This is a genomic window from Citrobacter sp. Cpo071, assembly GCF_030332765.1.
In the GTDB taxonomy this organism is placed as follows: domain Bacteria; phylum Pseudomonadota; class Gammaproteobacteria; order Enterobacterales; family Enterobacteriaceae; genus Citrobacter; species Citrobacter portucalensis.
The window spans coordinates 1-57,671 of the sequence record NZ_JAOWHE010000028.1 but is presented as its reverse complement, the minus strand read 5'-3'; the positions used below and the strand labels follow the sequence as shown (position 1 = coordinate 57,671).

Genomic DNA, 57,671 nt, shown 5'->3' with positions numbered 1-57,671 from the left:
CGGCAGCTTCGTCCCAGTTCACGACGTTCCAGAACTCTTTGATGTAGTCCGGGCGACGGTTCTGGAATTTCAGGTAGTAAGCGTGTTCCCAAACGTCCAGGCCCACGATTGGGAAACCGGAAGCGCCAGAGATAGCTTCACCCATCAGCGGGGAATCCTGGTTGGCGGTGGAAACAACAGCCAGTTTGTCACCTTTCAGAACCAGCCACGCCCAGCCGGAGCCAAAGCGGGTTGCCGCTGCTTTTTCAAATTCAGCTTTGAAGTTGTCAACGGAGCCGAAGTCACGTTCGATAGCCGCTTTCAGGTCGCCCTGCAGCGTAGTACCGGTTTTCAGGCCTTTCCAGAACAGGCTGTGGTTAGCGTGACCGCCCGCGTTGTTACGCAGTACGGTTTTCTTGTCTGCTGGCAGTTGATCCAGTTTGGTGATCAGCTCTTCAACGGACAGGCTGGCGAATTCAGGCAGGCTTTCCAGCGCAGCGTTGGCGTTGTTTACGTAAGCCTGGTGGTGTTTGGTGTGGTGAATTTCCATCGTCTGCTTATCGAAGTGCGGTTCAAGGGCATCATAAGCGTACGGCAGGGATGGCAGTGTATAACTCATAATCATCTCCAGTATTGTCGGGCGGCCAGTGTTAACGCCGCGTAAGCAGTTGGGTCATTATAGTTAATTAAATGATATTGAAAATGATTATCAATGCCGTACTTTTTACAGGGTTTTAATGAATCAAACCCATTGTTAAAGATGTGAGCCGAATCACCCACTTAACGTGATAATTGCCAACATGCGCAAAAGGGCGGCAATCGTCAAAAGGTTAACCACCTGCGTAATTTTTAAACTCGTTAGGTCGGAGGGGTCATTACCGACGATAAAAAATAACGAGGATTAAGTCATGAGTAACGCGATTACGATGGGTATCTTTTGGCATTTGATAGGGGCAGCCAGTGCCGCCTGCTTCTATGCCCCGTTCAAGCAAGTCAAACATTGGTCATGGGAAACGATGTGGTCGGTTGGCGGGATCGTCTCCTGGATAATCCTGCCGTGGACCATCAGCGCCATGTTACTTCCCGATTTCTGGGCCTACTTCAGCTCCTTCAGCCTCTCCACGCTGGCGCCGGTATTTCTGTTTGGTGCAATGTGGGGGATTGGTAATATCAACTATGGCCTGACCATGCGCTATCTCGGTATGTCGATGGGTATCGGGATTGCGATAGGTATTACGCTGATTGTCGGCACGCTGATGACCCCGATTATCAACGGCAATTTTGATGTACTGATCAATACCTCTGGTGGCCGCATGACGCTGCTTGGCGTACTGGTCGCGCTGATTGGCGTGGGCATTGTTACCCGTGCCGGTCAGTTAAAAGAACGAAAAATGGGCATCAAAGCGGAAGATTTCAACCTGAAAAAAGGTCTGGTTCTGGCCGTCATGTGCGGTATTTTCTCCGCCGGGATGTCCTTTGCGATGAACGCGGCGAAACCGATGCACGATGCCGCCGCCGCGTTGGGCGTCGATCCGCTGTATGTCGCCCTGCCTAGCTATGTGGTCATTATGGGCGGTGGCGCGCTTGTTAACCTGGGCTTCTGCTTCATTCGTCTGGCAAAAGTGAAGAACTTGTCGATAAAAGCCGACTTCTCGTTAGCCAAACCGCTGATTATCACCAACGTGCTGCTCTCTGCGCTTGGTGGCTTGATGTGGTATCTACAATTCTTCTTCTACGCCTGGGGCCACGCACGTATTCCGGCGCAGTATGACTATGTAAGCTGGATGCTGCACATGAGCTTCTATGTTTTGTGCGGCGGGATTGTCGGTCTGGTATTGAAAGAGTGGAAAAACGCGGGTCGTCGTCCGGTCAGCGTGTTAAGCCTCGGCTGCGTAGTGATCATTGTCGCGGCAAACATTGTCGGTCTGGGAATGGCCAGCTAAGCATGCTGAGTACTGAGATGACGCCACTGGCTCGGCGTCATCCCGGTTTCCCGCGTAAATACCACCGAAAAGTAGTTACTGTCCTCAAAGCCGCAGCGCATGGAAATCTCGCTAATCATCAACCGACTATGTTTGAGCAGATACTGCGCATGGCAAACCCGCACCTGGCGGAGATACTGGTTGATGGTCATCCCGGTCTGGCTGCGAAACTGCTGGCGCAAAACGCGCTCGCTGCATTGTTCGCGCTCGCAAAACGTATCCAGTTCAAACGCATGCTCATGGCTACCGGCTAACGCGGTGATCAGTTTATCCAACAGCGTTTCACTGGAGGTCGCCGGGAGCGTATCCGTGGCATAACGATGCCGCTTAAGGTGTGTCACCAGTTGCCCGAACAGCAGCTCAGCCATGGTAAAAGCCTGTGCATCACGTTGATTACTTTCATGTTCAAGCTGGCTTATCACCTGTCGGACCTGGCTCATGCCAACGCTGCCGAGTCGCCAATGCGGCTGCCTCGGCGTACCGTTAAATCCGGGGATCACCCCTTGCCAGTCAACATTCAGCGTCAACCGCTCCGGGCAGTAGATGATATTTTGCAACACCAGGTCGTTCACGGAGGTGTAGGAGTGTTTATCTTCGGCGCGAATGTAAAACAGATCGCCACGGGTTATCCGGTACGGGCGATCGTTAAGGACATGCAGACCATTACCGCGCCAGACCATGACCAGCTCGCAAAACTCGTGGGTATGCTCAGCAAAGACATCCTGCGGATAACGGTCAGCCACGGCCACAGCCTGCTGCTCATGCGCAAAGAAGTCTGATTTCAGAAGGACCAGATGATTCGCCATCACAATATTCCCTGTCGGATGGCGGCTACGCCTTATCCGACCTACAGATTACGTGACACGTAGGCCGGATAAGGCGTAGCCACCATCCGGCGTTAAGGGACATGATTATCTGAGATTCGGCGGTAAAAAACGTTGATAGCTTTCGCGTTACTGGAGGCGGCTTGCCACAACGAGATCGCGCCCCTGACGAATATCGCGTGGTGACCACTTGAACTCACGACGAAAAAGCGTCGAAAAGTGGTTACTGTCGCCGAATCCGCAGAGATAAGCGATGTCTGTCACACTGTCATCACTGTGGCGAAGCAGATGCCGGGCCTTGATCAGCCGCAAGCGGTTAAGGTAGCGCTGCGGCGTCAATCCGGTTTGCTGTTTGAGCTGGCGATGCAGAGTGCGCAAAGAGAGGGAAAACTTCTCGGCCACCGCCTCCCAACACACCTCGTCGGCAAAGTTATCTTCCAGCCACGCCATCAGGAGGTTAAGCCGCGCGTCGTTATCGGTCGCTGCTTCCATCAGGCTGCTTTTACGCAGCAGCACCAGCAGTTGCATAAACAGGATCTCGCGATTTGCCGCCGTTGGTGTATCCATCCCCTCACCGAGCGCTTCCATCTGCCCCACCAGTTGTCGAACCTGCTGCAACACCCCCTGATTCACCCGCCAATGGGAGGGATACTGCCCGTTCTGTTCCTGAGGTAAAAGCTGATTCAGCCCAGCCAGAAATTGAAACGCATCCGGAGAGCGATACAACACATTGGTCAGGCACAGATTGTCAGTATGTTCATATAAATGCCGGTCATGATCGCGAACGAAACACACCGTACCGCCGCTGATGGTGTAAGGCTGCCCGTTGAACACATGGATCCCCGTTCCATGTTCGACCACCACAATTTCATGAAAATCATGATGATGCTCTGGAAACGCAGGTTGAGGAAGCCGCGGTTCAATAGCCACTGGCGCTTTACCTGTCGGAAAAAAATCCACGCAATGCAATACCGTCATGATGACATCCTTCCCGATCAAATGAACATGGCTGAATAGTAATTAAGGGTTATCACCCTCACCTTAAATTTTTGACGCCAAAGTGCGTAAACACGGTCAATTCTTCAAGAAATGGCGGGAAAGATCGGGAATTGCGGAAGGCGTCACATCCGCTAAAACAGGTCCTATTAATAGAAATTGTGAACAGCGTCACGTTCACCTTTGCCATGTTGCCAGCCGCTAATTGTGGCTGTCACTGTCAAGAAGGTACGCTTTATCTGGGGTTCTTAGACTGATTGCAATAAAACTCAGAAGGACCTCGCTATGACTTTTCGCCATTGTGTCGCAGTCGATCTCGGCGCATCCAGTGGGCGCGTAATGCTGGCGCGTTACGACAGTGAACACCGCTCCCTGACGCTACGTGAAATCCACCGCTTCATGAACTGCCTGCAAAAAACAGACGGTTTTGACACCTGGGACATCGACAGCCTGGAAAACGATATTCGTCTTGGCCTGAAAAAAGTCTGCGATGAAGGCATTCGGATAGACAGCATCGGCATTGATACCTGGGGCGTGGATTACGTTCTGATCGATAACGTTGGTCAACGTGTCGGTCTGCCGGTCTCTTACCGTGACAGCCGCACGACCGGCATTATGGCGCAGGCGATGGAGCAGCCGGGTAAAGGTGAAATTTACCGCCGTAGCGGCATTCAGTTTCTGCCCTTTAACACCCTGTATCAACTGCGTGCACTGGTTGAACAGCAGCCAGAACTGCTCCCGCAGGTGGCCCATGCCCTGCTGATCCCCGACTACTTCAGCTTTCGCCTGACCGGCAAAATGAACTGGGAATACACCAACGCCACCACCACCCAGCTAGTCAATATCAATACCGACGACTGGGATGACACACTGCTGGCGTGGACCGGGGCAGACAAAGCCTGGTTTGGTCGCCCGACGCATCCAGGGAACGTGATCGGCCACTGGATTTGCCCACAGAAAAACCAAATTCCGGTTGTCGCCGTCGCCAGTCACGACACGGCCAGCGCGGTCATTGCTTCTCCGCTGGCCGACAAAAACAGCGCCTATCTCTCTTCCGGGACCTGGTCGCTGATGGGCTTTGAGAGCAGAACACCTTATACCAACGATGTGGCGCTGGCGGCGAATATTACCAACGAAGGCGGCGCGGAAGGACGCTACCGTGTCCTGAAAAATATCATGGGGCTGTGGCTGCTCCAGCGCGTATTAAAAGAGCGCCAGATTACCGACCTGCCAACGCTTATCAGCCAAACGCAAGCGCTGCCGGCCTGCCAGTTCCTGATAAACCCGAACGACGATCGCTTTATCAACCCCGACGATATGAGTGCAGAAATTCAGGCAGCATGCCGTGAATCAGGCCAACCCGTTCCCCTGCAAAACGCCGAACTGGCGCGCTGTATCTTCGACAGCCTGGCGTTGCTGTACGCCGACATCCTGCAAGAACTGGCACAACTGCGTGGTGCAGCATTTAGCCAACTGCACATTGTCGGTGGCGGCTGCCAGAACACCTTACTGAACCAGCTGTGTGCGGACGCCTGCGGTATTCGCGTGATGTCCGGGCCGATTGAGGCCTCCACGCTCGGCAATATTGGCATCCAGCTGATGACGCTGGACGAGCTGAACAACGTCGATGATTTCCGTCAGGTGGTGCGCGCCAACTACGAACTGACCACCTTCATTCCCAATCCTGAAAGTGAAATTGCCCGCTACCAGGCGCAGTTTCAATCACTACGACAGACAAAGGAGCTTTGCGCATGACCACTCAACTTGAACAAGCCTGGGAACTGGCAAAACTGCGTTTCGCCGCGGTAGGTATTGATGTCGAGGCGGCCTTACGCCAGCTCGATCGTCTGCCGGTCTCCATGCACTGCTGGCAGGGCGATGATGTCGCCGGTTTCGAAAACCCGGAAGGCTCGCTCACTGGCGGTATTCAGGCTACCGGTAACTATCCGGGTAAAGCGCGTAACGCCACCGAACTGCGGGCCGATCTGGAGCAGGCGCTGAGCCTGATTCCTGGTCCAAAACGTCTGAATTTGCACGCGATCTATCTGGAATCTGATACGCCGGTTGCCCGCGACCAAATCAAACCTGAGCACTTTAAAAACTGGGTGGAGTGGGCGAAAGCGAACCAGTTAGGGCTGGATTTCAACCCATCCTGCTTCTCACACCCGCTGAGCGCCGACGGTTTCACGCTGGCGCACGCCGACGACACCATTCGCCAGTTCTGGATCGATCACTGCAAAGCCAGCCGTCGCGTCTCGGCGTATTTTGGCGAGCAGTTGGGTACACCATCGGTGATGAACATCTGGATCCCGGATGGCATGAAAGACATCACCGTTGACCGTTTAGCACCGCGCCAGCGTCTGCTGGACGCACTGGACGAAGTGATCAGCGAGAAACTCGACCCGGCGCACCATATCGATGCCGTCGAAAGCAAGCTGTTTGGCATCGGTGCGGAAAGCTACACCGTGGGCTCTAACGAGTTCTACATGGGTTACGCCACCAGCCGCCAGACCGCACTGTGTCTGGATGCGGGCCACTTCCATCCGACTGAAGTGATCTCCGACAAAATTTCCGCCGCCATGCTGTATGTACCACGCCTGCTGCTGCACGTCAGCCGTCCGGTGCGCTGGGACAGCGATCACGTGGTGCTGTTGGATGATGAAACTCAGGCGATTGCCAGCGAGATCGTTCGCCACAACCTGTTTGACCGCGTACACATTGGCCTCGACTTCTTCGACGCCTCCATTAACCGCATCGCCGCGTGGGTGATCGGCACCCGCAATATGAAAAAAGCCCTGCTGCGCGCGCTGTTAGAACCCACCGAGCAACTGCGTCAGCTCGAAGCCAGCGGCGACTACACCGCACGTCTGGCCCTGCTGGAAGAGCAAAAATCGCTGCCGTGGCAGGCCGTCTGGGAGATGTATTGCCAGCGCCACGACACGCCTGCGGGCAGCCAGTGGCTGGACAGCGTGCGCGCTTATGAAAAAGAGATTTTGAGCAAACGTAGCTAACCGTGACGCCAGGCTTGTAGGCCGGATAAGACGCCCCACGTCGCCATCCGGCAATAAATGAAACACGATTGCCGGATGGCGCTTCGCTTATCCGGCCTACGTAAGACCCGATAACGTTCGGGCAATAAACAGGAACACCGAACATGCAAAAAATTACGACTTCCTGGTTCGTCCAGGGGATGATCAAAGCCACTTCTGATGCGTGGCTGAAAGGCTGGGACGAGCGTAATGGCGGCAACCTGACGCTGCGTCTTGATGAAGCAGATATCGCGCCGTTTAGCGCCGATTTCCACGAAAAACCACGCTATATTGCGCTAAGTCAGCCGATGCCGCTGCTGGCAAACACACCGTTTATCGTCACCGGTTCCGGTAAGTTTTTCCGTAACGTCCAGCTCGATCCCGCGGCAAACTTGGGCGTGGTACAAATAGACAGCGACGGTGCGGGCTACCACATTCTCTGGGGCCTGACCCACGAGGCCGTGCCGACCTCTGAACTGCCGGCTCACTTCCTCTCTCACTGCGAACGCATTAAAGCGACGAACGGTAAAGACCGCGTGATCATGCACTGCCATGCCACCAACCTGATCGCTCTGACCTACGTACTGGAAAACAATACAGCGCTGATTACCCGCAAGCTGTGGGAAGGCAGCACCGAGTGCCTGGTGGTGTTCCCGGATGGCGTTGGCATTCTGCCGTGGATGGTGCCGGGTACAGATGAAATTGGTCAGGCTACTGCCGAGGAAATGCAGAAACACTCGCTGGTACTTTGGCCGTTCCACGGCGTGTTCGGAAGCGGACCTACCCTAGACGAAGCGTTCGGTTTGATAGATACCGCAGAGAAATCCGCCGAAGTTCTGGTCAAAATCTTTTCGATGGGCGGTATGAAGCAGACCATCTCACGTGAAGAGCTGGTCGCACTTGGCAAACGCTTTGGTGTTACGCCGCTGGCAAGCGCCATAGAGCTGTACTGATACCTCCCAACTCAACGCCGGATGGGGCTTCGCCTTATCCGGCCTACAGGATTTTATTATTAAGGAGAATTGTGATGAGCTTTATGTTGGCACTGCCAAAAATTAGCCTGCATGGCGCCGGCGCGATTGCCGATATGGTGAATCTCGTGGCGAATAAACAATGGGGCAAAGCGCTGATCGTCACCGATGGTCAACTGGTAAAACTGGGCCTGCTGGATAGCCTGTTTGCCGCGCTGGATAAACATCAAATGTCTTACCACCTGTTTGATGAAGTATTCCCGAACCCGACAGAAGAGCTGGTACAGAAAGGTTTTGCAGCCTATCAGAACGCAGAATGTGACTACATCATCGCCTTCGGTGGCGGCAGCCCGATCGATACCGCCAAAGCAGTAAAAATCCTGACAGCCAACCCTGGCCCTTCTACCGCTTACTCCGGCGTGGGCAAAGTGAAAAATGCTGGCGTCCCGCTGGTCGCCATCAACACTACCGCCGGTACGGCAGCAGAGATGACCAGCAACGCGGTCATTATCGACTCTGCCCGTAAGGTTAAAGAGGTGGTCATCGACCCGAATATCATCCCGGATATCGCTGTGGATGATGCCAGCGTAATGCTGGAAATCCCGGCCTCCGTCACCGCCGCAACCGGTATGGACGCCCTGACCCACGCGGTGGAAGCCTATGTTTCCGTTGGTGCACATCCGCTCACCGACGCTAACGCACTGGAAGCGATTCGCCTGATCAACCTGTGGCTACCAAAAGCGGTCGACGACGGTCATAACCTCGAAGCTCGTGAGCAAATGGCGTTTGGTCAGTATCTGGCGGGGATGGCATTTAACAGCGCTGGTCTGGGTCTGGTGCATGCGCTGGCGCACCAGCCGGGCGCAACCCATAATCTGCCACACGGCGTCTGCAACGCCATCCTGCTGCCGGTAATCGAAAACTTTAACCGTCCGAACGCCGTGACGCGCTTTGCCCGCGTGGCGCAGGCAATGGGCGTCGATACCCGTGACATGAGCGATGAAGCGGCAAGTATGGAGGCCATCAACGCGATTCGTGCACTCAGCAAGCGTGTCGGTATTCCTGCGGGCTTTAGTTCCCTTGGCGTGACGAAAGAGGATATTGAAGGCTGGCTGGATAAAGCGTTGGCCGATCCGTGTGCGCCGTGCAACCCGCGCACCGCCAGCCGCGACGAGGTCCGCGAGCTGTATCTGGAGGCGTTATGATCCGCAAGGCCTTTGTGATGCAGGTGAATGCCGACGCGCACGTTGAATATCAACGTCGGCACAATCCCATCTGGCCAGAGCTGGAAGCGGTGCTGAAAGAGCACGGCGCCCATCACTACGCGATTTATCTCGATCAGGCGCGCAATCTGCTGTTCGCCACCGTTGAGATTGAGTCCGAAGAACGCTGGAATGCCGTTGCCAGCACCGACGTTTGCCAACGTTGGTGGAAGCATATGCGTGACGTAATGCCAGCAAACCCGGACAACAGCCCGGTTAGCGCAGAGCTAAAAGAAGTGTTTTATTTGCAATAGACTTGTAGGCCGGATAAGGCGCTAACGCGCCGCATCCGGCACAACGCAACAGAACAGTTAGTTCTGCTCAGAAACCAGAATCGCCTGGGTGTCAGGCTCCAGCGCTTTAAAAATATGCGCCCGATCGGCGGGGTAACAAATATAGTCCCCCTCGCCTAACTCCTCCGGCGCTTCCGTCAATCCTACCATCGCCTTACCCTGCGTCACGATGATGTGTTCAACCGATCCCGGTGGATGCGGCTGTGAAATACGATCCGCGCCCGGCTGCGTCAGCAGCAGATAGATATCCCGCCGCGCCCCCGGCGGGCAGGCGGCCAGTAAAATGGCCTGATAGTGGGCCTGCTCAGCCACCACCTTTGTCCCTTCTCCTCGACGAATCACCTGCGTTTTTTGTTCCTGCGGCTCCAGCAGGCGAGCAAAGGGAATATCCAACGCCACACACAGCGACCAGAGCGTTTCCAGGCTAGGATTGCCATTGCCCGCTTCCAATTGCGAGAGTGTCGATTTTGCAATCCCTGCGCGACGGGCAATCTCTGCCAATGACAAACCGGTGCGCTGACGTTCACGCACAAGGCTTTTCGCGATCATACTGATGGGCTGGGTCATTCACGACTCCATGTTCTCTATATCGAACGATTCGTTCGACTTGTAATATTAACTGGTCGCGTTCATTATAATGGAAATTCGTTCGATATGGCTAAAACGGTATGAAACATTATTTTTCCAGTCTCAAAGGCGACACGATAAAAGCAATATTTTTAGTCTGTCTGGCCGTCGGCGTAGTCGGCATGTCATACGGCTCGTTGGCGATGGCCTACGGCTTCCCGCTGTGGGTGCCGTTTGTGCTTTCGATTACGGTACTGGCGGGTGCGTCCGAGTTTATGTTTATCGGCATCGTCGCCAGTGGCGGTAACCCACTGGCGGCTGCGGCTGCCGGCTTACTGGTCAACGCCCGACACGTGCCGTTTGGCGTCACGGTGCGCGATCTGGTGGGCTCGCGGGCTGCGAGTTTCCTCGGCTGTCATATCATGAACGACGAAAGCGTAGTCTTTGGCCTGTCGCAAAAAACGCCCGAACAACGTAAAGCCGCCTTCTGGCTGTGCGGTCTGGGCGTCGCGCTTTTCTGGCCTGTTGGCACACTGATCGGCGCGGGCGTCGGCAAACTGCTCCCCGCCCCGGAAACCATCGGTCTGGATGCCGTCTTCCCTGCAATTTTATTAGCCTTAGTGGTCCCGACCTTTAAAAATCGCACCACGCTGATTCGCGCCTGTAGCGGTGCCGGGTTGTCGCTTGCCGCCATCCCCTTTGCGCCGGTCGGTTTACCTGTTTTGCTCTCACTGTTTGGCTTACTGACGAGGAAAAAATAATGGGCAACATGACGCTGTTTATCGTCGGTATCGCCATGTTATCTCTGGGAACGTATTTAATGCGTTTAGGAGGAGCGAAGCTTGGGAGCCGATTAGCGTTCTCGGAACGCTCGCAGGCGCTGCTTTCCGACGCCGCAACGGTATTACTGTTCTCCGTTGCGCTGGCGACCACCTTTTACGAAGGTGAACACTTCGCTGGCATGGCCCGCGTGCTGGGCGTGGCTTTTGCGGTATTTCTCGCATGGCGCAAGATGCCGCTAATCGTGGTGATCGTCGCTGCCGCAGTGGTGACCGCATTGCTGCGAATGGCGGGTATAAACTAAAAAAGCGCCTCAAGGGCGCTCTTTCGACAGTACTAAGGTATCTTATTTCAGCAGTTCGGCGGTCATGTGCACGCGGTTACCGGTGTATGCCTGAGTGATTTTGTAATCGCTGGCGCCTGCACGTTCAGCCTGAGCGGCGATTTTTGCTTCAGCGCTTTCCAGCGTAGAACCGGTTGCGGTCACTGTCTGAGCAGCGAAAGAACCGAAAGAAGTAGCCAGAGCGATAACTGCGACAAAAGTTTTGATGCTTTTCATGATATAAACCCTTTAACTTAGTTGTTTGAGTAAGGCACCGTGCCTTGATGTGATAAATAATAGGCTGATACCCGAACAACTGAAAGCGGAAGGATTTGCCAGTCTTATTCAAATTATTTGAGAGATAAGATGTTACGTAATCAGGAATCACAATGGCTTGCTGGCAGCCGTAGAAAAACGCAACTGGCGGGTAATTGGTTACTTCGTCAGGGTGAACCACAAAGTAAAATTCATCTTTTACATCATGGTGTGGCTCGTGCGGTTTATCACGCGGACAACGGCGTTGAAAGGGTTAAAGAGTTCTACTTTGCCGGGGAATACTGCTTTCTGTACCTGAACTGGCTAACTAACACACCTGCCGATTACAGCCTGCAAATGATCGCCGCTGGAGAAACCACTGAAATCCCCTTAGCTTTGCTGGATGCACCGGAAAATCAGGATATTAAGACTCAGCTACTGGTCCAGCAATTGATCTACAAAGAGAAAAAAGAGCAAATGCTGCTGCTCAATACCCCAGAGCAACGCTATCAGTACGTACAAACACACTTCCCGGACTGGGAGTCACAGCTCACCCAGCGCGATCTTGCCAGCTATATCGGCATTACCCCCGTTAGCCTATCCCGTATTCGCCAGCGTCTTAACAAAGGTTAACGCCTTACGGTGATGCGTCGATTATTGTCCCGTCACTCTTTAATAGATGGCGACCACAATGAACGCATTTCTTCTTTCTCAGATGCTGGCTGGCATCAGCTTCTTACTGGATATTTCCGCTTTTCATTTTCAACGCCGAGCTATCACTTTAACGCTGCTCACCAGTTCTACGTCTCTGTTAGCTATCCATTTCTATCTTTTGGATCAACACGCTGCGGCTGGGTTAATGATCATTGCCGCATGCCGCTACGCGACAGCCATCGTCACCTTTCACCGCTGGGTGATGTGGGGATTTATGCTGGGGTCGCTGCTGTGTAGCATTTATCTTTGGCAAAATCTGTCGAGTATTTTGCCGCTGATGGGAAGCCTGCTGATGACCTTTGCGTCATTTCAAAAACGCAGCGGAAAATTACGGGGATACACCTTGTGCGGCAGCCTGTGTTGGCTGCTGAACAATGTGATTGTTGGCTCGCCAGTTGCCGTAATCATGGAACTGGCATTTTCCGGCAGTATTCTGGCCGCCTGGTGGCGTCACAGCGCGACCAGACGTTGCGGATGCGTATAGATCGTCGCCCTGCCCGGTTTGCAAAAACCCACCAGCGTCAGGTTACAACGTTCGGCAACTTCCACGGCGAGCGTTGTCGCCGCAGAAACAGCAAACAGGATCTCCACACCGCACATCGCCGACTTCTGCACCATCTCATAACTGGCGCGGCTGGAGACTAATACCGCGCCCTGTTGCCAGGTTTCCCCTTCGATTGCACGTCGTCCCAGCAGTTTATCCAACGCAACATGACGTCCAACATCTTCATGCCCGCCCGCCAGATGACCTGACGGCTGTACCCAGGCAGCCGCGTGCGTGCAGCCTGTCAGTTGCCCCACGGGTTGAAAATCGTTGAGATGTCGTAAAGCGTTATCAAGATTCGCCAGATCGAATGTCTGGGTAAACGGCAGCGGCTGGACCGGCTTGCCAATGTCATTGAGCTGCTCCACGCCACAAACGCCGCAACCGGTGCGACCGGCCAGCGCGCGACGACGCTCCTTCAGCCCCATAAAGCGACGGCTGGACAGTTCAACCTGCACTTCCAATCCGTTGCAGGAAGGCACTACGTCCATTCCGTAGATATCCTGCGGGGACTCAATAATGCCTTCAGAAAGTGAAAAACCCATCGCGAAATGCTCAAGATCTTTCGGTGATGCCATCATCACCACGTGTGAAATCCCGTTGTATACCAGCGCTACAGGCACTTCTTCAGCTACCTCATCAGGCTGAGGATGTTGCAAATCCTCGCGTTTCCAGAGGGTCAACTGACGAGATCCTGTCGGAGATGTCACATTCTTGATGTTTTCTTGAATAATCTTATTCACTTTCTTTTAACCATATTGGAACACACATACCAACATTGTGGTATTCTTTACAAACCCCTCCTGGACGGAGGGAAATTCACCCAATTCTGGACCTTTGCGGTCCCGTCCGCAAAGAAAAATAACAACCACTTCCCTCGCGTTCGCGTTATAGAAAAGCGAAGGGAACGTGACAATGTCGAAACAAGGAGCGAACCATGCAGGTCAGCAGAAGGCAGTTCTTTAAGATCTGCGCTGGCGGTATGGCAGGCACCACGGCAGCGGCACTGGGCTTTGCACCCGGCGTAGCGCTCGCGGAAACACGGCAATATAAACTGCTGCGCACCCGCGAAACCCGTAACACCTGCACCTACTGTTCCGTTGGCTGTGGACTGTTAATGTACAGTCTCGGTGACGGCGCAAAAAACGCCAAAGCATCCATCTTCCATATTGAAGGGGACCCGGATCACCCGGTGAACCGCGGCGCGCTGTGCCCGAAAGGGGCAGGACTTGTGGACTTCATCCACTCCGAAAGCCGCCTGAAATTCCCGGAATATCGCGCACCAGGCTCAGATAAGTGGCAACAGATTAGCTGGGATGAGGCATTTGACCGCATCGCTAAGCTGATGAAAGAAGACCGCGACGCTAACTACGTTGCACAAAACGCTGAAGGCGTAACCGTTAACCGCTGGCTTTCCACCGGAATGCTGTGTGCTTCCGCTTCCAGTAACGAAACCGGCTATTTAACGCAAAAATTCTCCCGCGCGCTCGGTATGCTCGCGGTCGACAACCAGGCACGCGTCTGACACGGACCAACGGTAGCAAGTCTTGCTCCAACATTTGGTCGCGGTGCGATGACCAACCACTGGGTCGACATTAAAAACGCCAACCTCGTCGTGGTGATGGGCGGTAACGCCGCTGAAGCTCACCCGGTCGGATTCCGCTGGGCGATGGAAGCCAAAATTCACAACGGCGCGAAGCTGATTGTTATCGATCCACGCTTTACGCGAACCGCTGCGGTGGCTGATTTCTATGCGCCAATTCGTTCCGGTACTGACATTGCTTTCCTGTCAGGCGTTTTGCTGTACCTGCTGAACAACGAAAAATTTAACCGCGAATACACTGAGGCCTATACCAACGCCAGCCTGATCGTGCGTGAGGATTACGGTTTCGAAGATGGCCTGTTCACCGGCTACGACGCGGACAAACGCAAGTATGACAAAACCAGTTGGAACTACGAGCTGGATGAAAAAGGCTTCGCCAAACGCGACGTCACCCTGCAACATCCGCGCTGCGTATGGAACCTGCTGAAACAGCACGTCTCCCGCTACACGCCAGACGTCGTAGAAAACATCTGCGGTACACCAAAGGCCGACTTCCTGAAGGTCTGTGAGTACATCGCAGAAACCAGCGCCAAAGATAAAACCGCGTCGTTCCTGTACGCCCTGGGCTGGACACAACACTCCGTGGGTGCGCAGAACATCCGTACCATGGCGATGATCCAGTTGCTGCTTGGCAACATGGGGATGGCAGGCGGCGGTGTTAACGCCCTGCGCGGTCACTCCAACATTCAGGGCCTGACCGACTTAGGCCTGCTGTCACAAAGCCTGCCAGGCTATATGACGCTGCCAAGCGAGAAACAAACTGACCTGCAAACCTACCTTGCAGCCAACACGCCAAAACCGTTGCTGGAAGGTCAGGTGAACTACTGGGGCAACTACCCGAAATTCTTCGTTTCGATGATGAAAGCCTTCTTTGGCGATAAAGCGACAGCGGAAAACAGCTGGGGCTTCGACTGGCTGCCGAAGTGGGATAAAGGGTACGACGTCCTGCAGTACTTCGAGATGATGAATCAGGGCAAAGTGAATGGCTATATCTGCCAGGGCTTTAACCCGGTCGCGTCATTCCCGAACAAAAACAAAGTTGTGGCTTCACTGTCCAAACTGAAGTTCCTGGTCACTATCGACCCGCTCAACACCGAGACCTCCACTTTCTGGCAGAACCACGGTGAGTCAAACGATGTTGATCCGTTGAAAATCCAGACCGAAGTATTCCGTCTGCCGTCCACCTGCTTCGCCGAAGAGAACGGTTCTATCGTTAACTCCGGTCGCTGGCTGCAGTGGCACTGGAAAGGCGCGGACGCCCCGGGGATTGCCGTTACCGATGGCGAAATCCTCGCCGGTATCTTCCTGCGTCTGCGCAAGATGTATGCCGAGCAAGGTGGCGCGAACCCGGAACAGGTGCTGAGCATGACCTGGAACTACTCCACCCCGCACGAACCGGCTTCGGAAGAAGTGGCGATGGAGAGCAACGGTAAAGCGCTGGCCGACATTACCGACCCGGCAACCGGTGCGGTTATCGTCAAGAAAGGCCAACAGCTTAGCTCGTTCGCCCAACTGCGTGACGATGGCACGACCTCCAGCGGCTGCTGGATTTTTGCCGGTAGCTGGACGCCGGAAGGCAACCAGATGGCACGTCGCGATAACGCCGACCCGTCAGGCCTTGGTAATACGCTGGGCTGGGCCTGGGCATGGCCGCTTAACCGACGCATTCTGTATAACCGCGCCTCCGCTGATCCGCAGGGGAATCCGTGGGATCCAAAACGTCAGATCCTGAAATGGGATGGGGCGAAGTGGAGCGGGATGGATATTCCGGACTACAGCGCCGCCGCACCTGGCAGCAACGTAGGGCCGTTCATCATGCAGCCGGAAGGGATGGGACGCCTGTTTGCTATCGATAAGATGGCGGAAGGTCCGTTCCCGGAACACTACGAGCCGTTTGAAACACCGCTGGGGACTAACCCACTGCACCCGAACGTTATCTCTAACCCTGCCGCGCGCATCTTTAAAGGTGACGCAGAAGCACTGGGTAAAGCAGATAAGTTCCCGTACGTCGGTACAACCTACCGTCTGACCGAGCACTTCCACTACTGGACCAAGCATGCGCTGCTGAATGCCATCGCTCAGCCGGAACAGTTTGTGGAAATTGGCGAGAAACTGGCGAATAAGCTCGGTATCTCCCACGGCGATACCGTCAAAGTCTCCTCTAATCGCGGCTACATTAAGGCCAAGGCGGTGGTGACCAAACGTATTCGCACGCTGAAGGCTAACGGTAAGGATATCGACACAATCGGTATTCCGATTCACTGGGGCTACGAAGGTGTGGCGAAAAAAGGCTTTATCGCTAACACGTTAACGCCATTCGTCGGTGATGCGAACACGCAGACGCCGGAATTTAAGTCCTTCCTCGTGAACGTGGAAAAGGTGTAACGGAGACGACCTATGGCTTATCAATCGCAAGACATCATTCGTCGTTCCGCCACTAACGGTTTCACCCCCGCGCCTCAGGCGCGGGACCATCAGGAAGAAGTGGCGAAGCTTATCGACGTCACCACCTGTATCGGCTGTAAAGCGTGTCAGGTGGCGTGTTCTGAATGGAACGACATCCGTGATGAAGTGGGCAACAACGTTGGGGTGTACGACAACCCGGCCGATTTGACCGCCAAATCCTGGACGGTGATGCGCTTCTCGGAAGTGGAACAAAACGACAAACTGGAATGGCTTATCCGCAAGGATGGCTGTATGCACTGCGCCGATCCGGGCTGCCTGAAGGCGTGTCCGGCTGAAGGCGCAATCATTCAGTATGCCAACGGTATCGTCGACTTCCAGTCTGAGCAGTGCATCGGCTGTGGCTACTGCATCGCGGGCTGCCCGTTCGACGTGCCGCGCCTCAATCCGGAAGACAACCGCGTCTACAAATGTACGCTGTGCGTTGACCGTGTTGTGGTCGGGCAAGAACCGGCCTGCGTGAAAACCTGTCCAACCGGCGCCATTCATTTCGGCACCAAAGAGTCGATGAAAACGCTGGCAGGCGAGCGCGTGGCGGAGCTGAAAACGCGTGGTTACGAAAACGCGGGTCTGTACGATCCGGCGGGTGTTGGCGGTACGCACGTAATGTACGTATTGCACCATGCGGACAAGCCAAATCTGTATCACGGCCTGCCAGAGAACCCGGAGATCAGCGCTACCGTTAAGTTCTGGAAAGGCATCTGGAAACCCCTCGCAGCCGTCGGCTTTGCAGCGACATTTGCGGCCAGCATCTTCCACTACGTCGGCGTAGGCCCGAACCGTGCGGAAGAGGAAGAAGACAATCTGCATGAAAAAGACGACGAGGTGCGCAAATGAAACGACGTGACACCATCGTGCGCTACACGGCGCCGGAACGCATCAACCACTGGATCACCGCCTTCTGCTTCATTCTGGCGGCGGTGAGCGGGATGGGCTTTCTCTTCCCGTCTTTTAACTGGCTGATGCACATCATGGGCACTCCACAACTGGCGCGAATTGTGCACCCGTTTGTCGGCGTGATCATGTTTGCCTCGTTTATCATCATGTTTTTCCGTTACTGGCACCACAATCTAATCAATCGGGATGATATCTTTTGGGCGAAGAATATTCGTAAGATTGTCGTCAACGAGGAAGTAGGTGACACGGGACGTTATAACTTCGGCCAGAAATGCGTATTCTGGGCGGCGATTATCTTCCTGGTCCTGTTGCTGGTGAGCGGAGTGGTCATCTGGCGTCCGTATTTTGCGCCTGCTTTCTCAATCCCGGTGATCCGATTCGCGTTAATGCTGCATTCATTTGCCGCAGTAGCGTTAATTGTGGTTATCATGGTGCACATTTACGCCGCCCTTTGGGTGAAAGGCACCATTACCGCGATGGTGGAAGGATGGGTTACCAGTTCATGGGCGAAGAAACATCACCCACGCTGGTACCGTGAAGTCCGCCAGAAACAGGAAAAGTCATCTGAATGAGTATTCGCATAATCCCGCAAGATGAGCTGGAGAAGAGCGAGAAACGCACGGCGGATATGATTCCGCCGTTATTATTCCCCAGACTCAAAAATTTGTATAACCGCCGCGCTGAGCGCCTGCGCGAGCTGGCCGAGAACAACCCGCTGGGCGATTATCTGCGCTTTGCCGCGCTGATTGCCCACGCGCAGGAAGTGGTGTTGTACGACCATCCGCTGCAGATGGATCTGACCGCTCGCATCAAAGAAGCGAACGATCAGGGCAAACCGCCGCTGGATATCCACGTCCTGCCGCGCGACAAGCACTGGCAAAAACTGCTGCAGTCGTTAATTGCTGAGCTGAAACCAGAAATGAGCGGTCCTGCGCTTGCCGTGATCGAAAATCTGGAAAAAGCCTCAGAACAGGAACTGGAGCTGATGGCCAGCGCGCTGTTTGCCTCTGATTTCGCCTCCGTCAGCAGCGATAAAGCACCGTTTATTTGGGCTGCCCTGTCGCTCTACTGGGCGCAGATGGCAAGCCTGATCCCCGGCAAAGCCCGTGCGGAATACGGCGAACAGCGTCAGTACTGCCCGGTGTGTGGTTCAATGCCGGTCTCCAGCATGGTGCAAATCGGTACCACTCAGGGGCTGCGCTATCTGCACTGCAACCTATGCGAAACCGAGTGGCACGTGGTACGCGTGAAATGCAGCAACTGCGAGCAAAGCCGTGATTTGAACTACTGGTCGCTGGATAACGAACAGGCGGCAATTAAAGCTGAAAGCTGCGGCGACTGTGGGACTTACCTGAAGATTCTCTATCAGGAAAAAGACCCTAAAGTTGAAGCCGTGGCTGACGATCTCGCTTCACTGATGCTGGACGCGCACATGGAGCAAGAGGGCTTTGCCCGCAGCTCTATCAACCCGTTCCTGTTCCCGGGTGAAGGGGAGTAGGTTGTTAGCCAGCAGATCCTAGTTATTCAGGGTCTGCTGTTCTCTATTTTTCATCCTCAATATGTCACTTTTTCAGCTGTGTAATATCCATATCGTATTTTTCGATGCTTGTCTGGCAACATTTAAGTAAATATAAAGTACAACATTAAAATAAATAAAAAATTAATTCTCCGCAGGTCGCATATAATTACAAAAATCATATAACAAGAATTTTCTAATAGATTTTTAATCATCATCGCCACTAATCATTCAACCGGATATTCACCGATAATATGAACAGATAAATCATATTGTGATGCCTCCGGAAATACTCTTTTGTATTTATTCAGGAAGGCATTTATGTCATCAGGATTACGTTTCACACTGGAAGTGGACGGTCTGCCGTCGGACGCTCTGGTCGTGACGTCCTTTCATCTGAGTCAGTCCTTATCCGAACTCTTCTCCCTCGATATTTCGCTCGTCAGCCAGCAACTTCTCAGCATCGATTTCTCTCAAGTACTAGAAAAGCCAGCGCACCTCAAAATCTGGCAGGGCACGGAGATACAGCGCCGGGTGAACGGCATTGTCACCTGGTTTGAGCAGGGGGACAACGACGGGCACCAGATGCTGTACAACATGAGAGTCCGTCCGCCGCTGTGGCGCGCCGGGCTGCGCCAGAACTCCCGTATTTTCCAGAATGAGGACATCAAAAGCATCCTCGGGACGATACTGCAGGAAAACGGGATCACGGACTGGAGCCCGCTGTTCAGCGAGGCGCATCCGGCGCGAGAGTTCTGCGTGCAGTACGGTGAAACGGATTATGACTTTCTGGTGCGGATGGCCGCGGAGGAAGGGCTGTTCTTCTACGAGGAGTACTCACCGGACAGCGATGACCAGAATCTGGTGCTGTGCGACACGGTGCGCTTTCTACCGAAGGCGTTTGAAATCCCGTGGAACCCGAATAACTGCAGCGAGGTGAGCACGCCGTGCATCAGCCAGTTTCGTCACAGTGCACAGATACGCCCCTCTTCCGTTATAGGCAAGGACTACACCTTCAAACGTCCGGGCTGGGCGGGCCGCTTTGAGCACCAGGGTGAACATCAGGATTACCAGCGCACGCAGTACGAGGTATTTGACTATCCAGGGCGCTTCAAGGATGCACACGGGCAGAACTTCACCCGCTGGCAGATGGAGGGATGGAGCAATAATGCCGAAGAAGCCCAGGGGAAAAGCCGTTCCCCGGCAATATGGCCGGGACGGCGTATCACGCTGATGGAACATCCGCAGGCGAGTCTGAACCGGGAATGGCAGGTGGTGAGCAGTGATTTGCAGGGGAGCCAGCCGCAAGCAGTAGCAGGACGTTCCGGCGCAGGAACCACCCTTGAGAATGATTTTACGGTGATCCCGGCAGACAGAACGTGGCGGCCGATACCCCAACCCAAGCCGTCGGTGGACGGCCCGCAGTCGGCAGTCGTCACCGGCCCGGAAGGCGAGGAAATCTTCTGCGACGAGCACGGTCGCGTGCGGGTGAAATTCAACTGGGACCGCTATAACCCGGCCAATCAGGACAGCTCATGCTGGATCCGGGTGGCGCAGGCGTGGGCGGGGCCGGGTTTCGGAAACTTAGCCATACCGCGCGTGGGCCAGGAGGTGATCGTCGATTTTCTGAACGGCGATCCGGATCAGCCGATCATCATGGGGCGAACCTATCACGCCGAAAATACCCCACCGGGTGGGCTGCCGGGGACGAAAACCCAGATGACTATTCGCTCAAAAACCTATATGGGCAGCGGGTTTAATGAACTGAAGTTTGATGATGCGACCGGAAAAGAGCAGGTCTATATCCATGCGCAAAAGAATATGGATACCGAGGTACTGAACAACCGTACAACGGATGTTAAAGCAAATCATACCGAGACCATCGGCAGCAACCAGGTTATCACCGTGAAGGGCAATCAGGTACAGACGGTGGTACAGAATCAGAACGAAACAATAGGCCAGAACCAGAGCCTGACCGTGGGCCTGAATCAGGCCGAAACGGTCGGTGTCGCCCGAGCCCTGACCGTAGGAGTGGCGTATCAGACCACCGTATTAGGTGTGATGAATACCTCCGTTGCACTGATGCAGTCCTCACAGGTAGGTGTTCATAAATCCCTGCTGGTGGGAAAAGGTTACAACGTGGACGTGGGGGAAAACGTCACCTTTACGGCGGGTAAAAGTCTCCGGGAAAGTGCCGGAAAAGTGGCGGTCTATTCCGCCGGTGAGCATCTTGAACTGTGCTGCGGAAAGGCCCGGCTGGTGCTGACACAGAACGGTAAAATATTTCTTAACGGTACAGCAATCAATCTCCAGGGCGTTCAGACGTTAAGCGGTGATTCAGCCCTGATTAACTGGAACTGTGGCGCGACAGAAAATCCGCCCAAAATGCCGGAACAGGAAAATGACAGCCCGGATCTGCCGCAATTCTGACTAACAAAACGATAAATAATAACGGACTCAAAAATAGGGACTTTTCATGAGCGGAAAACCAGCGGCACGCCAGGGGGATATGACACGCTATGGCGCAGACATTGTACAGGGATCAGCAGGAGTGCTGATTGGGGCGCCTACTGGCGTAGCCTGCTCGGTCTGTCCCGGCGGGCGAACATCGGGAAGCCCTGTCAATCCGCTGCTGGGGGCGAAGGTACTGCCTGGTGAGACCGATTTTGCGCTTCCGGGGCCGCTTCCCCTCGTGTTTTCCCGCGCCTACAGCAGCTACCAGACCCGTACTCCGGCCCCCGTGGGACTCTTTGGCCCGGGCTGGAAATCACCGTCCGATATCCAGTTACAAATTCACGAAAATGCACTGGTGCTCAACGATAACGGCGGGCGCAGTATCTACTTTGACCCATTGTTGCCGGGAGAGACCGCATACAGCCGCAGTGAGGCGCTCTGGCTTGCACGCGGTGGGGTGACAGCGCTGCACGAAAGCAATCCGCTTCATACGCTCTGGCAGGCTTTACCGGAAGCAATACGTCTCAGCGAACACCTCTATCTGACCACAAATAGTGTGCTGGGGCCGTGGTGGCTGCTGGGATGGCATGAGCGGGTGCCGCAGGCCGATGAGGCGCTTCCCGCCCCCCTGCCGCCATACCGGGTACTGACCGGGCTGACGGATAAATTCGGGCGCACGCTGACGTACCACCGTGAGGCGGTGGGTAAGTTCAGCGGGCAGGTCACCGCCGTCACTGACGGGGCTGGCCGTCGCTTCCGGCTGGTTCTGACTACCCAGGCACAGCGGGCTGCACCGCACCGCAAAACGCGCTCCCCCTTCCCGGATGAGCTTTCTGCCACCGATTACGGCACGGATAAGGGCATCCGGCTTTCGGAAGTGTGGCTGACGCACGACCCGGTATACCCGGAGAATCTACCCGCTTCGCCGCTCATGCGGTACGACTACACCCCGCGCGGGGAGCTTATGACGGTTTATGACCGCAGCGATACAGCGGTGCGCAGTTTTGGCTATGACCCGCAGTCGCCGGGCCGGATGATCGCGCACCGCTACGCAGGACGCCCGGCCACCCGTTACCGTTATGATGTGGCTGGTCGCGTGGTGGAACAGCATAACCCGGAGGGGCTCAGCTACACCTACCGCTATGAGAAAAATCGCGTCACCATCACCGACAGCCTGAACCGGCGTGAGGTACTGCACACGGAAGGTGAAGGCGGCCTGAAACGGGTGGTGCGTGAAGAGCGCCCCGATGGCAGTCTACTGTACCGTGAATTCGACAATGCGGGCAGGCTGACCGCACAGACCGATGCCGCCGGACGAAAAACCACCTACCGGCTGAATTCCGCTTCCGGCAGCGTCGACACGGTTACGTTACCCGACGGCAGCATGACGCAGTATTACTACAACCGCTATCAGCAGTTAACTGACACCGTCTATTCTGACGGGCTGGAAAGCCGCCTGCGCTATGATGAGCGGGGCCGGCTGGTACAGGAGACCGCCCGCAGCGGCGTCGTAACCGGCTATCTGTACGAGGCATTATCGGATGAATATCCCTGCGCCGTGCAGGATACCACCGGAGGAAAAAAACAGCTGTCGTGGAGCCGTTACGGCCAGTTGCTGAGTTACACCGACTGCTCGGGCTATGAAACCCGTTATGAATACAACCTTTTTGGTCAGATCACGGCGACGTACGCAGAAGAAGGGCTGAGCGTTTACCAGACCTACGACGCCCGGGGCAGGCAGGTAAGCCGCAGGGATGCACAGGGCCATGAAACCCGCTATGAGTACAACCCCGCAGGCGACCTGACCGCCACGCTGTGGCCGGACGGCAGCCGCAGTGACACGCAGTATGACACATGGGGAAACGCCCTGCGCGTCACTCAGGCTGGACTGATCCGGGAGATGGCTTACGACGCCGCCGGGCGAGTAACGACGCTGACCAACGAGAACGGCAGCCACAGCACGTTTGTCTGGGATGCGCTGGACAGAATGGTGCAGCAGACTGGCTTCGACGGCAGGACGCAGCGCTATGACTACAGCGCCACCGGCCAGCTTGTCCGCAGTGAAGATGAGGGACGGGTCACCCTGTGGAATTACGATGCATCCGACAGAATCATCCACCGCACGGTGGACGGCGAACGTGCAGAGCAGTGGCGCTATGACGACCACGGCTGGCTGGCAGAACTCAGTCATCTCAGCGAGGGCCACCGTGTTAGCCTCGGCTACCGCTATGATCGCAAAGGTCGGCTTATCAGTGAACGTCAGACCGTGCACCATCCTGAAACGGATGAACTGCTGTGGCAGCACGAAACAAAGCAGGCCTGGAACGAACAGGGGCGGGTGAACCGGATAAAACCGGATAATCTTTCGCCGGTGGAATGGCTGACTTATGGCAACGGACATCTGGCAGGCATGAAGCTTGGCGACACGCCGCTGATTGACTTCACGCGTGATCGTCTGCACCGGGAGACGCTGCGGCAGTTCGGCGCTTACGGACAGACCACAACTTATACGGCTGCCGGCCAGCTTCAGAGCCAGCACCTGACCCTGATGCCGTTGAACCGTGACTACGGCTACGACAGCACCGGGCGGCTGGTCAGCATCCGCGAAGCACACCAGACCCGGGAATATGCTTACGGCGGCAGCGGCAGACTGACGGGTACCACCCTGACGCGCGGCGCTGTCCACCTGGACATACCGTATGACATGGACGCCGCAGGCAACCGGGTGGAGGAAAAAGCCCTGCGCGATGCGCTCAGGCTGCCGGAGTCCAGCCTGGATAACCGCATCGAAAAAGATACCCGTTACCTGTACCGCTATGATGCGTCCGGCAATCTGACAGAGAAGCACACCCATGTTCCGGCAGGGGCTATCCGCAGCGGGAATGAAAAAACACACCATTATGGTTATGACCGCCAGCACCGTCTGGTGCATTACCGCCTGACCCACAGCTTCGGCAATCAGGAGATTACCCGGAGCCGGTATCTCTATGATGCCATGGGAAGACGGGTGGGCAGGATGGTCTGGCAGTGTCCGCGCCTGATGACAAATACGCTCCACGAGGAATATGGCGCGATGCCACACCAGCCGGAGGTCACCTGGTACGGCTGGGATGGTGACCGGCTGATCACCACGCAGACGCAGGCAGTGCGTATCCAGACTGTTTATCAGCCGGGGAGCTTTACGCCGCTGCTTCGGATTGAGACGGAGACCGCCGCACTGGCGAAAACCCTGCGCAGAAGCCTGGCAGAAAAACTGCAACAGGACTCAGGTATAGCGTTTCCGGCAGAGCTGGTGACATTACTGAACGGGCTGGAAACGGAGCTGAAACGCGGCGTCATCAGCGAAGCCAGCCAGCAATGGCTGAGTCAGTGCGGGCTGAACCCGGAGCAACTGAAGGGTCTGGTGGAGTCGGAATCTGAACCGGAGAGAAATATCCACCTATACCACTGTGACCACCGGGGGCTACCGCTGGCGCTGATAAACCGCGAAGGTAACGCGGCCTGGCGTGCGGAATATGATGAGTGGGGCAATCAGCTGATGGAGGATAATCCGGAAAATCTGCTACAGCTGATACGGTTACCGGGGCAGCAGTATGATCAGGAGACGGGGCTGTGTTATAACCGTTATCGTTATTATGATGCGATGCAGCGGCGGTATATCACCCAGGATCCGATTGGGTTTAAGGGCGGGTGGAACCCTTATACATATCCATTAGATCCTGTGCATAACTCCGATCCATTAGGGTTAGAAACTTTAAAATGTATTAAACCGCTACATTCTTTAGGTGGGAGTGGTGAAAAAAGCGGTCCAGATATCTGGGGGAATCCTTTTTATCATCAATATCTCTGTGTTTCAGATGGCAAGGGGGGATATATTTGTGGCGGACAAGATCAACGGGGTGAATCTAAAGGTGATGGTTTATGGGGACCAGGTAAAGCAAGTAATGACACAAAAGAAGGTGCTGGTCGCTGCGATTCTGTAGAAGCTGATAATAGTTGTATTGAGTCTTGTTTAAAAGAAAAATTCAAAGGAACTAGACCTCGTTATTCAGTATTGCCAGACCATCTCTCAATAATAAAACTAGGGTTGTTTAAGAATTGTCAGGACTGGGCGGATGATTCTTTAGAAATATGCAAGATGAAATGTTCAGGAAATGATATTGGTCGATTTATTAAATTTGCATTGAGCGGGGTAATGTGATGAAACATATCATTTATTTTATTAGAGGAGTATGGCTAATATTGTCAATTTCAATACTGCTACTTTCCACTTACAGACTTTCTTTATTATATTCAACACGTGATATTAGTGAGATGATTAGTGTTATGTCTTATGGAATGATGATAATATCATTTCCAACTGGTGTTGTTTTTTTTGTTATTCTAATATTTACAGGGTTTCTCCTAAACATTTTAAATGTACATATTGAAAATAAATTCATCATGATGGTAATCATATGGTTTTACTTATTCTTAGGGGGGTATGTTCAATGGGGCATATTAATTAACAAGATGATGAGGAGGTAATATTTAACTATTAAAAAAATTGATTCTTAGGTTTATTTTAAAATAATATTTTACGTGACTCTGGTGGCCTTTCTTACCGAAGAGGATTCACCTTGAATTAATAAAAAGGAAGATCCTGTTAATATATCAACATTTTTAGGTGGTAACTTTGATGGTTGATGGTTACTGGATTGATTACTTGTCAGCAATACACAAAATGCATAGTGAATTAAAATGAAATTATATATTTATTTTGTAATGTTATTATCATGTGGGATGGTTATATTGACCGGGTGCAAGGATAACAACTTTCATAATGCACTCCTTGTAGTTGAGTCATTTCATAATAAATTTAGCTCAAGTGATTTTAACGGTATTTACATTGATCTTGTTTCGAAAGAATTTAAAAAATCAATGACAAAATCAGATTACTTTAAACTTATGAAAAAAAACCGCGAACTACTTGGCAAATATCAATATGGTCGCTTATTAAAAAATGATCAGATGAAAGTATTGATAGGAGAAAATAAAACAACGATATCTTATCACTCAACTTATAATAAGTATGAGTTAAATGAATTTTTTGTGATAAAAAAAGAAGGCGATAAAAGTAAAATATCCCAAATAGTTTATGACGATATTCATGCAATAAAAATTAAAGATAAATGATATTAATATCAACATAACACAGTCTGCAGTAGCTGAGTCAGTGCGAGCTGAACCCGGAGCAACTGAAGGGTCTGGTGGAGCCGGAGTCTGAACCGGAGAGAAATATCCACCAGTACCACTGTGACCACCGGGGGCTGCCGCTGGCGCAGATAAACTGCGAAGGCAACGCGGTCTGGCGCGCGGAGTATGATGAGTGGAGCAATCAGCAGATAAAGGATAACCCGGAAAACCTGCAACAGCTGATACGGTTACCGGGGCAGCAGTATGATCAGGAGACGGGGCTGTATTATAACCGTTATCGATATTATGATGCGATGCAGCGGCGGTATATAACTCAGGATCCGATAGGGTTGAGGGGGAGTGGAACTTATATCAGTATACTAACAACCCTATTATAAAGATTGACCCTCTGGGTCTTTACAACTTATATCATATATAAAATGACGTCAACTAACTTTCAAAAAACAACCCTCGAGAAAAATTTCATTAATATCATGACGGAGGCAAAAAAAAGGATCTTGGTGAATTTAAAAAGTCAATACTTAAATTAGAGAGGAGCACTCACAGTTTAACTTCGAATAATGAAACATCCCTAATATACTACAGTGAATATAATAAAAAAATTGTTCAGGAGTTTTTTATATTTGAAATTGAGAGTGGCGAAACCAAATTAAAAGGTTACAGATATGATTCAATCAAGTAATACATTTATAGTTTCATTATAAGACATGCCATAAGGTGTAAACTGGAACAATTTGCGAGCCGCTTTCCAGATCAAACATTGTCCACATTATCCTATTTTCATTCACCTGGAATCAGGTTATAGCACTGTATAAATACACAGTTCACAGGAGAGGGTTATGGCACTGGAAAATGGAATAGCGGAGCTGGTCGCGGAATTTATTACGGCAGGTCGTCCCTCTTCGAGACAGCAGAGTATTGATGACCGGAGGGCGGGTTATATCGCTAGCACGTCGCTTGCCGGTGAGAAAGAGATACGGGTTAAATCAGAAGATATTGCGCTTGAAGGCATGACGTTTCGCGTAATATCGCCGTTAAATGCGGCACGTTCACTCCCCTGCGTCGTTTACTACCACGGCGGCTGTTTTGTTAGCGGCGGCTTTATGACACACGATAATCAGCTGCGCCAGTTAGCCTACAACAGCGGGTGTCGGGTGATTGCCTTGCGGTATCGCCTTGCGCCAGAGTACACCTTTCCCGCAGCTCATGACGATGCTGAACGGGGAGCGAATCTCGTGCATAAATACGCCGGGCAGCTTGGTATCAATGCCCATCGCATTACGCTTGCCGGAGATAGTGCTGGTGGGCATCTGGCGCTGGTGACTGCGCTACGTTTAAAAAAATCCGCGCGATGGTCGCCTGCCGCCTTAGTCCTGATTTACCCCATGCTTGACGCGACCGCCAGCTTTGCCAGCTACCTCAGCCATGGTCAGGATTACATTATCACACGCGATACATTGCTCTCCGGTTATGAAATGTATCTGCAGCAAACCGATACTCAGCATCCTGAAGCAAGCCCACTTTGGCGCAACGATTTTAGCGGCTTACCGCCGGTGCATATCCTTACCGCTGAATTTGATCCGTTACGGGATGAAGGAGAGGCATTACAACAAAGATTAACGCGACAGGGGGTTGCCTCTACCGGCCAACGTTATCTCGGCGTAATACATGGGTTCTTCCAGCTCGGGGGCGTCAGTGAAACGGCTCGAAGTGCCATGCAGGACGTGGCCCGGCGAATAGCCAGGGCCGGTGAGTGATTGGGCTATTTCAGTAGGGGCACGCCCCTACTCTTCCTCGTTCCCACCTTCTTCATATGCGCCAAAAGGTTTTGCGGGTAGCACAATGTAGGTGCCTTCGAACACCACGCCCGGCGTGTCGTCGCCAAATACCCCGACCTGCATCTGAACGCGCGCCTTACGACCTCTTGCCAGACGGTCCAGGTCTCCGCTCAGCGAGCCCAGATCGGCGATAGCGGTAGGTTTCCCGGTGATCGGCCTGCTGTACCGTATATGCGCGTCAGCAAGGATTATCGTCCCGCCCAGATGACGCTCGCGCAGCATCAGCCAGATAAGCCCCCAGCCCGTTAGCGTCGCCAGGGAAAACAAGCTACCGGCAAACAGCGTATGGTGCGGGTTCTGATTGCCCGTCTCGGGCATCGTGGTGATAAACTTCTGCCCGGTATACTGCTGAATGCGCACACCCATTTTCTCACTCAATGGAATATGTTCGTACCAGGCTTGCTGTAGTTGTCCGCACCAGTCCCCGCGATGGAGAATGTCGTCCAGCGTCGCGATGGGTTTAATCATCAAAAAGTGACGCACCGGCGTGGTTTGCGGCGTGGTGATTTCTCCCTGGCTCACAAACCCCAGTTTGGCGAAAAATTCGACCGCATCTTCACGGGCGCTACAGGTTACGCGCTTTACCCCTTCCTGACGCGCCACAGACTCCAGGGTCATCGCCATCAGCGTGCCCAACCCTTTCTCCTGCACGGAGGGGTCAACGGCCATAAAGCGTATGGAGGCTTCGTTATCCGCATTGATATACAGACGTCCTACTGCGACCAGATTCCCCTCTTCGTCCACCACCATCTGGTGATGCGCCATCGCATCCCAGGCATCCCGTTCGGAGCCTTTAGGCTGGTGCAACGGTTTACGCAGCATCTCCCAGCGAAACTGGTAGTAACGCTCCAATTCTTCTTCTGTTTGCGGTACACGAAGGTGATACATCGTCGTATTCTCTCTTGTTGTCCGCGGCCACACCGGTAGCTGGTTCATACTTGTAACCAGAACGTCACGGGGCCATCATTAACCAGTGAAACCTGCATATCCGCAGCGAATCGACCGGTTTGCGTATTCATTTCCTGTTGGCGGCAACGCTCAACAAAGTACTCATACAGCGCCTCTGCACGATCGGGCGCAGCCCCTTTTGAAAACCCCGGGCGCATGCCGCGTTCGGTATCTGCCGCCAGCGTGAACTGTGAAACCACCAGCACGCTGCCCCCTGACTGCTGCACGTTAAGGTTCATTTTGCCTTCGGCATCGCTAAAGATTCGATAGCCGAGTACGCGCTCGCACAGGCGGTTCGCTTTCTGCTCGTCATCATCCCTTTCGACACCTAACAGGACCAAAAGTCCTGGGCCAATTTCACCCGTCACCTCGCCCTCCACGGTGACGCTGGCACGGGTTACGCGCTGAATTAATGCAATCATGGTTGCTCTGCTTCTTCTTGTTCTGCGGCTTGTTTAAGTTTGCGGTATTCCCCGAGAGTGACAGTTATTTCCGCGCCTAGCAAGACGATACACCAGGTCCAGTATACCCAGACGAACAAAATGGGGATCACCGCCAGGACACCGTAAATGAGCTGATAAGACGGGAACATCGTGATATAGAGCGCAAATCCTTTCTTTCCGGTTTCGAACAACACAGCGGCCACAAAGGCGCCAATAACCGCATCACGGTTAGGTACACGCGTAGTCGGTACGATGCTGTAAAGCAGCCAGAACGAGAGCCAGGAAAGCACCAGCGGGAAAATACGCAGGACGTTATCGATCACCGTGTTGAGATCGCTGGCCCAGCGCAATGACAACAGATAAGAGCTGATCGCCAGACTGGCCCCCGCCAGCAGTGGCCCCAGCGTTAAAATCATCCAGTAAACGGCGAAAGAGTAAACTTTAGGCCGAGTACGCTTGCTGCGCCAGATAGTATTCAGCGCGTTATCAATGGAATACATCAGTAATAGCGCTGTCACAATCAGCCCACACGCCCCAACGGCGGTCATTTTGTTCGAGTTGGCAACGAACTGTTCGATATAACGCTGAATGACATCTCCCGTCGCCGGGATAAAGTTTGCGAAAATGAAATGACGTAGCTGGACGCTGACGTCAGAAAACATCGGAAATGCGGCGAAAAGCGCAAAAACTACGGCAATAAGCGGCACTAATGAGAGTAATGAGACATAGGCAAGATTCCCTGCCAGCGTCGTCATATTGTCCTCATCAATCCGCTGCCATAGTAGCTTCAACCAGGCCCGAACAGGACGCGTATGGTGCCTGGCTTGTTGCTGAACATTTTTTAGCATAGCAACTTCGCGAAATAGTCCGGAATGGTCGTTTTATCGACAACCTGGATGCTGGTAATCCCTAACCGATTAGCCCCTTCAATATTATCGGCGTTGTCGTCGAAAAATACCGCCTCATGCGCAGAAAAACCTTCAGACTGCAGGACATGCTGGTAAATCCGCGCTTCCGGTTTACGCATGCCCAGATCCTGGGAAAGGTAAATATGGTCAGCAGCCTGACGGATTTCGGGGTATTCGTCCGGCCAAAACGTCGTGTGCAGACGGTTAGTATTCGACAAGACGACCACCCGATGCCCCTGCTCACGCAGCTTTTGCATGATGTCGATGACTTCAGGACGCAAGGCAACAAAAACGGCCTGCCAGCCGTGGGAGAACTGCTCATAGCTTAGCGGTAGCGCCATGTCATGACATAGCGCTTCGGCAAAGGCTTCATCCGTTATTTCACCTCGCTCGTGCTGGTGAAAAGCCTCTCCCATGGTGAAACTTTGCTTTAACGAAGCCAGCGGTACACGGCTCAGATCGCTCCAAGTACCTAACACGCGATTGAAGTCGATATCGACAATCACATTACCCAAATCAAAGATATAGAGCATGCCCTTCTCCTTATTCGCCGTGGATGAATAACTGTAGCGGGAAAGGAGAAGTTTGACTATGAGTCCCTGTCGGGATTATTGGCTAAGCCATCAGAATTCCTGTGTAAATTGCCAGCGCGACTCAATCACCAACGGAAGACCTGCACTGACAAACTGCGGTGTCCTATTTATCGCATTTGGCGCCTGAGTAAGCGGATTGACACATGTTGCGTCGGGCTGTTTGTCAAAAACGACCAGGCTTTGCGCACTCGATGTCATCGTCATACTCAGCTTACCTGGCCACTGTAATCTGACATTGAGACCATCATTAAAACCAAAGCAGTCATCCCACGGGCCTGATTGTGGGGGGATTTTATTACCTGTTGGTAACTCATTATTCCCGGCTTCTTCCTGCCAGTCGGCCTTAAAACATACCAGTAATTCATCTTCTTCATTCTGCTGGCCCAGTTGTTTTGCAAACCAGGGGTGCCATCCAGCAGATGCCGGAAAAGTTTCAGACATGGTGTGAATTTCAAGTCGCAGAATTAACGCATCGTCTTCAAGAGTCAGCGTCTGCAGGACCTCTCCTTCCCAGGGCCAAGGAGCGCCCAGTGGCATGCGCAGTTTCAAGGTATCCGCTGTATGTTCGACAATTTCCCATGATGAATAACAGGCCATACCATGTAGAGCATGAGGCGGTTTGTTAGCAGGTAATACGTACTGTTTCTCCCCCACGGTCAATGTTGCATCGCCAAGGCGGCCTGCCCAAGGAACCATAGGAAAGCAGCCATACTGAAATGCTTTACGCTGTGGCTCCCATTGACGTAACACTTCAAAACCAAACGCCTGAAGCGAGGTGATTCTGGCACCATCGCGCGGAAAAATTTGCAGACGTAGATGTCCTTTTTCCAGAAAAATAGGTTGGCCGATCGGTCCCGGCCAGGCGGTATCAAAAGCACGTTGTAATGCTTGATAATGCTCAGTATTCAATTCATTGTTCATGTTATTGCTCTCTGATATTTCGGTAAGAAGTTAAATGTTATTAGCGTCATTTTTATTGTCTGAATGTGGCTCGATAAGCCAGACGCAACTGAATGAAAGTATTGAGATAACAAACAGAAACAGTGCTACATACCACGGTTTCCCGCCTCCCAGCGCCAACAAACTGGAGGCAATGAGCGGGCTTAACCCACCCAGAATTGCTGAGAACTGATAGGCAAAGGAAAGACCCGTATAGCGCACTCGTGTTCCGAACATACGGGTAAATAAGGTGGGCTGTACTGCAAACATCATCGTTGGCCCCAGGTTATAGCCAAGGATCATGCAGCACCAGATGATAAGTGTGCTTTTCGTATCCAGCAGCAGGAAGAATGGGAATGCAAAAAGGATGCAAAAACCAGCGCCAAATAAATACATCTTCCGTTGCCCAACGCGGTCAGAGATCCAACCAATTAATGGACAACACACAATGCCAATTGCTGAGGCGATTAGCATGCCGTTGAGTGGAATATCCCTTGATAATGCCAACTGGCTGGAAATATAGACAATACCAAAGGCATTAATGATGTTCGACGAAACGCTCTCCGCCAGCCTGGCCCCTAGCGCTAACAGAATATTCCGTGGATGCTTACGGAAAAGTTCAATCAACGGTGGTGCTGATTGTTCCTGTGAGACAGCCGTTTTTTGTTTTTTAAAATCCAGTGTTTCTTCGGTATGTAACCGTATGAACATCCCAACAATTAACATGATGGCAGATAGCCAAAAAGGGATACGCCATCCCCAGGCCAGAAACTCTTCCTGGGTCAGGAAGTGATTGCATAATGCAAACACCCCTGTCGCCAGCATAATCCCAACTGAGGCTGCCGTTTGTGGGAGCGAACCTAAAAACCCGCGCTTCGCCTCAGGCGCAGATTCAATAGTCATCAATGCAGCCCCGCCATATTCCCCACCCAGACCGAACCCCTGAACCAGGCGCAGAACCATCAATATAATCGGGGCCCAGATCCCAATATCCTGGTATGTTGGAATGAAACCGATTAAAAACGTTGAGGAACCAACTATCGCTAACGTCCAAATCAACGTTATTTTGCGACCGACTTTATCGCCAAAGTGGCCAAAAACAATGCCTCCAAGCGGACGTGACAGAAAACCCACACCAAAGGTGGCGAATGCGGCGATTAAACCAATAAAAGGATCGCTATCAGGGAAAAACAGGGGAGCAAAGACTAGCCCTGCCGCCGTTCCGAAAATAAAAAAATCGTACCATTCCATCAACGCGCCAGCGAAACTGCCCATGACAACGCGTCTCATGGCTTTGCCGGATAGCTCTTTCCCTGGTACATGTTCTATTTCAGCCATAATTTTCCTCTCCGGGTCGGCGAGAAATCTGCGCAATAAAATCACTAAAAAAGCGGCGGATTTATACGAAAAAGCGCGTCGACATGTTGCGACGCGCTTGCTTGTTATTTATCCAGCTCAGCCAGTACCTCAGCGTCTTCAGCGTCAACGTTTGCACCAAGTGGTTCCCACTTAATCAACACGCATGTCAGGAAGCCGAGAAAAGGAACAATTGCCAGCCAATAGAACGCTTCTGTCTTTAATGCACCCCACAACATAGGCCAGAAAATAAGTCCGGCAATCGCCCCAGTACGCATAATTGCACGAGCAAATCCTACGCCTGTCGGGCGAATAGATGGCGGATAAGAAAGTGTGGCAATGGTCATTCCCAGGCCGCCCGGGCCCGCTGAATGGAAGAAAATGATTGCGCCCAACAAACCTAAAGAAAGCCATGGGTTGGTGGTTGCTAATGCACCTAAAGCCAGTAATGCAACCGTTACGACGGCGAAACCATACATCGACTGAAGGCGAGTTCCCAAACGCTGGAGGATAAGAGAACCAATCAATCCACCTGTAATGCCACACAGGGCATTCACTACCGCAGAACCGCTAAGAGCCCCGGTTAATCCACCGCTCAGTATTCCCGCCAAAGTCAGCGGTAAATAAACACCCACGGCGTTATATTGCCAGGCTTGCATCGTCGCCACAACGCAGCCGAGAATAGTGCGTTTGCGATAACGTGAGTTAAATAAAATCCCATAGCCGCCATGAAACTTACTTTCTGTTTTTTCAGCAGAAAAATCATCGTTTTTTGGTTTGGCAGCAACGCGAGCATGAACACCATAGCGTTTAGCCAGAATATCGCAGGCTTTATCATAACGTCCGACTCGTGCGGCCCACATTGCAGACTCACCGATGAAGAAATAACGCAGAATCATGATAATGACGGCAAAAATAGCACCAATGAAAATACCATAGCGCCATAATTGCTCTTCCGCGATACCCGACAACAACAGTGGAAGCAGCACAAGATAGACGACCGTAGTTGATACATACCAGGCCATTTGCCAAAGGTTAACCGACGAACCGGTTTTCTTAGATGTTGAGCCGCGTAGCTCTGCCACCGCATTTGTTGCCAGCGGGAAATCAATACCCAAGCCAAATCCCATGATTACGCGACACACCAGCACCCACCAGATGTTCGGGGCTATCGCGACAGCTGCGGCACCTATTGTGCACAGGCCCATTCCGATGATAAATGCACGCTTTTGACCAAAGCGGTTAATCACACGGTTCGCCAGTAATCCACCAATCAGGGCGGCGACTAAAACAGAGGCGTTAACCGTCGCCGCCAGCCCCGGCGAAATACCAAATTGCAATGCGATATATTTATTACCAAAACCCACCATCGCCGCCTGATAGGCATCAATTAGAATGCCACCAAGAGCGATAAAAATGACGCCAACACTGGTGTTTACTGCTGAATGTTTATTAACAATATCAATCACGTCCTGGGGACGACCGATCGAGTAAGGTGTAGGACTGGTGATGTGACTCATCGCAGCATCCTTTTTCATTGTTGTAGGATGGCGCTACCCTTAAGCAGCGCCAGACAGAGGGTTACAGCATCAAACCTCAGCAAATTGCAGCATGACTTTTATAGAGTCATTTTGCTGCGCACGTTCAAACGCCTTATCCGCATCTTCGACAGGGAAGAGATCGGTCACCAGTTCGCTGGTGTCAAACCGCCCATCCGCAAGCCATTCAATCACGGCATCGAAGTCTTCCGGGATGTACATGCCGGAATTCAACAAATCGCGTTCGAAGCGCTGCATCATCGGAAGAGGAATTTCACGTGGGCCACTCGGTACCCCCATGCACACTACCGTTCCGCCAGCATAAACATGGGTAAATGCATCATTCAGCGTGGCCTGGGCGGCAACAACATCAATTGCCCCCGTAAAACGGACCTGTGCATCCAATTCCCCCGGAGCCCAGACTTCCGTGGCACCTAGCTTTAACGACAACGCGCGCTTGGCGGCATCAGGCTCGATGACGGTGATCTTTCCCGCACCCATGATGCGCAATGCTTGAACGATGGATAAACCAATTGTCCCTGCACCAATCACTAATACACTTTCCAATGACGCTTTCGGCATACGGCTCACGCAATGACGCGCGCAGGCTGCGGGCTCAGCGAAAGCCAGTGCTTTTAGTGGTAACGAAGCAGGTGCAACATGGCAGTTTCGTGCAGGTACAATGTGCTGCGAGCGGGCAAAACCCGGCGCCCGGAAGCCAGCAACCTGTGGCGGCTCACACAGATTAAAGCGACCCGCTTTACAAGCACGACACTCCATGCAGGCCATAATTGGGTCGACTACGACATGATCGCCCGGCTTAACATTCGTTACTTCACTGCCCACTTCAGTTACGCGTGCCGCAATTTCATGTCCAGGCACAACCGGAGGTTTTGCAAATGGGTGTCCTCCTTTCAGTACATGCAGATCAGAGCCACATATTCCGTAAAACACCGGAGCAATTCGGACTTCTTGCGGTTTAAGTTCCTGGTGCGGCAGCTCAACATATTGGGTGGTCACCTTCCCAATATCAGAAAATAGAACTTGGGTAATCTTATCCATGGTTCTTCTCCAGATTCGTTAAAATGGGTGATTAACGCTGAGAAATCCCTTCATCGACGATTTCTGCCAGGCGTTGTAAGCGTGGAACCGACACATCACGCAACATTGTTTGCGGATCTTGAGCACCAACAACCGATGCCCAAACGGCACGCCCTGCCAGGAATCCGGAAGCTCCACCCTTCATGGCGATACGGACCGCGCGGCCAAAAATATCCGCATCAACACCAGAAGAAAGAATGACCCACGGCATTTTCATTTGTTCATGCAACTTTTGACACGCAGCAAGTAGGGTCTGTTCATCACCTTTGCCGCCTAATGGCATTTCAGCTTTATAGAGGTCAGCATCGGTGCAGCCGAGTTCAGCCGCTGCGGCAACGATGGCGCTTTCCCGGTCAAATTCCCAGCCGCGACGAGGAGGTCGGACGACCGGCTCAATGATGCTGACCAGCCCTGCGCTACGACAGCGTTGAACAAACTCAGCCACCATAGCCAAACGTTCTTCTGCGGGTTCATCTTCACGCCACAGCACTAACAACTTCATGGCTTTCGCACCCATTTCGCGGGCTTTATGCGGATCAATTGCTCTGTCAATTTCGACACTATCAACCGGAATACCATTACCCGGAACAAAATGGTCAGCCGCCACAATCAGTCCACATGAATCAGCGACTGCACCTTGAGAGACAATCTGATCGAGACAATATTGTTTATCTGCCAGAACCGCTGAAGCGTAGGGAGACAGAATTTGTGTTGCTGCAACTTTAAAATCAGTCAATACGCTGTCGGCAACAGGTTTAGGATGTCCAGACGCTGCAAACATCAGACGCATTGCTTCACGCTGATCAACGGCCAGCATGGCAAATCCACCGCCAGGGCGAGAAATATCTTTCAGCGTGTATGGGGTATTGTGGGAAGACATAATAACTCCTGTAACTGTTTAAAATTTAGAGTGAATCTGGTCGGCCAGCCTGCTGACGAACCTGAGATAACAGCGCACTCCAGTCCTGACGGCCTCGACCGTTCTCGCTGGCACGGGTGTAATAGGTTTCTGCTGCAATGCCCATATTGAGCGGCGCACCGGTCTGACTAGCGACATCGACGGCAATACGCAGGTCTTTCAACGCGAGGTCCACCATGAATGCCGGAGAAAGGTCTCCTTTAAGTACCTTGCCAGGCCAGGTTGTCGTAAAGTGCCCCTTGCCTGCGGCAGTACCGCTCATGACCTTAATGGCCACATCAAGGCTCAAACCCAATGACTCGCAAAGAACAGCGGCTTCCGCTGACAAGGCGTTCAGCGCAATACTCATATAGTTATTGATGAGCTTTACGCGGATCCCCATACCGGGACCGCCAGCTTCCACCAGCTCATTCCCCATACACATCAGCACAGGGCGAGCACGTTCAACCTGTTCAGGCGTTCCGCCAGCAAGAATCAGCAGCGTGCCGTCAATCGCGTTAACTGACGTCCTGCCCACAGGAGCATCCATCATGCTGATGCCTTTCTCTTTCATCTCATGAATCAACTCATCGGTCTGCAATGGATGAATCGTGGACATGTCAATAACCAGGGCATTGGGGGACAGGCCTTCGCTGACGCCATCTTTACCCAGCAGAACTTGCCGAACGATGTCGCCATTTGGCAGCATAGTGATTATGAATTCGGCACCTTTAGCGGCTTCAGCGGGTGTTTGAGCAGCAGTCGCACCTTTTTGTACTAATTCATTGACTGCCTGTTGGTTTACGTCGAACACACGCAAAGCATGTCCCTTTTGCAACAGATTATTAGCCATTGGGCTGCCCATCTGGCCCAAGCCCAAAAATGCAACGGTTGTCATGAATGCTCTCCTGTGTCAGGTTGACAAAATAATTACAATTAAAAACTCGTTTTCGTCTGTTTTTGAGCATATTTGTAATTTATGACTAAAAACAAGACACGCGTCACTAATTTGATCATTTATGTCATTAAAATGAACAAAAGAAGACAAGATCACACAGGACTAACCAAATATGACCAGAATTGCATGTGTTGGAATCACCGTTCAGGACCGTATTTATTCTCTGAACAACCTGCCCGATGGCGGGGGAAAATATCAGTCAAATCAATATTTTGAGACAGGTGGCGGCCCGGCGGCAACAGCAGCTGTCGCCATTGCCCGGCTTGGTATTGACGTTGATTTTATAGGCCGTGTAGGCGATGACAGTTGTGGGAATACCTTGCTTAACGAGCTTCAGAGCTGGGGGGTCAATACGGCGTTCTGCCGGCAATACCCGAACTCCCGTTCATCCCAGTCCGCAATTTTGGTCGACCAGCATGGCGAACGCATTATCGTGAACTATCCAAGCCCGGATCTCGATACGGATGCAAGGTGGCTGGAGTCGATTGATTTTTCCCGTTATGACATCGTTCTGGCCGATGTACGTTGGCATGAAGGGACGTTGAAATCCTTCGAACTGGCACGTGCCGCCGGAGTTCCAACGCTGTTGGATGCCGATATGACACCACAAGATATAACCCCATTGGTGGCGCTTGCCGATCATGCCGTTTTTTCAACTCCAGGTCTGAAGAGAATGACCGGGCAAGATGATGCACAACAGGCACTTAAACTGGCCGCTGAGCAAACCAATGGTAAAGTGTACGTTACGCTTGGCGGCGAAGGGTCACTATGGATCGAAAATGGTCATATGTGTCAACAGACTGCATTTTCTGTCAATGTTGTGGATACAACCGGTGCAGGCGATGTTTTCCATGGTGCAATGGCAGCAGCTCTTGCAGAGCAAATGCCGACTGACCAGGCGATTCGCTTCGCAAGTGCGGTGGCGGCGATGAAATGCACTCAGGCGGGCGGACGAGCCGGAATTCCTAATCGTGCGCAAACCGAATCATTTTTGTCACTTTATGCGTAAAATAGCCAACAATTACGGGGAAGAAGTCCAGGAGTATTCATGAGCATCATTGAAGTCACCGGTAATCCGCGACACGATCAACTTGTTCATTACATTACAGAACGCGGCTATATGAATATCGAAGAGCTCGCACAATTGCTGGACGTGTCCACGCAAACCGTGCGCCGGGATATTCGTAAGTTAAGCGAACAGGGCTTGATCACCAGACATCATGGTGGAGCCGGACGTGTATCCAGCGTCATGAATACCGCCTTTGAACAGCGAGAGTTGTCCCTTACCCAGGAAAAAGAAGCGATAGCGGAAGCGGTTGCTGATTATCTTCCTGAACGCTGTACGGTATTTATTACCATTGGTACAACGGTGGAAGCCGTCGCACGAGCTTTGCTGAACCGTCGGGATCTTCGCATCATTACTAACAGTCTTCGTGTTGCGCAGATCTTATATAAGAATCAAGATCTTGAGGTTATGGTGCCCGGTGGAACGTTACGTGCTCATAATGGCGGTATTGTTGGCCCAGGAGCAGTGAACTTTATTGAAGGATTTAGAGCCGACTATTTGATTACCAGTATTGGTGCCATCGAGGAAGACGGCACACTATTGGAATTTGACGTTAACGAAGCGCTTGTCGCCAAAACGATGATTAAGCATGCACGTAATACGCTGTTAGTTGCTGATCATACTAAGTTTACCGCCTCAGCCGCTGTATCCATCGGTAATATGCGTAAAATTCGGGCATTTTTTACCGATTCCCAGCCACCAAATTCATTCAAGCAATTGCTTGATTTAGAAAATATTGAGCTAGTCATTGCAGAGCAGGAAACGACCTGATCTTTTAGATAAAAAAAGCCGCTGATAATCAGCGGCTTTTTTGTGCTTACCTGAAAAAGAGTGTTAATTACTCTTCTTTCGCGCCACGCATTGCACGGCGACGATCGTTTTCAGTCAGGTGACGCTTACGGATACGGATAGAGGTTGGTGTTACTTCTACCAGTTCGTCGTCATCAATGAATTCCAGAGCCTGCTCCAGAGTCATCTTAACCGGCGGAACCAGAACCGTTGCTTCGTCAGTACCAGACGCACGCATGTTGGTCAGTTTCTTACCGGTCAGGCAGTTTACAGTCAGGTCGTTAGAGCGGCTGTGAATACCGATGATCTGGCCTTCGTAAACTTCAGCACCGTGACCCAGGAACAGCTTACCGCGGTCCTGCAGGCTGAACAGTGCGAACGCAACTGCTTTACCCTGGCCGTTGGAGATCAGTACGCCGTTCTGACGCTGACCCACATCACCCGCACGAACGTCGTCGTAGTGGCTGAAGGTGGAGTACAGCAGACCGGTACCGGAAGTCATGGTCATGAATTCTGAACGGAAGCCGATCAGACCACGGCTTGGGATCACGTAGTCAAGACGTACGCGGCCTTTGCCATCTGGATTCATGTTTTTCAGGTCGCCTTTACGCTCGCCCAGAGCCTGCATCACAGAACCCTGGTGCTGCTCTTCAACGTCCAGCGTTACGTTTTCGAACGGCTCTTGTTTACGGCCGTCGATTTCGCGGAAGATTACTTTCGGACGGGAAACCGCCATTTCGAAACCTTCACGACGCATGTTTTCGATCAGAACAGACAGGTGCAGCTCACCACGACCGGATACACGGAACGCATCCGCATCTTCGGTTTCTTCAACGCGCAGCGCAACGTTGTGCACCAGCTCTTTGTTCAGGCGGTCAAGGATCTGACGAGAGGTAACATATTTACCTTCTTTACCGCAGAACGGAGAGGTGTTTACGCAGAAGAACATGGTAACGGTCGGTTCATCAACGGACAGAGCTGGCAGCGCTTCAACATTCTGCGGGTCGCAGATGGTGTCGGAGATGTTCAGTTCGCCCAGACCGGTGATCGCGATGATATCGCCTGCTTCGGCAATATCACTCTCGATACGTTCCAGACCCAGATGGGTCAGAACTTTACCGACTTTACCGTTACGGGTTTTGCCTTCGCTATCGATGATAGTGATCTGCTGGTTCGGTTTAACTTTACCGCGTTTGATGCGGCCGATACCGATTACGCCAACGTAGTTGTTGTAGTCCAGCTGAGAGATTTGCATCTGCAGCGGGCCATCAAGATCTACGCTCGGAGCCGGTACACGATCAACGATAGTCTGATACAGCGGAGTCATGTCTTCAGCCATGTCTTCGTGATCCAGACCCGCGATACCGTTCAGCGCAGAAGCGTAAACGATCGGGAAGTCCAGCTGCTCGTCGGTAGCGTCGAGGTTAACGAACAGGTCAAATACCTGATCAACAACCCAGTCAGGACGCGCGCCAGGACGGTCAACTTTGTTGATAACAACAATTGGCTTCAGGCCATGGGCAAAGGCTTTTTTGGTCACGAAGCGCGTCTGCGGCATCGGACCGTCCATTGCATCCACCACCAGCAGCACAGAGTCGACCATGGACATTACACGTTCAACTTCACCACCGAAGTCGGCGTGCCCCGGGGTATCAACGATGTTGATACGGTAGTCATTCCATTTGATAGCGGTGTTTTTAGCGAGGATGGTAATCCCACGCTCTTTCTCCAAATCGTTGGAGTCCATCACGCGCTCTTGGGTTTCAGCACGTGCATCGAACGTACCGGATTGTTGGAGCAGCTTGTCTACCAGGGTCGTTTTACCATGGTCTACGTGCGCGATGATGGCGATGTTACGCAAATTTTCGATCACAACTTTGCCTCAGGCATTTTAGAAATAGCGCGTTATTGTACACGGATTAATCGCAGTACAAAACAGGATCACAAACATCCTCCGCAAACAAGTATTGCAGAGTTTCTTTGTGATCACATTCACGGAGCGTTAAAAGGGGTAATCTGACATGCTTTGCACCAATATGGTGCTTAATGTTCACATTAAAGCACTATAATGGTGCAATACAACCTTCATGGTGCAGCCCCTTTGCACGATGGTGCGCATGATAACGCCTTTTAGGGGCAATTTAAAAGTTGGCACAGATTTCGCTTTATATTTTTTATGGCGACACGGCCAATTTTTGCAGAATTGAAGACTTCGTTACCACGACGACAATGACCAATCCGGGAGAGTAAGTATGTCCGCTGAACACGTTTTGACGATGCTGAACGAACACGAAGTGAAGTTTGTTGATTTACGCTTCACTGATACCAAAGGTAAAGAACAGCACGTCACTATTCCTGCTCATCAGGTAAATGCCGAATTCTTTGAAGAAGGCAAAATGTTTGACGGCTCCTCAATCGGTGGCTGGAAAGGCATTAACGAATCAGACATGGTTCTGATGCCAGATGCGTCTACTGCTCTCATCGACCCGTTCTTTGAAGAGTCTACCCTGATCATCCGTTGCGATATCCTGGAACCAGGTACGCTGCAGGGCTACGACCGTGACCCGCGCTCCATCGCTAAACGTGCTGAAGAGTATCTGCGTTCTACCGGCATCGCAGACACCGTTCTGTTCGGGCCAGAGCCAGAATTCTTCCTGTTTGACGACATCCGTTTCGGCGCAACTATTTCCGGTTCCCACGTGGCTATCGATGACATCGAAGGCGCATGGAACTCTTCCACCAAATACGAAGGTGGTAACAAAGGTCACCGTCCAGGCGTGAAAGGCGGTTACTTCCCGGTTCCTCCGGTAGATTCTTCTCAGGATATCCGTTCTACCATGTGTCTGATCATGGAAGAAATGGGCCTGGTTGTTGAAGCGCATCACCACGAAGTGGCGACTGCTGGTCAGAACGAAATCGCGACCCGCTTTAACACCATGACCAAAAAAGCGGACGAAATTCAGATCTACAAATATGTCGTTCACAACGTCGCTCACCGTTTCGGTAAAACCGCGACCTTTATGCCAAAACCAATGTTTGGCGATAACGGTTCCGGCATGCACTGCCACATGTCCCTGTCCAAGAACGGCGTAAACCTGTTCTCCGGTGACAAATATGCAGGTCTGTCTGAGCAGGCGCTGTACTACATCGGTGGCGTAATCAAACACGCTAAAGCGATCAACGCCCTGGCTAACCCGACCACCAACTCCTACAAGCGTCTGGTCCCGGGTTACGAAGCACCGGTAATGCTGGCTTACTCTGCCCGTAACCGTTCTGCGTCTATCCGTATCCCGGTAGTTGCTTCTCCGAAAGCGCGTCGTATCGAAGTGCGTTTCCCGGACCCGGCTGCTAACCCATACCTGTGCTTCGCAGCGCTACTGATGGCTGGTCTTGACGGTATTAAGAACAAGATCCACCCGGGCGAAGCAATGGACAAAAACCTGTACGACCTACCGCCGGAAGAAGCGAAAGAGATCCCACAGGTTGCTGGTTCTCTGGAAGAAGCACTGAAAGAACTGGATCTGGACCGCGAGTTCCTGACCGCAGGCGGCGTGTTCACCAATGAAGCGATCGATGCGTACATTGCGCTGCGTCGCGAAGAAGATGACCGCGTGCGTATGACTCCGCACCCGGTAGAGTTTGAGCTGTACTACAGCGTTTAATCGTTTGAGTTGCCGTGGAACTTTTAGCCTGCTCAGGCAGGCTTGAGATCGATGGTGAATGATAGGACGCCTGATGGCGCAAACTTATCAGGCCTGGAGGGTAACATTACCTTGTAGGCCGGATAAGGCAAAGCCGCCATCCGGCATCTATGTTTGCCAGTCATCTGTAGCCCATCCCCGGATGGGCTTTTTTCTCCACTAACAACCTGCTTTTTCGCGCTTTTTTGATGTAAAAAGCTATAATGCACTAAATTGGTGCAACACTTTTCAGGAGACTGCTGAATGGCAACCGGCACGCTGCCCGATGCTGGGCAGATCCTCAATTCTTTAATCAACAGCATCTTACTCGTCGACGATGAGCTGGCTGTACATTACGCCAACCCGGCGGCACAGCAGTTGCTCGCCCAAAGCTCCCGCAAACTGTTTGGTACACCGCTTCCCGATCTGTTGAGTTATTTCTCCTTAAACATCGGACTGATGCGAGAGAGCCTGGAAGCAGGCCAGGGCTTTACGGATAACGAAGTGACGCTGGTGATAGACAGCCACTCACATATCCTCTCTGTGACCGCTCAGAGGCTGCCTGATGGCCTTATCTTGCTGGAGATGGCCCCTATGGATAACCAGCGCCGTCTGAGTCAGGAACAGCTCCAGCACGCTCAGCAGATTGCTGCCCGCGATCTGGTGCGTGGTCTGGCACATGAAATTAAAAACCCGCTGGGCGGATTACGCGGTGCGGCGCAACTTCTCAGTAAAGCGCTTCCGGACCCGGCGCTGACCGAATATACCAAAGTCATTATTGAACAGGCGGACCGCCTGCGTAATCTGGTCGACCGTCTGCTGGGGCCACAACAGCCCGGCATGCACATCACGGAAAGTATTCACAAAGTGGCGGAACGCGTGGTGGCGCTGGTCTCGATGGAGCTGCCGGAAAACGTCACGCTAATCCGGGATTACGACCCAAGTCTGCCCGAATTACTGCACGACCCGGACCAGATCGAGCAGGTTTTGCTGAACATCGTACGCAATGCTTTGCAGGCGCTGGGACCGGAAGGCGGCGAGATCATTCTGCGCACCCGCACCGCGTTTCAGCTCACGCTACACGGCATGCGTTACCGTCTGGCGGCACGAATTGATGTAGAGGATAACGGTCCAGGTATCCCCTCGCATTTGCAGGATACGCTGTTCTACCCAATGGTTAGCGGTCGCGAAGGCGGTACCGGCCTTGGATTATCTATCGCCCGTAATTTGATTGATCAACATTCCGGCAAAATTGAATTTACCAGTTGGCCGGGTCATACCGAGTTCTCGGTTTACCTGCCTATCAGGAAATAAGGTGACGTTTATGCAACGAGGAATAGTCTGGGTCGTTGATGACGATAGTTCCATCCGTTGGGTGCTTGAACGTGCGCTCGCAGGGGCAGGGCTAAGCTGTACCACATTTGAAAGTGGTAAAGAGGTACTGGACGCGCTGGCCAGCAAAACGCCGGACGTGCTGTTGTCAGATATCCGCATGCCGGGTATGGACGGCCTGACGCTGTTAAAACAGATTAAACAGCGGCATCCGATGCTTCCGGTCATCATAATGACCGCGCACTCCGATCTGGATGCTGCCGTCAGCGCCTATCAGCAAGGAGCGTTTGATTATCTACCCAAACCTTTTGATATTGATGAAGCTGTGGCGCTGGTCGAGCGCGCCATCAGTCACTATCAGGAACAGCAGCAGCCGCGCAATGTTCAGATTAACGGCCCTACAACCGACATCATCGGCGAAGCGCCAGCAATGCAGGACGTTTTTCGCATTATTGGTCGCCTATCCCGGTCTTCAATCAGCGTATTGATTAATGGGGAGTCAGGAACCGGTAAAGAGCTGGTCGCCCATGCGTTGCACCGTCATAGCCCGCGCGTCAAAGCGCCGTTTATCGCGCTGAACATGGCGGCAATCCCGAAAGATTTGATCGAATCTGAGCTGTTTGGCCACGAGAAAGGCGCGTTTACCGGGGCGAATACCATTCGTCAGGGGCGCTTTGAACAGGCAGACGGCGGTACGCTGTTCCTCGATGAAATTGGCGATATGCCGCTGGACGTGCAAACGCGTTTATTGCGCGTATTAGCCGACGGACAGTTTTACCGCGTTGGCGGTTACGCGCCCGTAAAGGTAGATGTACGCATTATCGCCGCCACGCACCAAAACCTTGAACTGCGCGTACAGGAAGGCAAATTCCGTGAGGACTTATTCCATCGTCTGAACGTCATCCGGGTACATCTGCCGCCACTGCGCGAACGTCGGGAAGATATCCCCCGCCTGGCGCGTCATTTCCTGCAGGAGGCAGCCCGCGAACTGGGGGTGGAAGCCAAACAATTACACCCGGAAACTGAGGCTGCGCTCACCCGTCTGGCCTGGCCAGGTAACGTGCGTCAGCTTGAGAACACCTGCCGCTGGTTAACCGTCATGGCCGCCGGGCAGGAAGTACTGATTCAGGACTTACCAACCGAGCTGTTTGCAACCTCTGTGCCAGACGCACCGTCCCATATGCAGCCGGATAGTTGGGCGACGCTATTGGCACAGTGGGCGGATCGGGCATTACGCTCCGGTCATCAAAACTTGCTTTCTGAGGCCCAACCAGAGATGGAGCGTACGCTATTGACTACCGCGCTACGTCATACCCAGGGGCATAAACAGGAAGCGGCACGCCTGCTCGGTTGGGGTCGTAATACCTTGACGCGTAAGCTAAAAGAACTCGGAATGGAGTGATATATCGTCACTGTGTAAAGATTAATAATTGAGCGCAAATAGCTGCTATTTTGCGCTTTACTGTTCCGATGAGTTAAGTATGATCGTGCCCGACTAACGGGGGGAAGTCATCATGCTGGAATCAATCATTAATCTGCTGTCGAGCGGTGCGGTCGAAAGCCATACGCCACAAACTGCGGTCGCCGCAGTATTGTGCGCAGCGCTGGTTGGACTGTTCAGCTAGCGGGTTCGCCGGGTGGCGCTTCGCTTACCCGACCTACGTATTGAGATTTTCGTAGGCACGATAAGCGAAGCGCCACCCGGAAAAGCGTTAAATCACCCGCGAGAATTGCTGCATCCGTGCTTTCTGGCGCAGATACGCATCGAAGCACATGCAAATATTACGGATCAGCAGACGGCCCTTCGGCGTGACCTGAATCCCCTTCTCATCGACATCCACCAGCCCATCCTTCGCCAGCGGTGCCAGCAGTTTCAGGTCTTCGGCAAAATAGTCAGCGAAGTTCAGATCCCATTGCTGTTCCACAGTGGCATAGTCGAGGCGGAAGTTGCAGATCAGGAGCTTAATAACATCCCGACGAATGCAGTCGTCACGGGTCAGGGCAATTCCGCGCCACAGCGCGTCCCCCTGCTCGTCTACCTGCTGATAATAGTGCTTCAGCTCTTTCTGGTTCTGCGCGTAGTTGTCACCAATCATACTAATGGCTGACACGCCCATTCCCAGCAGATCGGTATCACCCTGGGTGGTATAACCCTGGAAATTACGATGCAGCACACCCTTACGTTGAGCAATGGCCAGTTCGTCATCCGGGCGGGCAAAGTGATCCATGCCAATGAACTGATAGCCAGTTTCGGTCAGTGAAGAGATGGTTTCCTGCAGGATATCCAGCTTCTGCTGCGCGCTGGGCAGGTCGGCATCTTTAATTTTGCGCTGAGCGGCAAACAGCGTCGGCAGGTGCGCGTAGTTAAAGACACTCAGTCGGTCTGGATTCAGCTCAGCAACGCGTTTCAGGGTGAAGGCGAAACTTTCTGGCGTCTGTTTTGGCAAACCATAAATCAGATCGATATTCGTTGAAGTAAAACCGATCTCACGCGCATGATTCAGCAGCGCAAAGATGAATTCCTCATCCTGCTCACGGTTCACCAGGCGCTGAACTTCTTTATTGAAGTCCTGCACCCCCATGCTCAGGCGGTTAAAACCTTCAGCGCGTAAATGATCGAGCACATCCAGCTCAATTTCTCGCGGATCTACTTCGATCGAGATTTCAGCGTCGTCGTTAAAGTTAAAGTTGCCACGCAGCAGCGACATCAAACGACTGATTTGCGCTTTATTCAGGTACGTTGGCGTGCCGCCGCCCCAGTGCAGCTGACTGACATGGCGTCCGGCGAACAGCGGTGCGCGATGAATAATTTCTTGTTCTAAAACATCGAGGTATTGGTCGGCTTTATGCTGCTGGCGAGTCACGACCTTGTTACAGCCGCAGAAATAACACAGCTTGTGGCAGAATGGGATGTGAACGTACAGCGAGAGAGGACGCTCAGGATAACGCGCCACGGCCTTTAGAAATGCCTCAGTGCCGTAGTCTTCAGAAAACTCCAGCGCGGTCGGGTACGAGGTATATCGTGGCCCGGAATAGTTATATTTCTGGATCAGGGCCAGGTCCCAGTCTATTAACTGCTCTGACATGCTCACTCCTTCCGATGGCGTCTCTGGCGGGTACGGCGTACCGACTTAACCCCAGTACGGGTGATAAGTCGGTTGCGCAGCCACTTCTGTCGCCGCGACAACCGCTGTAGTTTAACGAATAACCACACCAGATAACATATAACCGGAAGGGTTATAAGCAGGACGGGAAGACCCACGGTGTAAAACCGTTAGTTGCCGCCTTTCAGCAGGCGCATCATGTCTTCCTGCTTTTCTTCTTCTTCCTCTTCTTCCTCGTCATCGTAAGAAAGACCCAGCTTTTGCATCAGCTCATCAATGCGATCCAGCTTGGCATCAACCCAGGACTGATCTTCCGCGCTCAGGGTTTCTCCTGCTTCAAGACGCTCCAGCAGCGCATCCAGGCGCTCATCCGTTTCCAGTAAATCCAACTCAGCCTGTGGTGAAAGCATAGGTTTCTCACTCTTCGGTTTGTGCTGTTTGGTGACTTTTTCGGTCACGCCCAATGGAATGGGGGTTTTGCTGCCAATACGAGGATCTTTTTGCTTATTTTGGTTTCCGCCACCAGATGCGCCTTCGCTACCGGACGCACGGCTACCTGCCGCATGACCACGGTGTTTTTTCTGGCGCTTACGGTCGCGAGCTTCCTGGTTAATTTCTTCGCGTGTTTTACGACGCGCTTTTGCAGGACCTTTACCGCGTGGTGTAGAAGTTGGTTTCATCATGATTCGTCTTTGGCTGTTTTTATTCAGTATATAATTGCGCCGGAATCTAGCAGAAATAAAGAAAAAAGGCGACAGAGTAATCTGTCGCCTTTTTTCCTGACTCTCAACCCTTACGGGCTCTACAATCCCTGTTGGCTATCAACACACCCTGTTTTTCCCTTAGCCTCTAACATTCCGTGTTGTTTCCATTTCCTTTTACTAACGTCTCCGGACGTTTGTCTTCCTGACAATCCTGTGTCTTCGCCTCCTGGCGCTCCTGACCCTCATCCTGAGTCGTCTATCCTGTCAGCTTCCTCGCTATGGACGCTACTTTACCGTTTTGGTTTAAACGTACAAGTAACCTGGGTAACAATTTCTGATTTTAAGAATAGCGCCCAAATGTAACCATATGATTTATTTTAGTTCTGTCATTTTTTACTCTGTCATCTCGTATAGAAACTGTCGGCAATGTCTCACAAAGCGCGAGGTTTTTACTTACATAGCTCACTCGTCGAAAAACCAGCCTTTTGCTGGGGTTCAGGTATAATCGCTGCAAAGCCCTGATTGATGGAGAGGACTGCTTTGACTAACTTGAATTATCAACAGACGCACTTTGTGATGAGTGCGCCTGATATTCGCCACTTACCTTCCGATACCGGTATCGAAGTGGCTTTTGCTGGCCGTTCCAACGCAGGCAAATCCAGTGCGCTAAATACCCTGACGAATCAAAAAGGTCTGGCGCGTACATCTAAAACGCCGGGTCGTACTCAGCTCATCAACCTGTTTGAAGTCGTTGACGGCAAACGCCTGGTCGATTTGCCAGGATACGGTTATGCCGAAGTTCCAGAAGAAATGAAGCGTAAATGGCAACGCGCGCTGGCTGAATATCTGGAAAAACGTCAGAGCCTGCAAGGTCTGGTGGTACTGATGGATATTCGTCACCCGTTAAAAGATCTCGATCAACAGATGATCCTGTGGGCAGTTGAGAGCAACGTTCAGGTTCTGGTACTGCTGACTAAAGCAGATAAGCTGGCCAGCGGTGCACGCAAAGCGCAGCTGAATATGGTACGTGAAGCCGTACTGGCATTTAATGGTGATGTGCAGGTAGAAGCATTTTCATCGCTGAAAAAACTGGGTGTGGACAAACTGCGGCAAAAACTGGATAGCTGGTTTAGTGAACTGGCACCGGTTGAAGAGGTGCAGGAAGAGGAATAACTCACCGATATGCCGGATGACGCCGCTGCGCGTCTTATCCGGCCTACAGCATGTGCAAAACTTTTCTTTCGCACAATAAAAAACGCCCCAGTCATTACTGACTGGGGCGGCTAAAATATTCAGCCAAATCCGATTACGTGAAGTAAAAGGTCTGAAAGATAGAACATCTTACCTCTGTACCCTACGAGAATAACTTTACTCTTTTTTGAGCAGCTCAGAAAGCACTTTTTGTAATTTTTTTTCATTCCTTACATAGGGAATTTTAATGGACATCACAAAAAGCTCTCTCTTATGTTGCTTAGTTACGAAAAAGGGGCGTTATTAAGTAAACCCTTAGTGCGCCTGATCCCAGTTTTCACCACTCCCGACTTCCACCAGCAACGGCACGTCAATCTGGGTCTCGTTTTCCATCAGTTGGTGGATCTTTTTAGAGACGCTTTCCAGATCATCTTTGTGCACTTCAAACACCAGTTCATCGTGTACCTGCATGATCATGCGCACGCGCGGTTGCTCGGTTTGCAGCCATCCATCCACGGCAATCATGGCTCGTTTGATAATGTCTGCAGCAGTTCCCTGCATCGGGGCGTTAATGGCCGCACGTTCAGCACCAGCGCGACGAGCACCATTACTGGATTTAATATCCGGTAAATAGAGACGGCGACCTTCCAGCGTTTCTACATAGCCTTGCTCTTTCGCCTGCGCGCGGGTGCGTTCCATGTATTCCAACACACCAGGGTAGCGTTCAAAGTAGAGATCCATGTACTTCTGTGCTTCTTTGCGCGGAATATTCAACTGGCGCGCCAAACCAAAGGCGCTCATCCCGTAGATCAAACCGAAGTTAATGGCTTTAGCGCTGCGGCGTTGCTCGCTGGTCACGGAATCAAGAGGTAAACCAAAGACTTCTGCCGCCGTTGCGCGGTGAATGTCTTTCCCTTCGGCAAACGCGGTAAGCAGACCTTTATCACGTGAAAGGTGCGCCATGATACGCAGTTCAATCTGTGAGTAGTCCGCAGAGACAATCAGGTAGTCTTCTGGCGCAATGAACGCCTGACGAATACGACGACCTTCATCATTACGTACCGGGATGTTTTGCAGGTTTGGATCCGTTGAAGACAAGCGCCCGGTGGCAGTAACCGCCTGATGGTATGAGGTGTGCACGCGCCCGGTTTTCTTGTTAATCATCAACGGAAGCTTATCCGTATAGGTCGACTTCAGTTTTGCTAAACCACGATATTCCAGGATCACTTTCGGCAATGGGTAATCCAGCGCGAGCTCTTCCAGTACCTCTTCCGACGTTGATGGCGCGCCGCCAGGGGTTTTCTTCAACGGCTTAATACCCTGCTTTTCAAACAGGATAGTTTGCAGTTGCTTAGTGGAAGAGAGGTTAAACGCTTCTCCGGCGATCTCGTGCGCTTTTTGCTCCAGCTCATTCAAACGCAGCGTCAGCTCTTCTGAATGCTTGTGCAGAACAGCCGGATCGATTTTCACACCGTTGCGCTCAACGCGAGACAAAACCGGCACCAGCGGCATATCGATATTTTCAAAGACGTTCAACGGCCCTTTATGCTGCTGCAATTCTGGCCACATTTTCAGATGCAGCTGTAGCGTAACGTCGGCGTCTTCCGCAGCGTAACGGCCAGCCTCTTCCAGTGCTATCTGGTTAAAGGTCAGCTGGTTTTTGCCTTTTCCGGCGATCTCTTCAAAGGTGATGGTTTTATGTTTCAGCCAGCGGTCCGACAGGCTGTCCATATCGTGTCGTCCAGCGACGCTGTTAAGAATGTAGGATTCGAGCATGGTGTCAAAGGTGATGCCGCGCAGCTCGATGCCATAGTTCGCCAGGATGCCGCGATCGTACTTCAGGTTTTGCCCGACTTTGTGCGCGTTCTCATCTTCCAGCAGCGGCTTTAGCAGCTCCAGCGCACGGTCACGCGCGATCTGGTCAGGGGCATCCAGGTAATCGTGGGCAACAGGAACATACGCCGCCACACCCGGTTCAATGGCAAAAGACAGGCCAACCAGATTCGCGGAAATGTTGTCCAGGCTGTCAGTTTCAGTATCGAAGGCAAAGACAGGTGCTTTTTTCAGCTTAGCGATCCACTCTTCCAGCGTCGTTTCGTCCAGAATCGTCACATAGTTTTCATACGAAAGAACCGTGGCCGGCTCCTCAGGCGTTTCATCGACGACAATAGTTTCTTGCGGTTTTGCCGCCGGTTTCGTCCCTTTCGCCTGTAGCCATTTACCCGCTTCAACGTCGGTAACCCAACGTTTAAATTCATACTGTTTAAACAGGCCAAGCAGTTCTTCTGCAGCGGGCTGACGCACTTCCAGCTGCTCACAGGTCAATTCCAGCTCAACATCGGTTTTGATGGTAGCCAATTGATAAGAGAGGTACGCCACCTCTTTGTTCTGCTCAAGTTTGCCCGCCATGGTTTTCGCACCACGGAAGGTCAGCCCCGCTATTTTGTCTGATTCGGCATAGAGGGTATCCAGCCCACCCAGCCCCTGCAGCAGTGCCTGAGCGGTTTTTTCGCCTACGCCTGGAACGCCAGGAATGTTATCTGAGGAATCCCCCATCAGCGCCAGGAAATCGATGATCAGTTCCGGCGGGACGCCGTACTTATTTACCACTTCATCCGGGCCGAGGATCGTATTGGTCATGGTGTTGATAAGGGTGATATTCGGCGTCACCAACTGAGCCATATCTTTATCACCGGTGCTAATCAGCACCGGGCGACCGATCTTCTCTGCTTCCCGCGCCAGCGTACCGATAACATCGTCCGCCTCCACGCCAGAAACAGCCAACAGTGGCAGCCCCATCGCCTTTACCATCGCATGCAGAGGTTCAATCTGCGCACGCAGATCGTCCGGCATCGGTGGGCGGTGAGACTTATAATGTTCGAATAATTCATCACGGAAGGTTTTACCCTTGGCGTCGAATACCACCGCTGCATGGGTTGGTTGATATTGTAGAATCAAGCTACGCAGCATGTTGAGGACACCGTACATCGCGCCCGTAGGTTCTCCTGCGCTGTTAGTCAGCGGTGGGAACGCGTGGTATGCGCGATACAGGTAAGATGAGCCATCTACAAGGATAAGTGGGTTTTCTGGGATCTGAACCATAATGTCCGTGCCTGTTTATCAGATTATGGATAAAGGATGCCACAGACAGGATAAAAACATGAGTTTTTCGCCGCATTTGTCGAAAAACTTTTGCAGTTCTTCTGCTTTGCTCGCAAACACGGCTGTGGATAACTTTGTGAGTAAATAATTTTCAGTTCTTTAAATATAGCAAGGCAATTAGTGCTTCATTGTATTTATATATATTTTTCATAAACTTAATTTAGCTCGCAGCATTTTATTCCATTTTTACAGCTTATATCCTGATGTGGATAGATATTCTCTTTTTTTCTATTCAGGGAAGATCCATCATTTGGTTCGTTTTCTGATAAAATCAGCCCCTTGCGCCTCTTTCGCGCACTGTCTATGGCTAACCTTTTGAATAATTTAATTATGACGAGAATACTCGCTGCGATAACGCTGTTGCTGAGTATCGTATTGACCATATTGGTCACAATTTTTTGTTCTGTGCCGATCATCCTTGCCGGGGTTGTGAAACTCCTTTTGCCCATTCCTGTCGTCTGGCGCAAGGTTTCTGTCTTCTGTAATTTCATGATGTACTGCTGGTGTGAAGGTCTGGCGCTACTGCTGCACCTTAATCCACGGCTGAAGTGGGATGTTGAAGGACTGGAAGGTCTTAGCAAGAAAAACTGGTATCTGCTCATTTGTAATCATTACAGCTGGGCCGATATCGTTGTGCTTTGCGTTCTGTTACGTAAGCACATCCCGATGAATAAATATTTCCTCAAGCAGCAGTTGGCCTGGGTGCCCTTTATTGGCCTGGCTTGCTGGGCTCTGGATATGCCGTTTATGAAACGCTATTCACGTGGCTATCTGCTTCGCCATCCGGAACGCCGTGGTAAAGATGTCGAAACGACGCGTCGTTCCTGCGAGAAATTTCGTGCGCACCCGACAACCATTGTGAATTTTGTCGAAGGTTCGCGGTTTACTCATGAGAAGCGTGAGCAAACCCGTTCTCCTTATCAAAACCTGCTCCCACCCAAGGCGGCCGGTATTGCGATGGCATTAAATGTGCTGGGGTCACAGTTCGATAAAATGCTGGATGTCACGTTGTGCTATCCGGAAAACAGTAGCCGACCGTTCTACGATATGCTGAGCGGTAAGCTAACGAGGATTGTCGTGCGGGTGAATCTGGAGCCAATCCATGAAGAGTTACACGGTGATTACGTGAACGATAAGGCATTCAAGCGCCGCTTTCAGCTGTGGTTGAATACGCTGTGGAGTGAGAAAGACGCGCAGCTCGACGCGATTAAAGCCGCAAATAAAAAAGCCGGTCAGTGACCGGCTTTTGCTTTTACTTCTGACCGACCAGGTATTTCACGGTATCCGCATACTGTTGTACAAAGATATCCATGCTGCTGGTATCCATGCCCTGCGGGTTGACCTGATATTTGCCATTCACGAACATCGCCGGAACGCCCTGCAGCTGTAAATCAGCCGCTGCTTTTTCCTGCTGTGCCACGAGAGATTTCACTACGAAGCTGTTCCATGCCGCATCATAGTCTTCGCCTTTAATACCCGCATCGACAAACACTTTACGGATATCAGCAACAGACTGAACGGTCTGGGTTTTCTGAACCCCTTCAAACAGCGGAACAGTGACCTGATCTTCAACGCCCAGCGCCATTGCAACCGCCCATGCCTGCGTCAGATCTTTGCCCAAAGGCCCGAGAAACTCGACGTGGTATTTGGTCATCTTGGTGCCTTCCGGCAGTTTTTTCTTCACGTTATCAGACACATGAAGCACTTCTTCAAACTGGTAGCAGTGCGGGCAGTAGAAGGAGAAGAACTCCAACACTTGCGGTTCACCCGCAACAGGCTTCTCCAGGGTGATGTATTGTTTACCATCCTGGAACTGCGCTGCAGATGCGCTAAAAGCTAAGACCATACCAGCCAGCGCCAGCCATATTTTTTTCATGTTCAAGTTTCTCCGATTAATACATTGGCGTTAATTGTAAGGGGGGCTCTTGCAGAATTTTTGCCTGCTCAATAAAGGTCGCGGTCTGACGATGCCAGTAATCTTCCCCGGTTAACCACGGGAAGTTTTTTGGGAACGCAGGGTCAGCCCAACGTCGAATCAGCCAGGCAAGATAATAAACTAAACGCATAGCGCGTAAAGGTTCTATCAGTCCGATTTCAGAGATGTCGAACTCACTAAACTCTTCATAAGCCTCGATAATGGTTTCTAGCTGCATGCGTTGTTCAGCTTTATCACCATTGAGAAGCATCCATAAATCCTGAATAGCCGGACCATTGCGGGCATCATCTAAATCGACAAACATCGGGCCATCGCGCCACAGAATATTACCGGCATGACAATCACCGTGCAGGCGTAACGCAGTAAAACGCGTATGCCAGCGTTCGGTAACCACCGCGATAAGCGCATCCGTTGCCTTCAGGAAAGCCGCTTTTTGCCCTGATGGGATAAGCTGTGCGTGTTCAAAAACTTTACGCGGTTCAGTCAGGTATTCTTCAAGGCCAATCGTCGGTCGGAAGGTAAAAGTACGCTTGCATCCGGTCTGGTGCATACGCCCGAGATAGCGCCCCACCGCCTCCATCTGATCGATGTTGTCGGCTTCAAACTGTCGTCCACCGACGCTGGGGAAGATCGCAAAATGGAAACCCTGATGGCTTAACAGCGTTTGGCCGTTCAGTACCAACGGCGCAGCTACCGGGACTTCATCGCTTACCAGTTCCAGAGCAAACTGGTGCTCTTCCTGGATCTGATCGACAGACCAGCGTTCAGGGCGATAAAACTTAACAACAAAGCGTCGACGGTCTTCGTCCTGGAATTGATAGACACGGTTTTCATAGCTGTTAAGCGGGGTAAGCCCGGAGTCCACCCGGATCCCCTGCTCAAACAGTGCATCCATGATGGTATCCGGGTGTAGCGTCTGGAAATTAAAAGCGTTGTCGTTCATCCCATCATCCGGAAAATACTACGAATGATTCAGGATATCATTTCGCAGCGCTTTCGGTGGCGGCGATTACAAGCTTTTACTCTTTAATTACGCCACGAGCGCGGAGTAGTGCGGTTTTAAAATCTTCTTCATAATCTTTCTGAATACCTGGGATGACAGCATCCTTCGCTGAGTCTCGCATTTTCAGGTGATAGATCAGAATGTCATCAGTTAAATCCGCCAGTTCGCCGTCAAAACCTGACTCTTGCGCCAGTTTCTGCAAAAATTGCATCAGGTTAAGATCGGGTTCCTTCTGCCAGGCAGGCTGGAGGAGTTCAATAACTTCATTCAGACGTTTACATTTCATGGTTGTGCTCCTTAGGCTCAATACAGATACGTTAGCAGGGTCAATCCCACATTAAAAGAGGCGATATCAGTGATTCTGGATAGTGCAATAACAGGGGTTGTGCTGGCTGGCGGTAAGGCCAGACGGATGGGTGGGACCGATAAAGGTCTGCTTGAACTGGACGGTAAACCTCTTTGGCGGCATGTGGCCGACATTCTCGCTTTGCAGGTCGAAACCGTGGTGGTGAATGCCAATCGCCACCGGGATATATACCAGCAAAGCGGCCTGAAAGTTATTCCTGATTCCTTGGCCGATTTCCCTGGCCCACTGGCCGGGATGCTATCGGTATTCCTGCAGCAAACGGGGGAGTGGTTTCTGTTTTGCCCGTGCGATATGCCCTATATTCCTCACGATCTGGTCGCTCGTCTAAAAGAGCAACGTAAAGCTGCACCCGTTGTCTGGGTGCATGATGGGGAAAGAGATCACCCAACCATTGCGCTGATGCACCGCTCTATGCAGCCTTTGCTGCAGGATTATCTTCAGTCCGGTGAACGACGCGTTATGGTCTTTATGCGTCTGGCTGGCGGTCATGCTGTCGATTTCAGCGATCATAAAGATGCGTTCGTAAACGTGAACACCCCCGAAGAGCTCGCAAAATGGCAGGAAAAATCATGATCCCATTACTCGCCATTGCGGCATGGAGCGGCACGGGAAAAACCACGCTGCTCAAAAAGTTGATCCCGGAACTACGTGCCAGAGGTATACGTCCCGGATTGATTAAACATACTCATCACAATATGGATGTCGACAAGCCCGGTAAAGATAGCTATGAACTGCGCAAAGCCGGTGCAGCACAAACGCTGGTCGCCAGCCAGCAACGTTGGGCATTAATGGTAGAAACACCGGAAGAGCCCGAACTGGATTTAGCGTATCTGGTAAGCCGGATGGATGCAGCGACGTTGGATCTAGTGCTGGTTGAAGGGTTTAAGCATGAACCTGTCGCTAAGATCGTGCTTTTTCGTGACGATTGCGGGCATAGTCCTGAAGAATTGGCGATAGACGAATATGTTATCGCGGTTGCCAGTGATGTTCCGCTGGCGGTGGATGTTCCATTGTTAGATATCAACGACATACAGCAACTTGCTGATTTTGTTACGCAATGGATAAGATGGTAACCGTGGTGTTGTGATGAGCCTGATGCGCTGCGCTTATCAGGCCTACAAAATACGTTCAGCCCGGCCCCTGTAGGCCGGATAAGGCGGCACGCCGCAT

The 57,671-nt window shown here is 52.1% G+C and carries 54 protein-coding genes and 2 pseudogenes (1 of these 56 running past the window's edge); 30 read left to right on the top strand and 26 right to left on the bottom strand.

The window, feature by feature from the left end:
- Window positions 1-598, bottom strand: the 5' portion of a protein-coding gene (gene sodA / locus OGY09_RS00745) for a superoxide dismutase [Mn] (RefSeq protein WP_032945581.1). 23 nt of this gene lie to the left of the window's left edge; 598 of the gene's 621 nt are visible here — the first part of the coding sequence; the start codon lies at window positions 596-598; its stop codon lies off the left edge, out of view.
- Between the two features lie 289 nt (window positions 599-887).
- Here sodA and rhaT point away from each other — a divergent pair, with 289 nt between their 5' ends.
- Complete coding sequence (gene rhaT, locus OGY09_RS00740) at window positions 888-1,922, top strand: L-rhamnose/proton symporter RhaT (protein WP_003825242.1); 1,035 nt, start codon at window positions 888-890, stop codon at window positions 1,920-1,922.
- Here the strand turns inward: rhaT and rhaR are convergent.
- Window positions 1,919-2,767 carry an HTH-type transcriptional activator RhaR gene (gene rhaR / locus OGY09_RS00735; RefSeq protein ID WP_032945579.1) on the bottom strand — a complete coding sequence of 283 codons (849 nt, stop codon included), beginning with the start codon at window positions 2,765-2,767 and terminating at the stop codon, window positions 1,919-1,921. The two genes, rhaT and rhaR, sit on opposite strands and share 4 nt — an antisense overlap.
- A gap of 147 nt (window positions 2,768-2,914) precedes the next feature.
- Entirely contained in the window at window positions 2,915-3,763 is an 849-nt protein-coding gene (gene rhaS, locus OGY09_RS00730; protein ID WP_032945577.1) for an HTH-type transcriptional activator RhaS, read from the bottom strand.
- 303 nt (window positions 3,764-4,066) lie between these two features.
- Between rhaS and rhaB the strand changes: the two genes are divergently transcribed.
- The 5 genes from rhaB to rhaM all read left to right on the top strand — a co-directional run bounded on the left by rhaB (window position 4,067) and on the right by rhaM (window position 9,297).
- Window positions 4,067-5,536 carry a rhamnulokinase gene (rhaB, locus tag OGY09_RS00725; RefSeq protein WP_032945575.1) on the top strand — a complete coding sequence of 490 codons (1,470 nt, stop codon included), beginning with the start codon at window positions 4,067-4,069 and terminating at the stop codon, window positions 5,534-5,536.
- A complete protein-coding gene (rhaA, locus tag OGY09_RS00720; RefSeq protein WP_008787011.1) occupies window positions 5,533-6,792 on the top strand; it encodes an L-rhamnose isomerase in 1,260 nt (419 codons plus the stop codon). The genes rhaB and rhaA overlap by 4 nt, the downstream gene beginning before the upstream one ends.
- 143 nt (window positions 6,793-6,935) lie before the next feature.
- Entirely contained in the window at window positions 6,936-7,763 is an 828-nt protein-coding gene (gene rhaD, locus OGY09_RS00715) for a rhamnulose-1-phosphate aldolase (protein WP_008787010.1), read from the top strand.
- A gap of 74 nt (window positions 7,764-7,837) precedes the next feature.
- On the top strand, window positions 7,838-8,986 hold the full coding sequence (gene fucO / locus OGY09_RS00710) for a lactaldehyde reductase (protein ID WP_032945574.1): 1,149 nt from the start codon (window positions 7,838-7,840) through the stop codon (window positions 8,984-8,986).
- Window positions 8,983-9,297 carry an L-rhamnose mutarotase gene (gene rhaM, locus OGY09_RS00705; RefSeq protein ID WP_003825253.1) on the top strand — a complete coding sequence of 105 codons (315 nt, stop codon included), beginning with the start codon at window positions 8,983-8,985 and terminating at the stop codon, window positions 9,295-9,297. Before fucO ends, rhaM begins: the two co-directional genes overlap by 4 nt.
- Window positions 9,298-9,354: 57 nt before the next feature.
- On the opposite strand, the gene OGY09_RS00700 is transcribed toward rhaM, so the two are convergent.
- Window positions 9,355-9,903: a helix-turn-helix domain-containing protein gene (locus OGY09_RS00700; RefSeq protein WP_003825255.1), complete on the bottom strand. Its 549-nt coding sequence runs from the start codon at window positions 9,901-9,903 to the stop codon at window positions 9,355-9,357.
- 101 nt (window positions 9,904-10,004) lie between these two features.
- On the opposite strand from OGY09_RS00700, the gene OGY09_RS00695 reads away from it, so the two are divergent.
- Together OGY09_RS00695 and OGY09_RS00690 are read left to right on the top strand one after the other, a co-directional pair.
- Window positions 10,005-10,664, top strand: a complete 660-nt coding sequence (locus tag OGY09_RS00695; protein WP_032945572.1) for an AzlC family ABC transporter permease — start codon at window positions 10,005-10,007, stop codon at window positions 10,662-10,664.
- Window positions 10,664-10,987 carry an AzlD domain-containing protein gene (locus OGY09_RS00690; protein WP_003825260.1) on the top strand — a complete coding sequence of 108 codons (324 nt, stop codon included), beginning with the start codon at window positions 10,664-10,666 and terminating at the stop codon, window positions 10,985-10,987. The genes OGY09_RS00695 and OGY09_RS00690 overlap by 1 nt, the downstream gene beginning before the upstream one ends.
- Before the next feature lie 42 nt (window positions 10,988-11,029).
- On the opposite strand, the gene OGY09_RS00685 is transcribed toward OGY09_RS00690, so the two are convergent.
- A complete protein-coding gene (locus OGY09_RS00685; RefSeq protein WP_003825262.1) occupies window positions 11,030-11,242 on the bottom strand; it encodes a YdgH/BhsA/McbA family protein in 213 nt (70 codons plus the stop codon).
- 129 nt (window positions 11,243-11,371) lie between these two features.
- Here OGY09_RS00685 and OGY09_RS00680 point away from each other — a divergent pair, with 129 nt between their 5' ends.
- Together OGY09_RS00680 and OGY09_RS00675 are read left to right on the top strand one after the other, a co-directional pair.
- Entirely contained in the window at window positions 11,372-11,893 is a 522-nt protein-coding gene (locus tag OGY09_RS00680; RefSeq protein ID WP_032945571.1) for a Crp/Fnr family transcriptional regulator, read from the top strand.
- 58 nt (window positions 11,894-11,951) lie between these two features.
- Window positions 11,952-12,458, top strand: a complete 507-nt coding sequence (locus tag OGY09_RS00675) for a YgjV family protein (RefSeq protein WP_032945569.1) — start codon at window positions 11,952-11,954, stop codon at window positions 12,456-12,458.
- Here OGY09_RS00675 and fdhD read toward each other — a convergent pair.
- The gene (fdhD, locus tag OGY09_RS00670) at window positions 12,425-13,261 is read right to left on the bottom strand and encodes a formate dehydrogenase accessory sulfurtransferase FdhD (RefSeq protein ID WP_071992584.1); all 837 of its coding nucleotides are present in this window, start codon (window positions 13,259-13,261) and stop codon (window positions 12,425-12,427) included. The genes OGY09_RS00675 and fdhD overlap by 34 nt on opposite strands.
- Before the next feature lie 194 nt (window positions 13,262-13,455).
- Here fdhD and fdnG point away from each other — a divergent pair, with 194 nt between their 5' ends.
- From fdnG to OGY09_RS00625, 10 genes and pseudogenes are all read left to right on the top strand, one after another.
- The gene (fdnG, locus tag OGY09_RS00665) at window positions 13,456-16,506 is read left to right on the top strand and encodes a formate dehydrogenase-N subunit alpha (protein WP_275399181.1); all 3,051 of its coding nucleotides are present in this window, start codon (window positions 13,456-13,458) and stop codon (window positions 16,504-16,506) included.
- A 12-nt stretch (window positions 16,507-16,518) separates the two neighbouring features.
- A complete protein-coding gene (gene fdoH / locus OGY09_RS00660; RefSeq protein WP_003825273.1) occupies window positions 16,519-17,421 on the top strand; it encodes a formate dehydrogenase O subunit beta in 903 nt (300 codons plus the stop codon).
- Complete coding sequence (fdoI, locus tag OGY09_RS00655; protein ID WP_003028686.1) at window positions 17,418-18,053, top strand: formate dehydrogenase cytochrome b556 subunit; 636 nt, start codon at window positions 17,418-17,420, stop codon at window positions 18,051-18,053. Before fdoH ends, fdoI begins: the two co-directional genes overlap by 4 nt.
- Complete coding sequence (gene fdhE, locus OGY09_RS00650; RefSeq protein WP_003028685.1) at window positions 18,050-18,979, top strand: formate dehydrogenase accessory protein FdhE; 930 nt, start codon at window positions 18,050-18,052, stop codon at window positions 18,977-18,979. The genes fdoI and fdhE overlap by 4 nt, the downstream gene beginning before the upstream one ends.
- 339 nt (window positions 18,980-19,318) lie before the next feature.
- Window positions 19,319-21,427, top strand: coding sequence for a type VI secretion system Vgr family protein (locus OGY09_RS00645; protein WP_032945564.1), 2,109 nt, complete (start codon window positions 19,319-19,321; stop codon window positions 21,425-21,427).
- A 46-nt stretch (window positions 21,428-21,473) separates the two neighbouring features.
- The gene (locus OGY09_RS00640; RefSeq protein WP_275399182.1) at window positions 21,474-25,652 is read left to right on the top strand and encodes an RHS repeat-associated core domain-containing protein; all 4,179 of its coding nucleotides are present in this window, start codon (window positions 21,474-21,476) and stop codon (window positions 25,650-25,652) included.
- Entirely contained in the window at window positions 25,652-25,978 is a 327-nt protein-coding gene (locus OGY09_RS25340) for a hypothetical protein (protein WP_032945560.1), read from the top strand. Before OGY09_RS00640 ends, OGY09_RS25340 begins: the two co-directional genes overlap by 1 nt.
- Window positions 25,979-26,191: 213 nt before the next feature.
- The gene (locus tag OGY09_RS00635; RefSeq protein ID WP_150388394.1) at window positions 26,192-26,626 is read left to right on the top strand and encodes a hypothetical protein; all 435 of its coding nucleotides are present in this window, start codon (window positions 26,192-26,194) and stop codon (window positions 26,624-26,626) included.
- Between the two features lie 32 nt (window positions 26,627-26,658).
- Window positions 26,659-27,065, top strand: a pseudogene (locus OGY09_RS00630) (RHS repeat-associated core domain-containing protein); the annotation flags it as partial.
- Between the two features lie 421 nt (window positions 27,066-27,486).
- Window positions 27,487-28,404 (top strand): alpha/beta hydrolase, encoded by a 918-nt coding sequence (locus OGY09_RS00625; RefSeq protein ID WP_032945557.1) that lies wholly within the window; start codon window positions 27,487-27,489, stop codon window positions 28,402-28,404.
- A 27-nt stretch (window positions 28,405-28,431) separates the two neighbouring features.
- Here OGY09_RS00625 and fabY read toward each other — a convergent pair whose 3' ends face one another.
- The 10 genes from fabY to yihU form a co-directional block, all read right to left on the bottom strand.
- Window positions 28,432-29,373 (bottom strand): fatty acid biosynthesis protein FabY, encoded by a 942-nt coding sequence (gene fabY, locus OGY09_RS00620; protein WP_003825286.1) that lies wholly within the window; start codon window positions 29,371-29,373, stop codon window positions 28,432-28,434.
- Window positions 29,374-29,417: 44 nt separating this feature from the next.
- Complete coding sequence (gene dtd / locus OGY09_RS00615) at window positions 29,418-29,855, bottom strand: D-aminoacyl-tRNA deacylase (RefSeq protein ID WP_003825289.1); 438 nt, start codon at window positions 29,853-29,855, stop codon at window positions 29,418-29,420.
- Window positions 29,852-30,724 (bottom strand): virulence factor BrkB family protein, encoded by an 873-nt coding sequence (locus OGY09_RS00610; protein WP_008786998.1) that lies wholly within the window; start codon window positions 30,722-30,724, stop codon window positions 29,852-29,854. The genes dtd and OGY09_RS00610 overlap by 4 nt, the downstream gene beginning before the upstream one ends.
- Window positions 30,718-31,317, bottom strand: coding sequence for a glucose-1-phosphatase (yihX, locus tag OGY09_RS00605; protein ID WP_008786997.1), 600 nt, complete (start codon window positions 31,315-31,317; stop codon window positions 30,718-30,720). Before yihX ends, OGY09_RS00610 begins: the two co-directional genes overlap by 7 nt.
- A gap of 90 nt (window positions 31,318-31,407) precedes the next feature.
- On the bottom strand, window positions 31,408-32,298 hold the full coding sequence (locus OGY09_RS00600) for an aldose epimerase family protein (protein WP_032945555.1): 891 nt from the start codon (window positions 32,296-32,298) through the stop codon (window positions 31,408-31,410).
- Between the two features lie 30 nt (window positions 32,299-32,328).
- Complete coding sequence (locus tag OGY09_RS00595; protein WP_020996120.1) at window positions 32,329-33,654, bottom strand: MFS transporter; 1,326 nt, start codon at window positions 33,652-33,654, stop codon at window positions 32,329-32,331.
- 104 nt (window positions 33,655-33,758) lie between these two features.
- A complete protein-coding gene (locus OGY09_RS00590; protein WP_008786994.1) occupies window positions 33,759-35,192 on the bottom strand; it encodes an MFS transporter in 1,434 nt (477 codons plus the stop codon).
- Window positions 35,193-35,261: 69 nt separating this feature from the next.
- On the bottom strand, window positions 35,262-36,272 hold the full coding sequence (locus OGY09_RS00585) for a zinc-dependent alcohol dehydrogenase (protein WP_008786993.1): 1,011 nt from the start codon (window positions 36,270-36,272) through the stop codon (window positions 35,262-35,264).
- A gap of 31 nt (window positions 36,273-36,303) precedes the next feature.
- Complete coding sequence (locus OGY09_RS00580) at window positions 36,304-37,191, bottom strand: aldolase (RefSeq protein WP_032945553.1); 888 nt, start codon at window positions 37,189-37,191, stop codon at window positions 36,304-36,306.
- Window positions 37,192-37,216: 25 nt separating this feature from the next.
- Window positions 37,217-38,107 (bottom strand): sulfolactaldehyde 3-reductase, encoded by an 891-nt coding sequence (gene yihU, locus OGY09_RS00575; RefSeq protein ID WP_008786991.1) that lies wholly within the window; start codon window positions 38,105-38,107, stop codon window positions 37,217-37,219.
- A 172-nt stretch (window positions 38,108-38,279) separates the two neighbouring features.
- On the opposite strand from yihU, the gene OGY09_RS00570 reads away from it, so the two are divergent.
- On the top strand, window positions 38,280-39,176 hold the full coding sequence (locus OGY09_RS00570; RefSeq protein ID WP_032945551.1) for a sugar kinase: 897 nt from the start codon (window positions 38,280-38,282) through the stop codon (window positions 39,174-39,176).
- A gap of 39 nt (window positions 39,177-39,215) precedes the next feature.
- Window positions 39,216-40,004: a DeoR/GlpR family DNA-binding transcription regulator gene (locus OGY09_RS00565; protein WP_008786989.1), complete on the top strand. Its 789-nt coding sequence runs from the start codon at window positions 39,216-39,218 to the stop codon at window positions 40,002-40,004.
- A gap of 67 nt (window positions 40,005-40,071) precedes the next feature.
- Here the strand turns inward: OGY09_RS00565 and typA are convergent, their stop codons facing one another.
- Complete coding sequence (gene typA, locus OGY09_RS00560) at window positions 40,072-41,895, bottom strand: ribosome-dependent GTPase TypA (RefSeq protein ID WP_008786988.1); 1,824 nt, start codon at window positions 41,893-41,895, stop codon at window positions 40,072-40,074.
- A gap of 379 nt (window positions 41,896-42,274) precedes the next feature.
- Between typA and glnA the strand changes: the two genes are divergently transcribed.
- From glnA to OGY09_RS00540, 4 genes are all read left to right on the top strand, one after another.
- Window positions 42,275-43,684 carry a glutamate--ammonia ligase gene (glnA, locus tag OGY09_RS00555; RefSeq protein ID WP_008786987.1) on the top strand — a complete coding sequence of 470 codons (1,410 nt, stop codon included), beginning with the start codon at window positions 42,275-42,277 and terminating at the stop codon, window positions 43,682-43,684.
- Between the two features lie 282 nt (window positions 43,685-43,966).
- Window positions 43,967-45,016, top strand: coding sequence for a nitrogen regulation protein NR(II) (gene glnL, locus OGY09_RS00550; RefSeq protein ID WP_008786986.1), 1,050 nt, complete (start codon window positions 43,967-43,969; stop codon window positions 45,014-45,016).
- 10 nt (window positions 45,017-45,026) lie between these two features.
- Complete coding sequence (gene glnG / locus OGY09_RS00545; RefSeq protein WP_032945661.1) at window positions 45,027-46,436, top strand: nitrogen regulation protein NR(I); 1,410 nt, start codon at window positions 45,027-45,029, stop codon at window positions 46,434-46,436.
- 112 nt (window positions 46,437-46,548) lie between these two features.
- Window positions 46,549-46,659: a YshB family small membrane protein gene (locus OGY09_RS00540; RefSeq protein WP_020996121.1), complete on the top strand. Its 111-nt coding sequence runs from the start codon at window positions 46,549-46,551 to the stop codon at window positions 46,657-46,659.
- A gap of 87 nt (window positions 46,660-46,746) precedes the next feature.
- Here OGY09_RS00540 and hemN read toward each other — a convergent pair whose 3' ends face one another.
- From hemN to OGY09_RS00525, 3 genes and pseudogenes are all read right to left on the bottom strand, one after another.
- On the bottom strand, window positions 46,747-48,120 hold the full coding sequence (gene hemN / locus OGY09_RS00535) for an oxygen-independent coproporphyrinogen III oxidase (RefSeq protein WP_032945550.1): 1,374 nt from the start codon (window positions 48,118-48,120) through the stop codon (window positions 46,747-46,749).
- 188 nt (window positions 48,121-48,308) lie between these two features.
- Complete coding sequence (gene yihI, locus OGY09_RS00530) at window positions 48,309-48,818, bottom strand: Der GTPase-activating protein YihI (RefSeq protein ID WP_003028627.1); 510 nt, start codon at window positions 48,816-48,818, stop codon at window positions 48,309-48,311.
- Window positions 48,819-48,987: 169 nt separating this feature from the next.
- Window positions 48,988-49,173, bottom strand: a pseudogene (locus tag OGY09_RS00525) (hypothetical protein).
- A 209-nt stretch (window positions 49,174-49,382) separates the two neighbouring features.
- Between OGY09_RS00525 and yihA the strand changes: the two are divergent.
- Window positions 49,383-50,015: a ribosome biogenesis GTP-binding protein YihA/YsxC gene (yihA, locus tag OGY09_RS00520; protein ID WP_071845249.1), complete on the top strand. Its 633-nt coding sequence runs from the start codon at window positions 49,383-49,385 to the stop codon at window positions 50,013-50,015.
- Window positions 50,016-50,134: 119 nt separating this feature from the next.
- Here the strand turns inward: yihA and spfP are convergent, their stop codons facing one another.
- From spfP to OGY09_RS00510, 3 genes are all read right to left on the bottom strand, one after another.
- Entirely contained in the window at window positions 50,135-50,182 is a 48-nt protein-coding gene (spfP, locus tag OGY09_RS25335) for a small protein SpfP (RefSeq protein WP_071892919.1), read from the bottom strand.
- A 166-nt stretch (window positions 50,183-50,348) separates the two neighbouring features.
- A complete protein-coding gene (gene polA / locus OGY09_RS00515; RefSeq protein ID WP_032945548.1) occupies window positions 50,349-53,135 on the bottom strand; it encodes a DNA polymerase I in 2,787 nt (928 codons plus the stop codon).
- 215 nt (window positions 53,136-53,350) lie between these two features.
- Window positions 53,351-53,686, bottom strand: a complete 336-nt coding sequence (locus OGY09_RS00510; protein ID WP_223849085.1) for a hypothetical protein — start codon at window positions 53,684-53,686, stop codon at window positions 53,351-53,353.
- Here OGY09_RS00510 and yihG point away from each other — a divergent pair.
- Complete coding sequence (yihG, locus tag OGY09_RS00505) at window positions 53,571-54,434, top strand: 1-acylglycerol-3-phosphate O-acyltransferase, YihG family (protein ID WP_225624899.1); 864 nt, start codon at window positions 53,571-53,573, stop codon at window positions 54,432-54,434. The two genes, OGY09_RS00510 and yihG, sit on opposite strands and share 116 nt — an antisense overlap.
- Before the next feature lie 13 nt (window positions 54,435-54,447).
- Here yihG and dsbA read toward each other — a convergent pair whose 3' ends face one another.
- The 3 genes from dsbA to OGY09_RS00490 form a co-directional block, all read right to left on the bottom strand.
- Window positions 54,448-55,071 (bottom strand): thiol:disulfide interchange protein DsbA, encoded by a 624-nt coding sequence (gene dsbA / locus OGY09_RS00500; protein WP_003028621.1) that lies wholly within the window; start codon window positions 55,069-55,071, stop codon window positions 54,448-54,450.
- Window positions 55,072-55,087: 16 nt separating this feature from the next.
- On the bottom strand, window positions 55,088-56,074 hold the full coding sequence (locus tag OGY09_RS00495) for a serine/threonine protein kinase (RefSeq protein ID WP_032945546.1): 987 nt from the start codon (window positions 56,072-56,074) through the stop codon (window positions 55,088-55,090).
- A gap of 76 nt (window positions 56,075-56,150) precedes the next feature.
- Complete coding sequence (locus OGY09_RS00490; RefSeq protein ID WP_003028616.1) at window positions 56,151-56,420, bottom strand: YihD family protein; 270 nt, start codon at window positions 56,418-56,420, stop codon at window positions 56,151-56,153.
- Window positions 56,421-56,489: 69 nt separating this feature from the next.
- On the opposite strand from OGY09_RS00490, the gene mobA reads away from it, so the two are divergent.
- On the top strand, window positions 56,490-57,074 hold the full coding sequence (gene mobA / locus OGY09_RS00485; protein WP_003028614.1) for a molybdenum cofactor guanylyltransferase MobA: 585 nt from the start codon (window positions 56,490-56,492) through the stop codon (window positions 57,072-57,074).
- Window positions 57,056-57,574, top strand: coding sequence for a molybdopterin-guanine dinucleotide biosynthesis protein MobB (gene mobB / locus OGY09_RS00480; protein WP_122973819.1), 519 nt, complete (start codon window positions 57,056-57,058; stop codon window positions 57,572-57,574). The genes mobA and mobB overlap by 19 nt, the downstream gene beginning before the upstream one ends.
- The last annotated feature ends 97 nt before the right edge of the window (window positions 57,575-57,671 follow it).

Excerpts from the sequence above, each read along its gene's own strand:
- rhaT (WP_003825242.1), top strand. The coding sequence starts at position 888 with ATGAGTAACGCGATTACGATGGGTATCTTTTGGCATTTGATAGGGGCA.
- rhaR (WP_032945579.1), bottom strand. The coding sequence starts at position 2,767 with ATGGCGAATCATCTGGTCCTTCTGAAATCAGACTTCTTTGCGCATGAG.
- rhaS (WP_032945577.1), bottom strand. The coding sequence starts at position 3,763 with ATGACGGTATTGCATTGCGTGGATTTTTTTCCGACAGGTAAAGCGCCA.
- rhaB (WP_032945575.1), top strand. The coding sequence starts at position 4,067 with ATGACTTTTCGCCATTGTGTCGCAGTCGATCTCGGCGCATCCAGTGGG.
- rhaA (WP_008787011.1), top strand. The coding sequence starts at position 5,533 with ATGACCACTCAACTTGAACAAGCCTGGGAACTGGCAAAACTGCGTTTC.
- rhaD (WP_008787010.1), top strand. The coding sequence starts at position 6,936 with ATGCAAAAAATTACGACTTCCTGGTTCGTCCAGGGGATGATCAAAGCC.
- fucO (WP_032945574.1), top strand. The coding sequence starts at position 7,838 with ATGAGCTTTATGTTGGCACTGCCAAAAATTAGCCTGCATGGCGCCGGC.
- rhaM (WP_003825253.1), top strand. The coding sequence starts at position 8,983 with ATGATCCGCAAGGCCTTTGTGATGCAGGTGAATGCCGACGCGCACGTT.
- OGY09_RS00700 (WP_003825255.1), bottom strand. The coding sequence starts at position 9,903 with ATGACCCAGCCCATCAGTATGATCGCGAAAAGCCTTGTGCGTGAACGT.
- OGY09_RS00695 (WP_032945572.1), top strand. The coding sequence starts at position 10,005 with ATGAAACATTATTTTTCCAGTCTCAAAGGCGACACGATAAAAGCAATA.
- OGY09_RS00690 (WP_003825260.1), top strand. The coding sequence starts at position 10,664 with ATGGGCAACATGACGCTGTTTATCGTCGGTATCGCCATGTTATCTCTG.
- OGY09_RS00685 (WP_003825262.1), bottom strand. The coding sequence starts at position 11,242 with ATGAAAAGCATCAAAACTTTTGTCGCAGTTATCGCTCTGGCTACTTCT.
- OGY09_RS00680 (WP_032945571.1), top strand. The coding sequence starts at position 11,372 with ATGTTACGTAATCAGGAATCACAATGGCTTGCTGGCAGCCGTAGAAAA.
- OGY09_RS00675 (WP_032945569.1), top strand. The coding sequence starts at position 11,952 with ATGAACGCATTTCTTCTTTCTCAGATGCTGGCTGGCATCAGCTTCTTA.
- fdoH (WP_003825273.1), top strand. The coding sequence starts at position 16,519 with ATGGCTTATCAATCGCAAGACATCATTCGTCGTTCCGCCACTAACGGT.
- fdoI (WP_003028686.1), top strand. The coding sequence starts at position 17,418 with ATGAAACGACGTGACACCATCGTGCGCTACACGGCGCCGGAACGCATC.
- fdhE (WP_003028685.1), top strand. The coding sequence starts at position 18,050 with ATGAGTATTCGCATAATCCCGCAAGATGAGCTGGAGAAGAGCGAGAAA.
- OGY09_RS00645 (WP_032945564.1), top strand. The coding sequence starts at position 19,319 with ATGTCATCAGGATTACGTTTCACACTGGAAGTGGACGGTCTGCCGTCG.
- OGY09_RS00640 (WP_275399182.1), top strand. The coding sequence starts at position 21,474 with ATGAGCGGAAAACCAGCGGCACGCCAGGGGGATATGACACGCTATGGC.
- OGY09_RS25340 (WP_032945560.1), top strand. The coding sequence starts at position 25,652 with ATGAAACATATCATTTATTTTATTAGAGGAGTATGGCTAATATTGTCA.
- OGY09_RS00635 (WP_150388394.1), top strand. The coding sequence starts at position 26,192 with ATGAAATTATATATTTATTTTGTAATGTTATTATCATGTGGGATGGTT.
- OGY09_RS00625 (WP_032945557.1), top strand. The coding sequence starts at position 27,487 with ATGGCACTGGAAAATGGAATAGCGGAGCTGGTCGCGGAATTTATTACG.
- fabY (WP_003825286.1), bottom strand. The coding sequence starts at position 29,373 with ATGTATCACCTTCGTGTACCGCAAACAGAAGAAGAATTGGAGCGTTAC.
- dtd (WP_003825289.1), bottom strand. The coding sequence starts at position 29,855 with ATGATTGCATTAATTCAGCGCGTAACCCGTGCCAGCGTCACCGTGGAG.
- OGY09_RS00610 (WP_008786998.1), bottom strand. The coding sequence starts at position 30,724 with ATGCTAAAAAATGTTCAGCAACAAGCCAGGCACCATACGCGTCCTGTT.
- yihX (WP_008786997.1), bottom strand. The coding sequence starts at position 31,317 with ATGCTCTATATCTTTGATTTGGGTAATGTGATTGTCGATATCGACTTC.
- OGY09_RS00600 (WP_032945555.1), bottom strand. The coding sequence starts at position 32,298 with ATGAACAATGAATTGAATACTGAGCATTATCAAGCATTACAACGTGCT.
- OGY09_RS00595 (WP_020996120.1), bottom strand. The coding sequence starts at position 33,654 with ATGGCTGAAATAGAACATGTACCAGGGAAAGAGCTATCCGGCAAAGCC.
- OGY09_RS00590 (WP_008786994.1), bottom strand. The coding sequence starts at position 35,192 with ATGAGTCACATCACCAGTCCTACACCTTACTCGATCGGTCGTCCCCAG.
- OGY09_RS00585 (WP_008786993.1), bottom strand. The coding sequence starts at position 36,272 with ATGGATAAGATTACCCAAGTTCTATTTTCTGATATTGGGAAGGTGACC.
- OGY09_RS00580 (WP_032945553.1), bottom strand. The coding sequence starts at position 37,191 with ATGTCTTCCCACAATACCCCATACACGCTGAAAGATATTTCTCGCCCT.
- yihU (WP_008786991.1), bottom strand. The coding sequence starts at position 38,107 with ATGACAACCGTTGCATTTTTGGGCTTGGGCCAGATGGGCAGCCCAATG.
- OGY09_RS00570 (WP_032945551.1), top strand. The coding sequence starts at position 38,280 with ATGACCAGAATTGCATGTGTTGGAATCACCGTTCAGGACCGTATTTAT.
- OGY09_RS00565 (WP_008786989.1), top strand. The coding sequence starts at position 39,216 with ATGAGCATCATTGAAGTCACCGGTAATCCGCGACACGATCAACTTGTT.
- glnA (WP_008786987.1), top strand. The coding sequence starts at position 42,275 with ATGTCCGCTGAACACGTTTTGACGATGCTGAACGAACACGAAGTGAAG.
- glnL (WP_008786986.1), top strand. The coding sequence starts at position 43,967 with ATGGCAACCGGCACGCTGCCCGATGCTGGGCAGATCCTCAATTCTTTA.
- glnG (WP_032945661.1), top strand. The coding sequence starts at position 45,027 with ATGCAACGAGGAATAGTCTGGGTCGTTGATGACGATAGTTCCATCCGT.
- OGY09_RS00540 (WP_020996121.1), top strand. The coding sequence starts at position 46,549 with ATGCTGGAATCAATCATTAATCTGCTGTCGAGCGGTGCGGTCGAAAGC.
- hemN (WP_032945550.1), bottom strand. The coding sequence starts at position 48,120 with ATGTCAGAGCAGTTAATAGACTGGGACCTGGCCCTGATCCAGAAATAT.
- yihI (WP_003028627.1), bottom strand. The coding sequence starts at position 48,818 with ATGAAACCAACTTCTACACCACGCGGTAAAGGTCCTGCAAAAGCGCGT.
- polA (WP_032945548.1), bottom strand. The coding sequence starts at position 53,135 with ATGGTTCAGATCCCAGAAAACCCACTTATCCTTGTAGATGGCTCATCT.
- OGY09_RS00510 (WP_223849085.1), bottom strand. The coding sequence starts at position 53,686 with ATGAAATTACAGAAGACAGAAACCTTGCGCCAGACGACAGGAATGGGC.
- dsbA (WP_003028621.1), bottom strand. The coding sequence starts at position 55,071 with ATGAAAAAAATATGGCTGGCGCTGGCTGGTATGGTCTTAGCTTTTAGC.
- OGY09_RS00495 (WP_032945546.1), bottom strand. The coding sequence starts at position 56,074 with ATGAACGACAACGCTTTTAATTTCCAGACGCTACACCCGGATACCATC.
- OGY09_RS00490 (WP_003028616.1), bottom strand. The coding sequence starts at position 56,420 with ATGAAATGTAAACGTCTGAATGAAGTTATTGAACTCCTCCAGCCTGCC.
- mobB (WP_122973819.1), top strand. The coding sequence starts at position 57,056 with ATGGCAGGAAAAATCATGATCCCATTACTCGCCATTGCGGCATGGAGC.